The following is a 57671-nucleotide window of genomic DNA, read 5'->3' as shown; positions in this document are numbered from 1 at the left end:
TTGGCGCGCTCCAGACGAACAAGGTGAAGTACGTGGCGCGGGCGGCCGGGGCCTTCCACGCCCTGGACCGGCTGGAGGTCGCCCGCGAGCTGTCGAAGCGACGCGAAAACGCCCCGCCCCTGCCCGTCTACGTCGAGGTCAACGTGGGGAGCGAGGCCACCAAGAGCGGCCTGGCCCCCGACGCGCTCGGCGCCTTTCTGGAAGGGGTCCGCGCCCTGCCCGGCCTCCAGGCGGTGGGGCTGATGGCGCTGCCGCCCCCCACGGAGGACGAGGCCCGGGCCCGCGCGGACTTCCAGTCCCTGCGCGAGCTGGCCCGGGGCCACGGGCTGCCGGGCCTGTCCATGGGCACCACGCATGACTTCGAGTGGGCCATTGAAGAAGGGGCCACCGTCGTCCGCGTGGGCACCGCCATCTTCGGCGAGCGCGCGCTCAAATCTCCTTGAGCTTCACCCGCCCCTCCGAGTTCACGCTGACCTTGAACTCGGAGCCGCAGTAGTGGCAGCGCACCTCGTCCCCATGGGCGAGCGGCTCATCCACGGGGTTGTTGGCGTTGCACGAAGGACAGTCGAAGTCCTTGTGCGCCTTGCCACCTCCACGCGCGAACTCCTTCTCGTCATCGTCGAAGTCGAAAGAACCGCCACCACCAGACATGGGCCCCTCCTGCGGGATGGCGCCCGACACCGCGGGCTGCCCCGCGCGAAGGCTACCAGCGGTGTCGTGGCGTGGACACGCCGCTGCGCGGCACTCCCGCCTGCCGGGCGAACAGGCCCTGGCCGGGAAGAGGCGCGCGGGAGCATGACGTGGGAAAGTGTGCCTCCCCGTGCAGTGAGCGGCCCTCATTTGAATGGCGGGCCAACCACCGCGTCCGTGGAAATGGGCGGTGGCGGGAATGGTTCCAAGCCGGGTCTGGCGCGGTGCGGCCAGGCTACCTAACTTCCAAGCGAGGGAGCTCACCCGATGCAAACGCAGTCCAAGTGGGGGTTCGCGGCGGCGTTCGCGGGTCTGGTCTGGTCGGCGACGGCCATGGCCCAGGAGTCCGTGAACCCGGCGTTCGGCCCCGGGGAGCAGAGCTCTTACCGCGTCAGATACCTGGGAATCACCGCGGGCACCGCGCAGGTGACGGTGGGCGCCCACATGAAGCAGTGGGGCCAGGACGTGTGGCCCATCGTCGCGGTGGCACGCTCCAACGACATGCTGGGCGTGTGGCCCATCAAGGACAAGTTCGTGTCCTACTGGCAACCGGAGCGCCAGCGCGTGGTGGGCAGTGACTTGCACGCGGATGAGAACGGCTCACGCCGCCGGCAGCGCATCAAGATGGAGCCGGATGGCAAGACGGCCTTCGTGGTGAAGCAGAAGGAAGGCGAGTCCCCGTACGAGGCCACCCGCGAGGTGGCGGAGGGCACGCTGGATGTGACGGGCGCGACGTTCGCGTTGCGCAACCGGGAGCTGGCCGTGGGGCAGGAGTATGCCTATCCCGTCTTCACCGGCAGCAAGCAGTTCACCCTCCGCGCGAAGGTGGAAGGGCGTGAAGTCCTGGACACGGCGCTGGGCGACAAAGAGGTCTTCAAGCTCAGCGTGAAGACGGAGTTCGGCGGCAACCTCGCCTCGAAGCGGGACATGTTCGTCTACTTCACCACGGACCCCAGCCACGTGCCGGTGCGGGTGGAGGCGGAGTTCGCGCTGGGCACCATCGTCGCGGAGATAACCGACTACAAGCCGGGCCGGAGCATGGCGGTGGCCCGCGCCGAGAATGGCGGGTAGCACCCGCCGGAGAGTGAAGGGGGCGGATGGGCGCAGGATGGGCGTGGGCGGTGGTGGCGGCGGCGATGTCCGCCACGCAGGAGCCTCAGGTGGTGTCGCCCCTGGTCAAGGTCCGGCCGGGCGAAGCAGTGAAGGGACGCAAGGAGGCGCGCCTCAGCCTTGCGCGCGGTGAGTGCGAGGCCGTGCAGGTGGCGCTTCCCGGCCGGGTGGAGCGCCCCGCCGTGGAGAAGCTGACGCTGAAGGGGCCGGGCGCGGCGCTGAAGGCCAGCGTCTGGCGCGAGGCCTTCATCGACGTGAAGACGCCGTCCAACGGCCAGGGCCGCACGGGCCCGTGGCCGGACGCGCTGGTTCCGGTGGACGCGCCGGGACACGACTCGAAGCTGCCCACCGTCTTCTACGTGGAGGTGTGCGCCCCGGAGAAGCAGGAGCCGGGCACGTACCGGGGACAGCTGCTCGTGAAGGTGGGTGGCGCGAAGGTCCGGCAGGTGCCGTTCACCGCCGAGGTACAACCCTTCGCCCTGCCCGCCACGTCCTCGCTGCCCAACAGCTTCGGTGTGTCGCTGTACAGCATCGCCCGGGGCCACGGCGTGGCGCCGGAGTCGGAACAGGCGCGCAAGCTGCTGCGGGACTATGGACGCGCGCTCCTGGAGCACCGGGTGAGCGCCCACGGCATGAGCATGACGCCGCCCCCGGTGCGCTTCGAGAAGGGCCGCGCGGTGCTGGACTGGCGCGAGTACGACGCGGAGCTGGCGCCCTTCCTGGACGGCAGCCTGGTGCCCTCCGGCGCGCGCTTCACCAGCACCGACGTGCGGGACAGCAAACACGCGAAGACGGACGCGCAGAAGACGGCGTACTACCGCGCCTTCGCCGAGCACTTCCGCGAGAAGGGCTGGCCCGCGCAGCTCTTCTTCTACGCCAAGGACGAACCCAAGCCCGAAGACGTGCCGCTGGTGAAGGCCCAGTCCACGCGGGTGCGCGCGGCGGGCGCGATTCCCGTGCTCGTCACCAGCCCGTTGGATGACGCGCTGAACGGCTCGGCGGACATCCTCACGCCCACGCTCAACTGCTTCTATCCACGGCCCGGGCCGCAGACGTGCCGCAGCGTGGTGGAGGCGAGCGCGCTGCGCAAACGGCTGGCAGGTGACACCCGGGTGTGGTGGTACCAGAGCTGCAATTCACACGGCTGCAATGGCGGCCCCCCGGCGGACAAGGCGGTGGACAAGGCCTACAGCGGCTGGGCCTCGTACATGGTGGACCACCCCGCCCCGCTCAACCGGGCCATGGGCGTACTCGCCTTCTCCTCGGGCGTGGACGGCGAGCTCTATTTCGACACCGTCTTCGCCTACAACACGAAGAAGGACCCCTGGAAGGACGTCTTCGAGTTCGGCGGCAACGGCGACGGCACCCTCTTCTACCCGGGGACACCCGCCAGGGTGGGTCCTTCTGGCCACCAGCCCATCCTCACGCTGCGGCTGAAGCACATCCGGGACGGATTGGAGGACTATGAGTACCTCCGGCTGCTCGCCGAGCTGGGTGACGCCGCCTTCGCCCGGACGGCCGCGCGCAAGCTGGCGCGCACCGGTTGGGACATCAACGCGGATGCGGGAGAATGGGAGGCGGTCCGCGAGGACGTCACCGCCCGGCTCCGGAAGCGGTGGGCGGAATCGGAATATGCGAAGCGCCCGGACCGTCAGACGCCGCAGAGCACCCCGTAGTCCCTGGAAGGAAAAGGATGAGCCCCCTGCGCACCCTCTTCGCGGCCCTGTTGTCACTGTCCAGCGCAAGCGCCTGGGCCCAGCTGCCAGACGCGGAGACGGACGCGCCGGAGGCCGAAAGCGCCAAGGCCGAGGAGCCCACGGCGCCCCTCACCGTGGCGCCGTGCGACGCCGCGCTGCCGGCGCTGCGCACGCCCATGGCGTTCATGCCGGGTGAGGTGCTCGAGTTCGACCTCGACGCCATGGGCGCGCAGGCGGGCACCATGACGATGCGCGTCCACAAGCAGAAGGATGGGCACCTGCCCATCCAGGTGGAGGCGCAGACCAACACCTTCTTCTCCAAGGTGCGGCGCGTGCGCGGCAGCGCCACCGCGTACCTCCACCCTCGCACGCTGCGCCCCAAGCGCTACGTCGAGGACACCCTGGAGAACGAACAGCGCCGCAAGGTGGACGTCGCGTTCGGCCAGAAGGAGCGCACCGTCAAGGTGGACTACCAGTACGGCCAGCGCCCCAAGGGGCAGTTCAACTACACCTTCGACAAGGACGGCCTGGACGTGGCCGGGGCCATCTACCTGCTGCGCCAACTGCCCCTCAAGGACAACCTCCAGGTCTGCTTCGATGTCTACGGCGTGCGTCGCATGTGGCGCATGCAGGGCACGGTGGTGAAGCGCGAACAGGTGACGACGCCGCTGGGCCAGTTCAAGGCCTGGCACATGACGGGCACCGCCGTGCGCCTGGACAGGCCCAAGCAGAAGCGTGAAGTCCACGTCTGGATTTCAGACGACGCGCGCCGCCTGCCGCTGGCCGCCGTGGGCACCATCGACCTGGGCGCCGTGCGCGCCACCCTCACCTCCGTGTCGCGCCCCGGTGAGAAACCCCAAAAGAGTGAAGGTCAGGAAACGATGAAGTGGTGAGCGGCTGAGGCCCCACCTCGTCGCAACACCCAAGGCCCGTGGCCAGGTGCCACGGGCCTGCGCATGTGCCGGTGCGCCGGGCTTCGGGCCTGACTGGAAAATTGACGGAGTGCTACCTGCCTGTAGCGTCGAGGCCATGCCCCCTCCGGCCCTGACCCTCGTCGCCCCTCCGCCGTCGCGCCGTGCAGCAGACCCGGTCCGGGTGGCGGTGGAGCAGCTCGCCCGCTCACTGCCCGCGCGCACGGACGCGGCGGTGCTCGTGGACCTGCTGGAGGATGACCTCCGCGAGGGTCTGGACGCGCTTGGCGAGGTGGAAGCCCACTTCACGGACCTGCTTGACACGCTTCGCACGGAAGCGCTGACACCGGCCGCGCTGGTGGACTCGAGTGATGACCTGCGCGTCCTTCAGCAACTGGATTCACTCCACGACGCCGTCGTGCGGCTGCGCAAGCGCCTGTCCCAGGCCGCGGGAATGAGCCGGCTGGCACAGGCGCCGGTGGTGCGCAGCCGCTGACAGCCGCGTCGGTTCGGCGGTCCCAACCCCGCCGCGAACGCCTGTCCACTGCCGCAGGGTGCCCCCCAGCCAGCGCGTGGCCGCGCCAACATGATGGGCGAAGCCTTGGCGCTACGCCCATCCGCGCTCAAGGCCCAGGCGCGGCGGGCGCGGGAGCGGCGGGAGCACCGGTCGTCGCGGGAGCGGCGGGAGCACCGGTCGTCGTGGGCCCCGACACGGGAGAAGGCGTCGCCGGCAGCGGGAGCGCCGGCGCGGCGTTGAGCGGCGCGGGCGTCCCCAGCAACGGCGCCGGAGGCCCGGCATTCAGCGGCGCGGGCGTGGTCAGCAGCCCCGGCAGCGGCACGGCTGGATTCGAGTTGAGCGGCGGCTCGGTGGCGATGATTCCCGCGCTGGACTGCCCCGTCCCGACAAACGCATCGAACGAGCCCGGCGCCAGCGGCTGCACGGTGAATGAACCGAAGGTGGACGTGGGCGGCGTCGCGAACGCCCCTGTCGTCGTGCCACTCCCGGGCGCCCCCACCACCACGGTGGTCCCATCCAACGGCGTCACCGGGAGCTGCCCCGAGTATGTCGCGGGCGTGTTCGTCACCGTCGGCACGGGCAGCTCCCCACTGATGACCTCGGGCGTCACCGGCGCCCCTGGCACCGTCGGGGTCGGCACGGGCGTAGTCACCAGGCTTCCTGGAGCCGTCGCCGGCACCGTCACCCGCGTGACGGCCCCCGTCGTCGCCGCTCCGTCCAGCCCCGCCGTCCCGCTGCCTCCGGTGGCTCCGGTGGCCGACGGCGCGGGTGGAGGCGAAGCGGTGACGGGCGCCCCCACCGTGGCGGAGGGCGGTACCGGCGTCAGCGAACGCCAGCTCAGCGGCGGATTGCCCGTGTTCTCCACGAAGGGCCGCGAGCTCACCGCGATGCCGCCCACGTCGATGGCCACGTCCTCGAACACGAACTGGATGAAGCCACGCGGCTCGACCCGCGGCGGGAGGTTCCACACCAGCACCACGAGCTCCGTGTCGTCGTAGCGCGCCTGCCGCAGGAGCCGGTGGGTGTCGTCATCCGCGTACGCGCCAGCGGCCAGCGCCGCCGCGTGCACGAAGGCCGTGTCCGTCAGCAGCTGCCCGTTGCGCCAGACGCTGCCCACGCCCCACACCGCCACCGCGGCGTGGGTGCGCGTCATCGCCGTCCAGCCCAGGCCACTGTCGCCGTAGAGCGGGACGTCCAGCAGCACGCCGCCGCCAATGGCATGTTGAGGCGGGCGAGGAAGCGGACCCGCGCCCCCCTGCCCCTGCTCCGGCGGGAAGCCAGGCCGCGTCAGCTCCACCCGGTACTCCGTGGCCCCCAGCCGGAAGGACGCCTCCAGCGTCCCCTTGTCGCCATAGGTGGCGCCCGGAGGGGACACCCGGTCCTCCACCGTCAGCGACGCGCTCCCCGTGCCGCGCTCGGCGAGGTCCGTGAAGGGAAGTGAGCCTTGGATGAAGAAGCCGTCTGGCTGCTCGGTCCTCGCGCTGGCCTCGCGGCCCTCGAACGTGAACCCGCCTGGCGCCGCCGCCAGCAAGCCGGACAGAACGAACGTGGTGAAGGGTCCCGCCATCGACGCTGCCTCCTTGGTTTACAAGGTAGGCAGCGGAGCGGGGAACGGCATGCCCCACCCCTGCGAACTAGATGAGGCCGCGCGCCCTGCGGATCTGCTCGACCGTCTTGTTGTACTCGATGTCGAAGGCGCTGGTGCCCTCCTGCAGGTGCTTCAGGCGGGAGCGGGCTTCCTTGTCGATTTCGTCGTCCACGTCGAGGTGACGCTTCATGACGGCGAAGATCTTCTGACGCAGCCCGTTATCCGCCGAGTACACCTCTTCGACGTTCCGGCTGATGAGCAGGAACTCAATCATCTGGTTGATGACGTACTCGATGCCCTCGTCGCCCATCTTGAAGCCGCGGACGTCCGCCATCTCGCGCTTCACCTGGTTGAACTTGGAATAGTCGTAGCCGCGACGCTCCAGCGCTTCACGCGTCGCCTGGTTCACACGCTCCTCGTTCGCAAGGTACTCACGCATGATGGCTGACAGGTCCATCTCGGCGTCGGCCACGCGCATCGGCTCCACCTCGATGTCCCCGTCCTGCATGAGCTGCTGAATGGCCTCGCGCGAGATGATCGGGATCACCTTCGGATACAGCCTCATGTCGGTCCCTCGCCCTCTGTGAAACGTGCTCGGAATCGTCAACCGCTATAGTTCAGCGCCGAGCCCAGTCGCAATGAAAAACCCCAGGAACGTCGCGCTTCCAGCGCACTTCCCATCAGGTCTGCAGCGGAAATTAATCACGCTGCCCCGGGTGGCGACCCTCCCTGCGTTTTTTCGTCGACGGGTTCGTGCGCGTCGTCAAGGGAAGCCTCCCGTACGGGATCTTCCGCATCCTCTTCTGGATGCCCGTGGAGGCCCGCATGGACGCGTTCGGCCAGGGCCGGTCCGACGACCTCCGCGAGCTCTTCAATGGAGGCGTCCCCCACCCGCTTGAGCGAACCGAAGTGCCGCAGCAGCTGCTTGCGCCGCGTCTCCCCCACGCCCGGGATGTCCTCCAGCGCCGAACGAACCCGGCTCTTGCGCAGCACCTGCTTCTGGTAGGTGATGGCGAAGCGGTGGGCCTCGTCCCGCATCCGCGTGAGCATGAACAGCTCCGCCGAGTTCTGGGACAGGACGATGGGGTCCTTGCGCCCCACCACGAAGACGCGCTCGGGGCTCCGGGCGCTCTCCGCGTCGCGGTCGAACACCTCCAGGTCGCGGCTCTTGGCCAGACCCACCACGTCCACCGACTCCACGCCCACGTCCTTCATCGCCGCGTGCGCGCTGGCCAGTTGCCCCTTGCCACCGTCGATGACGAGCAGGTCCGGCAAGTCCTGCTCCTCCAGGCCCCGCTTCAGCCGGCGGGAGATGACCTCGTACATGCTGGCGAAGTCGTCCTGCTTCTCCAGCGTCTTGATTTTGTACTTCCGGTAGCGCGACTTGTCCGCGTCCCCGTCCGTCACCGCCACCTGCGACGCGACGATGGCCGACCCCTGGAAGTGCGAGATGTCGAAGCACTCCATGCGGCGCGGGAAGTTGCGCAGGCCCAGCCGCTGCTGGAGCCGGGACAGCACGGTGTCCGTCTCGTCCTTGGTGCGGCGGCGCTCCACGAAGGCCTGCTCGGCGTTCTTCGCCGCCATCTTCACCAGGTCCAGCTTCTCCCCGCGCTTGGGCACCAGGACGCGCACGCGCTCGCCCTTGCGCTCCGTGAGGAGCGCCTCCAGGCCCCCGGTGCCGTCCTCCAGCTCCAGCGGCAGCAGCACCTCCTCCGGCACGAAGCTGCCCTGGTCGTAGTAGAGGTTGACGAACGAGGCGATCAGCTCCTCGTCGGGGAACTCCTGGCTGCCGAAGGGGAAGGCCTGCCCGCCGTTGAGCCGGCCCTGCCGCACCCACAGGACGTAGAACAGGATGCGGTCCCCCTCCCGGTGGAAGGCGAAGACGTCCTGGTCCTTGAAGTCGGTGGTGGCGACCTTCTGGCGCTCCAGGCTCCGCTCGATGGCGCTGAGCTGGTCGCGAATCCGCGCGGCCTCCTCGAACTTCAGCTCCTGCGCGGCGCGCTTCATGCGCAGGCGCAGGCCCTCCACCAGCTCCCCCGCCTTGCCCTCCAGGAACATCACCACCTCGTCCACGCTGCGGTGGTAGTCCTCCTGGGGCACCGGGTACACGCACGGGGCGGGGCAACGGCCAATCTGGTGCAACAGGCAGGGCCGCTTGCGGTTGGCCAGCACGTGGTCGGTGCACGTGCGCAGGCGGAAGAAGCGGTTGACGACCCGCAGCGTCTCGCGAATGGCCCCCGCGCTGGAGTACGGCCCGAAGTAGCGCGCGCCGTCGCGCTCGTACTTGCGCACCACTTCCAGGCGCGGGTAGGTCTGGGTGCGGTCCAGGCGAAGCGAGATGAATTGCTTGTCGTCCTTGAGCAGGACGTTGAAGCGCGGCCGGTGCTTCTTGATGAGCTCGTTTTCGAGGAGCAGCGCCTCCTTCTCGTTGCTGACGAGAACCGTCTCCAGGTCACCCAGCAGCTGGTCCAACAAGGACACGAAGACGCGCGTGTCGCCGGTGCGGTTGAAGTACGAGCGCACCCGGCTGCGCAGGTTGATGGCCTTGCCCACGTAGATGACCTGGCCCCGGCGGTCCTTCATCAGGTACACGCCGGGCCCGGTGGGCAGTGCGTCCAGCTTCTCCAGGAGCTTCGCGTCCATGCCCGCCCCCGGCTACTTGCGGCTCCGGGCCCGCGTGGAGCGTCCTCCGCCCCCGCGCCCCCGGCCCTTCTTCGGGGCCTCCGCGTCCGCGGCCTTCGCCGGGGCCCGCAGCAGCGAGCGCGACGCCGGCTTCAGCCCCAGGTCCATGTCCTTCAGGAGCTGCACGCGGTCGCGGTACTCGGCCGCCTTCTCGAACTGCATCTCGTCCGCGGCGGCGAGCATCTCCTTGGTGAATTCCTCGATGAGCCGCTTGATTTCCTTCGGCTGGAGGACGTCGTCCTCGCCCTCGGCCGCCATCGGCAGGGCGCCCACGTCACCCGCCTCGTAGGCCGCGTGCTCGGACAAGTCGGTGATGTTGCTCTTCACCGAACGCGGGGTGATGCCGTGCGCCTGGTTGTGCGCGCGCTGGATGTCGCGGCGGCGCGTCGTCTCCTCCAGGGCCTTCTTCATGGAGTCGGTGACGTTGTCCGCGTACATGATGACGCGGCCATTCACGTTGCGGGCCGCGCGGCCAATCGTCTGGATGAGGGAGACGTGGCTGCGCAGGAAGCCTTCCTTGTCCGCGTCCAGGATGGCCACCAGGGACACCTCGGGGATGTCCAGGCCCTCGCGCAGCAGGTTGATGCCCACCAGGACGTCGAACTCGCCCTTGCGCAAGTCGCGAATGATGGCCATGCGCTCAATCGCGTCGATGTCCGAGTGCAGGTAGCGCACGCGCACGCCCACGTCGGAGAAGTACTCCGTGAGGTCCTCCGCCATGCGCTTGGTGAGCGTCGTCACCAGGACGCGCTCGCTGCGAGTCACCCGCTGACGCACCTCCTCCAGCAGGTCGTCCACCTGATTGCCCACGGGGCGAATCTCCACCTCCGGGTCCGTCAGGCCGGTGGGGCGGATGATCTGCTCCACCACCACGCCCTGCGACTTCTGCAGCTCGTACTCGGCCGGCGTCGCGGAGACGAAGATGGCCTGGGGCACCAGCTCCTCGAACTCACCGAACTTGAGCGGGCGGTTGTCCAGCGCGCTGGGCAGGCGGAAGCCGAAGCCCACCAGCGTCTCCTTGCGCGCCCGGTCGCCGCGGTACATGGCGCCAATCTGCGGCACCGTCTGGTGGCTCTCGTCGAGCATCACCAGCAGGTTGCGCGGGAAGTAGTCGATGAGGCACGGCGGCGGCTCTCCCGCCGCGCGGCCGGAGAAGTGCCGGGAGTAGTTCTCGATGCCGCTGCAGTAGCCGACCTGCTCAATCATCTCCAGGTCGAACATGGCGCGCTGCTCCAGCCGCTGCGCCTCCAGCAGCTTGCCCTCGCGCTTGAAGGTCTGCAGTTGTTCGGTCAGCTCGTCGCGGATGGTCTGGATGGCGCGCCGGCGCACGTCCTCCTCGGCCACGTAGTGGCTGGCGGGGAAGATGACGATTTTCTCCAGCGCGCCCAGCGTCACGCCGCGCAGCGGGTCGAACTCGGTGACGCGCTCCACCTCGTCGCCGAAGAAGCTGACGCGCACGGCCCGCTCCTCCTCGTAGGCGGGGAACACCTCGACGGTGTCGCCGCGCGCGCGGAAGGTGCCGCGGTGGAAGTCCAAATCGTTGCGCTTGTACTGGGCCTCCACCAGCTTGCGCATGAAGGTGTCGCGGCCCATCTCCTCGCCCACCGCCGCGCGCACCGCCAGGTCCACGTAGCTGCGGGCCGCGCCCAGGCCGTAGATGCAGGACACGCTGGCGACGATGATGACGTCGTCCCGCGTGCGCAGCGAATGGGTGGCCGAGTGGCGCATCCGTTCGATGTTGTCGTTGATGGACGAGTCCTTCTCGATGAAGGTGTCCGTCGACGGGACGTAGGCCTCGGGCTGGTAGTAGTCGTAGTACGAGACGAAGTACTCGACGGCGTTGTTCGGGAAGAGCGACTTGAACTCGCCGTAGAGCTGCGCGGCCAGCGTCTTGTTATGGGCCATCACCAGCGTGGGCCGCTGCACGTTGGCGATGATGTTCGCCATCGTGAACGTCTTGCCCGACCCGGTGACGCCCAGGAGGGTCTGGTAGCGGTCGCCCCGCAGGAGGCCCTGCGTGAGTTCGCCAATGGCCCTCGGCTGGTCGCCTTCGGGCTTGTGGTCGCTGACGAGCTGGAAGTCCGACATACCCGCGAGACTTAACACCGCGCGGGTGGGAAGGCCGGATGTTCGTGACCGCGCTACTTCGAAGTGTCCTGCCGCTTCAGCGCTTCCAGGGACTGTAGCCGGGCGGACTCGAACTCATCCCCCTTGTTCCAGCGCGGCAGCTCCGGTTTCCGGGCGACATGGGCCCCCAGCAGGAAGAACAGGCGGACGTCTTCCACCGCGCCGGAAAAGTCCCAGTCCGGGCGCAGCTCGTCCGACGGCTGGTGGTAGTGCTTCGACTCCCAGAGCTCCCGCTGCTGCTTGCCCCAGCCCTCCGGCTTGCCGATGAAGTCCATCCCACTGCCGAAGTACGCGGCGGGGATGCCGCGCTTGGCGAAGTTGAACTGGTCCGACCGGTAGAAGAAGCCCCGGTCCGACAGCTGGTCCGCCTTCACCACCCGGCCCTGCGTCTTCGCCAGGGCGACCAGCGTGGCGTCCAGGTTCGACTTGCCCAGGCCGATGACGGTGAGGTCGCGGGTGCGGCCATGGATGTTGGCGCCGTCGATGTTGATGTTGGCGGCGACCCGGCCGTGAGGCACGGGCGGGTGCTCGGCCAGGTACTGCGAGCCCAGCAGCCCCTGCTCCTCGGCGGCCACGGCGGCGAAGAGGATGGAGCGGCGCGGCGCCTTGGGCAGGGCCTTGAAGGCCTGGGCGATGTTGAGCATCGCCGACACACCGGACGCGTTGTCGAGCGCGCCGTTGTAGGTGGTGTCCTCGCCCGGCTTGCCGCCTTCCTTCTTGCCCAGGTGGTCATGGTGCGCGGTGTAGAGCACCACCTCCTGGGACAACTTCGGGTCGCTCCCGGGCAGCAGCGCCAGCACGTTGGCGGTGGGGCTGCGGCGCACCGTGTTGGTGAGGCGCGACGACACCGTCACCCCGAGCGGCACGGGCTGGAAGTCGCGCTGCTGCGCGGCGGCCCACAGCGCGCCCAGGTCCTTGCCCGCCAGTTGCAACACCCGGCGCGTGGCCTGCTCGGTCGTCCAGGCCTTCACCTGGAGGCGCGGCCCCTCCGCGGCGGGCAGCTCGAACTGCTCTCCCGTCCATGACGTCTGCACCACCTGCCACGGATAGCCCGCGCTCGGCGTGGTGTGGATGATGATGGCGCCCGCCGCGCCCAGCTTCGCGGCCTGCTCGTACTTGTAATCCCAGCGGCCGTACCAGAGCCGCGTCTTCCCGGCGAAGAGCCGCGGGTCATCCTCCGGGTCGCTGTTGAGGATGAGCAGCGTCTTGCCGCGCAGGTCCATCCCCTTGAAGTCGTCCCATTGGTACTCGGGCGCCTGGATGCCGTAGCCCACGAAGACGAGCTCGGACGCCTCCAGCTTCGATTCGGGGGCCTGCACGCCGGACACGGCGATGAAGTCCTCGTGGAACTTCAGGTGCACCGCGCCCTGGGGCGCATGGAACGACAACGCCTTGGGGCTGCTGGTGACGCCCATCAGGTCGAAGGGCTGCAGGTACGAGCCGTCCGTGCCCAGCGGCTTGAGCCCCAGCGCCTCGAACTGCGCGGCGATGTACGCCTGCGCGAGCGCGTCGCCCCGTGTGCCGGGACCGCGGCCCTCCAGCAGGTCATTGGCGAGGAAGCGCACGTGCGCGCGCAGCACCTCCGGAGCGATGACACCGGACGCGGACTTCTCCGCGGGCGTCGTCAACTGCACGCGCTGCGCGAGCGCGGGAGCGGAGCAGAGGGCGAAGAGCAGGGGCAGCGAGCGCATCATGGTGTCCCGAGCCCTAACACGAAGCCCGGGACACCCGAAGCACCGCATCAGCCCTGGAGCGGCGCCACCTTCCACGTCGTGCCAGCAGGCGTGTCCATGATTTCCACGCCCTTCTGCTTCAGCTCGCTCCGCACCCGGTCCGCGGCGGCGAAGTCCTTCGCCGCGCGGGCGGCGGTGCGCTCGCCCAGCAGGCGCTCCACCTCCGCCACGTCGATGCCGCGCTCGCGCACGGCGCGCTCCCGGCGGCGCAGCAGCCACGCCTCGGGCGCGTCCTCGAAGAGGCCCAGGACGCCGGACACCCTGCGCACGTCCTCACGCAGCGACTGCAGGGTGCGGCCCACCAGGGCCTTGTCCTTCACGGGCGGCTTGTCGGTCAGCTCGTTCATCATCCCGAAGAGGCCCGACAGCGCGCCCAGGCCGCCCGCGGTGTTGAAGTCGTCGTCCATGGCGGACTCGAACTCGGTGAAGAAGCGCCGCGGGGCGCCGTGCAGGGGCCCCTTGCCGAAGTCCTTCCCTGAGAGTCGCTCGTCCACCTTGCGGAGCGTCTCGTAGAAGTACTCCATGCGCGTCTCCGCATCCGCCAGCGCCTTGTCGGAGAACGACAGCGGGTGGCGGTAGTGCGTGGCGAGGAAGAAGAAGCGCAGCGCCTCCGGGTCCACCTTGGTCAGCGCGTCGCGCAGGCGCACCACGTTGCCCAGCGACTTGGACATCTTCGCGCCTTCCAGGTCCAGGAAGCCGCAGTGCATCCAATACCGGGCGAACGTCACGCCGTTGGCGGACTCGCTCTGGGCGATTTCGTTCTCGTGGTGGGGGAAGATGAGGTCCAGCGCGCCGCCGTGGATGTCGAACGTCTCTCCCAGGTACTTCGCGCTCATGGCGGAGCACTCGATGTGCCAGCCCGGACGGCCGGGGCCCCAGGGGCTCTCCCACGCGGGCTCTCCCGGCTTGGCCGCCTTCCACAGGGCGAAGTCGAGCGGCTCGCGCTTCAGCTCACCCGGCTGCACGCGGTCGCCCACGCACAGCTCGTCCAGGTTGCGCTTGGACAGCTTCGCGTAGTCCGCGTCGCTGCTCACGGAGAAGTACACGTCGCCCTGGGAGGCGTACGCGTGGCCCTTGTCCACGAGCTTCTGGATGATGGCGATGATTTCAGGGAGGTGGTCGCTCACCCGCGGCGAGAAGTCCGGCTCCAGCAGGTGGAGCGCCCGGGTGTCCTCCCGGAAGATCTCCACGTAGCGCGCCGCCAGCGCCACCGGGGCCTCCCCCGTCTCCGCGGCCGCCTTGATGATTTTGTCGTCCACGTCCGTGAAGTTGCGGACGTACCGGACCTTCAGGCCCCGGTGACGGAGGTAGCGGACCACCACGTCGAACGAGGTGAAGGTGCGAGCATTCCCGATATGAATGTAGCTGTAGACGGTAGGACCACAGACGTAGACCCCCACCTCGCCAGGAATGGCGGGCTGCAGCAGCTCCTTCTGCATGGTCATCGTGTTGAAGAGCCGAATAGCGGGCGGGGTCACGTGCGGCAATCCTCTCGGGTCCATAGGCGTGGGTGTGTCCCTCACTCTAGAGTCTCGGGTCGCGGACAGGCCAGTATTCGCAAGGGGTTCGTCGCCGCCCCCAATCTGGGAGAATGGGCACCATGGCTCCACCGAACCCCAAGCGGCCTCCTCGACCGCCCCGCCCGCCCGGTACGCAGGCGTCCCAGGATTCAGACGTGGAGCTGCCCTTCGACGACGACGAAGTGGACCCGCTCCAGGCGGACGACCCGCGCCCCCAGCGGGTTCCCCAGTTTCCCGCCGGCTCCCGCCGCAGCCGGCGCCAGGGCCCGGGAGAGCGCGCCAACAGCGACCGCGAGCTCGCCTCCCGCTTCGACACCTCGAATGAGTACTCGGACCCTGGGTACGCGCCTGCCTTCCTGTACGTCGAGCGAGGCCCCGGCGCCGGGCAACTGGTGCCCATCAAACAGGGGGCGCTGGTCATCGGGCGGTCCTCCTCGTCCGACCTCCGCCTGCAGCACCCGTCCATCAGCCGCCGGCATGCGCACCTGACCCGCCGCGGCGACCGCTTCTTCCTGAAGGACCTCAGCAGCCAGAACGGCACCTTCCTCAACCGCCATCGCCTCGCCTCGGAGGTCGAGCTGATGCCGGGGGACGAGGTTTCCCTCGGAAATGCCCTGCTGCGCCTGCGCGGCCCCGGTGGAACACCCGCCCACGGCGTGCCCGCCGTCTCCCACGACGACAAGCCGTCCTCGCGCAGGGCCTTGAGCACGGTGGGGGTGGCCCTGGGCGCCGCGGCGCTGGGCTCAGGGGTGGCCGCGCTCATCGCGCTGCTTTCCATGGGGATGGCCGACGGAACGGAGCACACCTCCCCCGCTCCGCCACCGGCGGCCCTCGCTTCGCCGACGGTGGTCGTGTCCGGTGCGCCCCCGCGGGCCGCCGCGGAAGCGCCCGCCGAGAACACGGGCGACACGGCAGTTGGAGCCGTGTCGGCCACGTCGGGAACTCCGCCTCCCGAAGAGGAGAACGCGCCCCTGACGCCCAAGGCCACGGGCATCAGCGCCCTGAATGTGGCGCGGGGCACCACGAAGCAGGTGCGCCCCGTGGCCGTGGCCCCCTCGTACGAGCGCGCGACGGGGAGCAGTGCTTCGGCGGCGAACGCCCAGCGGCGGACGCAAGAGGCTGACGCGGCTTCCGCCAGCGCGCTCGCGATGGGGGGCGCGGACTCCGCGGCGAACGCCCAGCGCCGGGCGCGCGGCGTGGAGCCAGCACCCTCGAACAAGCGCACGGCCGGGGCGCTCGATTCGGCGGCGGCGCCATCCGACGCCAGGTCCTCGAAGGAGATCGAGGTCCTGCGCCGCTACGAAGCGGGGGACGTGGCGGCGGCCCGGGACCTGGCCCAGGCGGAGAAGCTCACCGCGCTGCACGGACAGCTCCTCCGCTTCGAGACAGCCGAGTCGCAGGCGAAGAAGGCCCTGGCGAAGCGGGACTTTCCGGAGGCCATCGCGCAGCTGACGGTTGCCCTCTCCGTGGACGATGCCCTGGCACACGGCTGGAGCAAACACGGCCCGCCCCTGCGCAAGCAGGTGTCGCGGCTCCATGTCCAGGTCGGCGCGGAGCATGCCGCCGCGGGCCGGGTGAACGAGGCGCGCGCCGCCTTCGAGCAGGCCCTGAAGTACGACACCGGCAACCGCGAGGCCCGCGAGCAGCTCGGCCGGCTCACCGGCGCTTCAGCCCCTTGACCAACAGCATCGCGTTGAGCACCACGAAGGTGACCAGCGCTAGGCATACGAGCAGCAATCCCCTGTCCGCGCCGGGACGCTCACCTTCGATGAGCAGCCACAACCGGCCGTCCCGTGGTTGGAGTTCGCCCATGCGCTCCATCAGAGCCAGGGCCTCGCGGTAGCGAGAGGCATCCTCTTGCGCCAGCAGCCGCCCTCGCACCGCGAAGGGGCGCTGGTCGGGCTGCGGTGGGGGACGGCCTTCCGTCCACTGCTCCCCCGGGAGCGCCGGCCGGCGCACGACGAAGGGCGAGTCGCGCAGCCCCACCAGGACATACAGCGCTCCATCCGCGCGCTCATAGGCGCCCCGGACCGTGGGCACCCCGTGCACCTGGGCATAACGGTTGGAGGCGAGCGCCTCGAAGCGGTAGGCCCCTTCCGCGCCCAACGTCAGCGGCACGCTCGGGGACAGGAAATACGACAGGTCCTTCCACTGCATGCCGAGCAGCGCCAGGCCCACGGAGATGGCCATGACCGCGGCCACGGGACGCACGCCCACGCGGCGGCGTGACAACCGGGCCTCGAGCTCCGCGATGCGGCGCGCTCGCGCCTCTTCCATGGGGGACCCCGGCAGCGGCTCACTCATGGGCGGACATCATGTGGCATGAAAGACGAAGCCCCGAGCTCCCTGATGGGGAACCCGGGGCGACGAGTCTTGGACGGCAGTCCCGCGGCTCAGGCCAGATTGAAGATCTTCTTCAGGTCCGACTCGATTTCATCCTCGGTGCAGTCCTTGGCCAGCGACAGCTCCTTGATGAGCAGGGAGCGCGCCGTATCCAGCATCTTGCGCTCGCCGAAGGAGAGGTCCTTGTCGCCCTTCAGGAGGTAGAGGTCGCGGAGCACTTCGGCGATTTCGAACACCGAGCCCGTCTTGATCTTCTCCATGTACTCCCGGTAACGACGGTTCCACGTCGTGGAGTCAACGGAGATGTCCTTCTCCCTGAGGATGGAGTAGACCTGCTTGACGTCCTCCTCGCTGATGATCTCCCGGAGGCCGACCGACCCGACCTTGTTGATCGGAATCATGATCCGCATTCCGTTCTCCAGGATGCGCAGCACGTAGAAGGACTGGCGCTGCCCGGCCACCTCGGTGTGTTCGATACCCATCACTTCACCGACGCCCTGGCCCGGGTAGACCGCCTTGTCACCAGTCTTGAAGCTGGTCTGCACTCACTGCCTCCTTGAAAGACTCGTTCCCGGCCTTTCAGCCGGGCACTACTACCACAAACCACATCCACGGGCAACGATAACGCCTTGACCACCCAGGACGCGCCCGACTACGTTGTCGGTTTCCACACGCGGTGTCGGCAGATGTGTGCACCAGTGTGACGGGCGGCGGGTGGGGGTTGGAAGGTGGAACGTCATGCTTGGCGCGACCTGGGCGCGCGTCCTCTCTTCTTTCCCGCCCTGAGCCTGTCACTCGGAGCCCTCTGCGCCCCGGTAACAAGCACGGCCGCGGAACCATTTCTCGTTTGCGGGCTTTTACTGGGAGCACTCGGGCTGGCGCTTGCCAGGCTGCCTGGTGCGCATCTCGCCGTGTTGGCGTCGCTCTGGGCGGCGGGCGTGGGGCTGGCGCGCTGGGAGTCCCAGGTGGAGGTGCCGGCGGAGCTGACCCAAGGCAACGCCGTCGTCCTCGAGGGAGAAGCGGAGCGGGTGGACCGCTTCGACGGGACGACGCGTGTCCGATTGGCCGTCGCGCGGGCTGGCGTCGCTCCTGGACCGTTGGTGCCCGTCCGGTTCCGGATGAACCTGTCCCTGCGCGGCGAGCCACCGCCGCTGCTGCCCGGTCAACGTGTCCGGGCGGAGACGAAGCTGCTGCCCGACGCGCCGCCCTCCAACCCGGGCGAGAAGGACTTTGGAGCAGCGCGACGGCGACAGGGCGTGGCCTTCACCGGCGGCATGGACGCGCGGCGCCTGGTGGTGCTCTCCCCTGCCCCGGCGTGGCGGGTGTCCTTGGAGGACACGCGCACGCGGCTGGCGACGGCGGTCCATGCCGTGGCGCCGTCAACGGACGCGGCGGCGCTCTTCCTCACCCTGGCGGCGGGACAACGCGCGGCGCTGGATGATTCGTGGGAGGAGGCCTTCTCCCGCGCCGGACTGGCTCACGTGTTGAGCGTCAGCGGGCTGCACGTGGCGGCGCTGGCGCTGATGACGCTCGCGGTGCTGCGGCGGCTGGTGGTGCGCACCGGGGAGCGGTGGCGCATGCTGGATGCGCGGCAGGTGGCGGCCCCCGCGGCGGTGCCCTTCGTCTGGGCCTATGTCGTGTTCACCGACAACCAGCCTCCCGCGGTGCGCTCCGCGGTGATGGCCACGGTGGTGCTGCTGGGACTGGCGCTGTGGCGGCGCGCGGACGGACTCAACGGCCTGGCCGCGGCGGCGGTGGTGCTGGTGGCCTGGGCGCCCTCCAGCGTGGCGGACCTGTCGCTGCGCCTGTCGTTCCTCGCCGTGCTGGGACTGGTGCTGCTGTCCCCGCCGCTGCGGCAGGCGCTGCCCCTGGCCGAGCCCGACCCGTCCGAGCCCCACCGCGTCCGGCGCTGGTGGGGGCAAGCCCAGGAGACGGTGGCGCAGACGCTGTGCGCGAGCGCCGCCGCGACGCTGTCGGGACTCCCCATTGTCGCGGCGACGTTCGGACGGGTGAGCCTCGCGGGGCTCATTTCGAACGTGGTCGCCCTGCCCTTGTGCGGGCTGCTCACGGGCCTGGCCGCGGGGGGCGCCGCGCTCTTCGTCGTGGCCCCCGTGCTGGCCACACCGGTGCTGTGGGCCGGCGCCTGGGCCTCAGAGCTGCTGCTGGTCATCACCCGGCTCTTCGCGGCGGCGCCGTTGGCCTCGGTCGAGGTGCCGTCACTGGGCGTCCTGTCGGCGCTCTACGCGGCGGGGCTGCTGACGTGGGCGCTCGGCACGGGGCGCTGGCGGCTGGGAGGCCTGTTGGCTCCCGCGGCCGTCGTCGCCGCCATCCTGGCACCGGCGCTCACGCCGCAGCCTGGGCTGCGCGTCACCTTTCTCTACGTGGGACAGGGCGACGCCGTGGTCGTCAGCTCCGGAGGTGAGCACATGCTCGTGGACGGCGGCGGCGTTCCAGGCGGCATGGACACCGCGGAGCGCTTCATCCTCCCGTACCTGAAGCAGGCGGGCATCTCCCGGCTGAACCTCGCCGTGCTGTCGCATCCGCATCCGGACCATGCGCTCGGGCTGGCATCCGCGCTGAAGCAGCTTCCCACCCAGCGGCTGTGGATGCCCGCGGGCGATGGAGACGGCCCCCTTTCACGGCAGGTGGTGGCCGCGGCGGGGCCGGCGCTCGTGGAGGAGGTCGAGGTGGGCCACCCTCCCCTGCGCCTGGGCGAGGCAACCATCGAAGTGCTCGGGCCACCGGAGCTGGACGCACGCGAGTTGCTGGAAGGCGCGAATGACCGAAGCGTGGTGTTGCTGGTGCGCCACGGCGACGTCACCGTGCTCCTCACGGGCGACGTGGAGGCGGATGGAGAGGAGGCCCTGGCGGAGCGGCTGGGCCCGGTGACGGTGATGAAGGCCCCTCACCACGGCTCGCGGACCTCGTCCACGCAGGCCCTGCTGGCACGCACACGCCCACGGCACGTCGTCTTCTGCGTGGGCCGGCGCAACCGGTACGGCTTTCCCCACGAAGACGTGGAGGCGAGATACCGGGCGCAGGGCAGCGAGTGCTGGCGAACCGACCACCATGGCGCCATCACCGTGGAGAGCGACGGCCAGGACGTCCGCCTGCTCACCTTCCTGTCCCACGAGCCCTCCCCCCAGGTCATGCCGGTTGCGCAGGCACAGGGCTCGTCACCAGATTGGGGACGATGATTCCAGAGGATATCGACCTCCAGCAGCTCACCGCCGACCTGAAGAACGCGCTCGGCCCGGGAGAACCCATCGGGTACCTCCGCGGCAAATCGGTGATGCGCGACCTGCTCGTGGACATGCGGGGCATCTCGGAGCTGGAGGCGGAGGAGCTCATCGACACGATGGAGCTTCGCGGCTTCCTCCGCTTCCTGGGGGACCCCACCGAGCGCTCCGTCGCGGACGCGCACTGGGACATCAGCCCCCACCCGTGAGCGCGGGCGCCCCTATTCGAACACGAGCCAACCGAAGCGCGGCAGCGCATGGAAGTCGCCGACGAAGAGGGGCGAGAAGGACTGCCCCTCCACCGTGCGGCGGTCATGGTGCTCCAGCCGGTAGAGGTTGAAGCGCCAGCGGTCACCCGGCCGGGGCGGGAGGTGCGGGACCTTGGCCAGCCGGTCAAAGGGAATCTTCATCTCCACCGACCAGCCCTCGTCGCGGTCCGAGGCCTCATCCAACGTGCCCCGCACCTTCACGGCGGACGTCATCCCTGAATCCCAGGAGCGGTCCATGCCCTGCCGGCGGGCGGGAAAGTACGCGTCGAAGATGACGTTGTGCGGGGACACCTGGAGCTCGTTGTACGTGCGTCCGTCCGCGTTGGCGTCGAGGAAGATCTCCACCACCTCCTCCTCGTAGATGGGGTCATCGCGCTTACGCAGCGTGCCCCACACGTCCGGGTCATCCAGGTCGAAGGCCACGTAGAGGAACGTGCCGTCATGGACGAGCCGCGCCTCGGTGCGCAGGCGCGCGGCGCTCCCGTCGAAGCTCCGGCGCAGCACCACCGGCCTGGCCTGCTGCCACGCCGCGTCGTCGAGCACACCGTCGAGGGTGGGCGGCTGGCTCACGCGCGGAACGGAATATTCGGGCAGTTCCTGCGCGGCCCCTCCCAGCTGCGGCCCCAGCATGCGCTGCGAGCCATCATGCGCCTTGGTGTCATCCACGGGCAGCCGGGAGTCTCCCCGCCAGAAGCCGAGCATCACGCGCGCGGGCGTGCCCGGCATGGGCACCGAGTGGACATCCTCGATGACCTTGCCCACCGGCCATGACGCCAGCGGCGCGGCGCCACCCTGCACCTCGTGGTCCGCGTTCGTGAGCATGCCGCCGCTGGCCGGGTCCACGACATGGACGAAGAAGGCGAAGCCCTGCGGCGGCGTGCGGACCGCCTGGAAGTAATGGGCCAACCTCACCTGCGTGCCGGGCGCGGCCTTCTCCGGTGACACCTTGGAGCCCAGGTACACCACCGCCCCACCGGCGAACGTCGCGCCGCTGCGGAACGTGAGGTCCGCGGGCGCCGCGTCCAGGGCGCGCAGCTGCGTGGGCGCGGGAAGGCGGGGTGTCTGCTGACGCGGTCCGGCCTGCTCATCACGACAGGCGACGGTGGCAAGACAGGTGACAGCCAGCAGCGGAGCGAGGGCGGAGGACGGGAGACGCATCGGGGCCGCGCATCCTAGCGGGCTTCGCGTCCAATGGGTTCACCCCGAGGTGAGCGAGCAGGCAACCCTCGTGACGCTCTCGCCTTGGAGTCCCGGCAATTGTCATGCCGGGGGGTGGCTCCCATCTTCTCGCCTCAACCGGTGGTTCACGCCCAAGGGAGGCGCGAATGAAGACTCTACTCAAGGTGGGTGCGGTGGTGGGTGTGCTGGGAGCAGGGAGCGCCATGGCACAGGAGCGGCTGGAGTCCACCGCGGACATGCGCGGACTGACGTTCCTCGTGGGCGGCGGCGTGGAGGGCTACACGAACGCGCTGGGGTCCGACATCAACCCCGGCCTGGGCTACGGCGTGACGGTGGCCATCAAGCCCACGAAGGTGCTGGGCCTCGAGCTGGGCTACTCGGGCGCCCTCAACGAGTTCGACCAGCGCGTGGTGACGGGCGCCCGGGGCGGCCCGGACCTGGTGCGAAACGGCGCGCACGTGGTGGCCACGCTGGGCCTGGGTGCCGCGCCCGTGCAGCCCTACGTGTTGGGCGGCGTGGGCCTCAGCCGGTACAACGTGCGGGCGCCCACGCTCGCCTTCGCGGATGACACGGTGGGCAACATCCCCGTGGGCGGCGGCCTGCGCATCCACAGGGGCAACTTCACCGCCGATGCCCGGCTCCAGTACAGCTTCCTCCTGGACCAGCAGTTCGCGGCGAACGTCCCGCCCGGCGACGTCACGATTGGCGACCGGAACTTCAGCAGCGGCGGCAGCTACGCGGGCACCGTGAACATCGGCGCGACCTGGTAGTGACGCGGCCGCCGGTGCCTGGGCGTGGCGCGCGCCCCCGTCGCAGAATGCCGGCTTCTGCGAGGGGTGAGCGCGAGGCACGCCCGCCCTCCCAGGCTGAGTGGCGTTGGGAGAAGGCCCCGCATTAGGACGGAGGCATGCGCCCTTTCCTCACGGCGGAGTGGCGGTATCTCGTCATGCTCAACTACGAGGTGGACCCGGAGGTGCTCCGGCCCCTCGTCCCCCGCGACACGGAGCTGGACACCTGGCAGGGGCGGACGTTCGCCAGCATGGTGGGCTTCCGGTTCCTGGACACGCGCGTGCGGGGCCTGCCCGTGCCGTTCCACCGGAACTTCGACGAGGTGAACCTGCGCTTCTACGTGCGCCGCCTCGGCCCCGAGGGCTGGCGACGAGGTGTGGTGTTCGTGAAGGAAATCGTCCCGCGACAGGCCATCGCCACCGTGGCGCGAGTGCTCTACAACGAGCCGTATGTCGCGCTGCCCATGCGCCACGTCGTGGAGATGGAAGGCGCGCACACCGGCGCCCCCGGCCGCGCCGAATATGCGTGGAAGGCGGGGGGACGGTGGCAGCACCTGGCGGCGACGACGCGCGGGCCGCCGCGGGCCAGCGAACCGGACTCCGAGGCGGAGTTCATCACCGAGCACTACTGGGGCTACACCGCGCAACGGGACGGCGGCTGCGCCGAGTACCGCGTGGAGCATCCCCGCTGGTCCGTGTGGCAGGTGGCCACCTCCGCGCTCGATATCGACGTGGCAGGCCTGTACGGCGCGAGGTTCGTCCCCTTCCTGCGCGGCGAGCCCAGCTCCGCCTTCGTCGCGGACGGCTCGGCCGTGGCCGTGTATCCCGGCACGCGAACGGGCTCCCACGCCGGCCAGTCGTCACCCCCCGAGACGCCCCGCGCCGCCTGAGCAGGCGCCGCGGCGCCTCCCGCGGGTGTCTCGCGCTTCGGACGGCCCCCATCGCCACCGGGACGCACGCGGACGGCAAGTCCGCGGAACCCTGGCGTCCTGAGACGGCCGGCCCGTTGCTCCGGGGCTGTCTCATGCGCTTCGAATTCGAACACCTGGGCTCCACCACCCCCTTCGAGCTCTCCGATGGCATCCACCTCCTGGGCGGCGGCCCGGATGACCACATCCGACTGGAGGGGCTGCCCCCTGGCCTTCTCAGCCTGCGCATCGAGGCGCAGCGGCTCATGGTGGAGGCCGCGCGCACCTTCTCCGTCAATGGCGTGCTCGTCCCTCCGGGTGTCCCGAGGCTGGTGATTCCCGGAGAGGCGCTGGGCCTGCCCGACGACATGGGCCTGCGCGTGCTTCAAGAGGCCGTCAGTGAGCGTGGGCTGGGCACCGTGGCGCTCCTCAAGGGACTGCTGACAGGAACGGACGAACCGGCCCCGTCGCGCGCGGCCACCCTCACCTGCCTCACGGGTCTGGATGTCGGGCGCGTCCATGCGCTCGCGGAGCCCCAGACGGACATTGGCCGGGGCAGCGACGTGGCGATGCGGCTGAGAGACCGGGCCGTGTCCAGGGCACATGCGCGCGTCGTCCATGAGGCGGGAGGATTCTCCCTGGAGGACCTGGGCAGCCCCAACGGCGTCTTCCTCAACGGCCAGCGCATCGAAGCCCGGGTTCCGCTGGCGGATGGTGACGTCATCGAGATGGGCCGCTCACTGCTCCGCTTCCAGGGCGCCGTGGAAGAGCCCCCGCCCCCCGCCCCCCCTGCTGGCGAGCAGGAGACACCCGCCGACGCGGTCAGCCCTGCGTCCGCCGAAGCCACGGCGGAACCCACGCCAGAGGCGCCTCCCCACGTGCCCAGGCCTCGCGGCGAATGGTGGCTGATTGGCCTGGGCGCGATGGCTGCCTGCGCGGGCGTGGCCGTCACGTACCTGCTCGCGACGGGGAGCTGACGGGAGGCTCAGCCCGGAACGGGCCCCAGCCCCGCGCGTTCCACCAGGAGCCGGGCGAGCTGCTGATGGTGCCGGAAGAAGCTGGTGAAGTGGACGAGCCCCGCCTTGCCCCGGATGGCGTAGACCGTCACGGGCCCCGGCAGGACATCGAGCTTGCGGATGTCCGCGAAGGTGAAGCGCCGCGTCCGCACCATGCCCTGGTACGTCAGGCCCCGGGCGTCCACGACGATGTGCGTGCGCCCGTAGTACATGAGCGACACGGCGAAGAAGAGGACGAAAAAGCCCGCTGAGAGGAAGGTCTTGAGCGGGACCTCATCGAAGAATCGGAGGAGGTACACCAGTACGGCGACCCAGAGGAGACCCGCGGCGGCCATGGCCGCTGCGAGGACCCGTCGGGGTCTGAAGACCTGCCGTCCGTTCGGTTCCGCGTCGCGCCCGCTCATTCATGGAAGCTAATGCTTGGGGCTGACACGGTCCACCTCCCCTCGGGCGTCCTGCCTGCCGGTCAACGCAGGCGCGCCGCCTTCTGTCGGGATTCCTCCTGGAGCTGGGGGCGGATGTCCGCGGCGGAGGAGGCGGCATAGCGCTCGTAGAGGTCGCGTGCCTCCAGCGTGCGTCCCATGGCACGGAAAGATTCGGCCAGTCCGTAAAGCGGTGACGCCGAGCCGGGCTCCAGCTCCAAGGCGTACTGATAGTCCGCCGCGGCTTCCGCGTAGCGGCGCAGGCCGATGTTGGCGCTGCCTCGCGCGACGAAGGCCACGGCCAGCATGGGCTCATGTTGGATGGCCTGGGTGAGGCTGGTCAGCGCGCCACTGAAGTCCTTGGCTCCGATGCGCTGCACGCCCTGCTCATACGCCCGGCGCGCCAGCGCGCGCGTCGTGTCGGCCACGGGGCCGGAGCCCGGCGCCTGTCCCGCGGCCTGGGGAGAAGCGCCCGCCTGCGCCAGCTTCGCCCGCGCGCGGTCGATGTTCTCCTTCGCGCTCTGCTGGATGGCCGCGTCCTTCGTGAGCGCGGTGGCACGCTCCCACTGCGCGACCGCCTGTCCGTAGTAGCCCAGCACCGCCAGCGCGTTGCCCAGCTTGAACAGGGCCTCCACGTGGCTCGCATCCGCGTGGGACGCATCCAGGAAGGCGAAGGCCGCCTCGCGGTAGCGGCGCTCCTTCATCAAGGCGTCGCCGTCGCGGATGCGCGACGCCGCCAGCGCCGGGTTGGACGTCGCGGCCTCCGCGGCAGGCGCCACCGAGGGCGGCGCGGTGGCCACCGGGAGCGGCTCGGCGCCCATGGCCTTCAGGTGCTCGGTCGCCTTGCGGACCCAGACCTGCTCCCCCTTGCGCTGCTCACGGGCGATGTACGCCTGGTACGCGGGAATCGCCTTGTCCTTCTGGCCGAGCTGCCGGTAGCTCTCCCCCAGCCCATAGAAGCCGTCCGCGTCGCCGGGCTCGAGCTCGGTGTAGCGCTCGTAGGCCCGCGCCGCGGTGGCCGCGTCACCCGTCTTGCGCGCGGCATAGCCCAGGTTGAACCAGGCCATCTTGAAGCCGGGGTCCGCCTGCGTGGCGTCACGAAAGTGCGTGAGCGCCTCCCGCACCTGCCCCTTGCGGAAGAGCACGCTGCCCAGGCCATTGAGGGCGGAGGGATAGCCGGGCGTGTCGGCCAGGGCCTCGCGGTAGGCGGCGGCCGCGTCATCCCAGCGGCCACGCGCCAGCGCCGACTCCCCGCGCAGGAAGGCGTCCCGGGCCGCGGCGGAGGGCTCCGCGGCTCCCAGCAGCATTGCCGCGGACAGCGCGATGACGAACCTGCGCAAGACGACCATGACGGCTCCCGGGGTGTCGACCCGGAAGCCGTAGCAGAAAAACCAGGGCCGCGTCAGCACGCCCGCGAGCGACGCCAGCCCTTCGCCTCCGCTCAGCTCCGGAACGGGTTCTGGAGCAGCACCGTCTCACCGCGGTCGGCGCCCACGGAGACGCACACCACGGGGACGCCGCTGACCTCTTCCACCCGGCGCACGTAGCGCTTGGCGTTCTCCGGCAGCTCGTCGAAGGTCCGCACACCGGCGATCTGCTCGTCCCAGCCTTGGAGCGTCTCGTAGATGGGCTTGACGCGCTCCAGGTCCTCGTAGTCCCCGGGCAGCTCCGTCACCTTCTGGCCGTCCAGCTCGTACGCGGTGCAGATCTGCAGCGTCTTGAGGCCGCTGAGCACGTCCAGCTTGGTGAGGGCCATGCCCCACAGGCCGTTGACGCGCGAGGCGTAGCGCAGCACCACGCCATCCAGCCAGCCGCAGCGACGGGGCCGGCCGGTGGTGGCGCCGAACTCGTCGCCCACCTTGCGCAGCTGGTCACCGGTGGCGTCGCTCAGCTCCGTGGGGAACGGACCGCCGCCCACGCGCGTGGTGTATGCCTTGCTGATGCCCATCACCTTGTCGATGGCCGTGGGGCCCAGGCCCGAGCCCACCGCCGCGTTGCCGGCCACGCAGTTGGAGGACGTCACGAAGGGATAGGTGCCGTGGTCCACGTCCAGCAGCGTGCCCTGCGCGCCCTCGAAGAGGATGCGGGCGCCGCGGCGCACCTGACCGGACAGGTAGAGCGAGGCGTCGTGGACGAAGGGCTTGAGCCGCTCACCCAGGGCGGTGAACTCCGCCAGCACCTGCGGCACCTCGAGCTGCGGCACCGGGTCGCCCGCCCGCGCGCACAGGTCCTTCAGTTCGTCCAGCGCCGCCGGCAGCCGGGCCTCGATGCGCGTGCGCAGCCGGTCCGCGTTGAGCAGGTCCCGCATGCGGATGCCGCGACGGGCCACCTTGTCCTCGTACGCGGGGCCAATGCCCCGGCCCGTGGTGCCAATGGCGCTACCGCCGCGCGCCTTCTCGCGGAAGCTGTCCAGCAGCTTGTGCCACGGGAAGATGACGTGGGCATTGTCGGAGATGAGGAGCTGCGCGTCGTCCTTGAGGAAGCCGCGCACCTTCAGCGCGTCAATCTCCCCGACGAGGACGGCAGGGTCCACCACCACTCCGTTGCCAATCACACACGTCTTACCAGGGTGGAGGATGCCCGAGGGAATCAGGTGGAGAACGGTCTTCTGTCCGCCCACCACCAGCGTGTGGCCCGCGTTGTTGCCGCCCTGGAAACGGACGACGACCTGGGCGTGCTCGGTGAGCAGGTCAACGACCTTGCCCTTCCCCTCATCTCCCCACTGCGCTCCGATGACGACGACGTTCGGCATGGTGCTCGCCGCTTAGCACGCGGGGGGGGCCGGGTGACAGTGTTCCGCGAAGCCACAATGCAGGGCCTGGCAGGCTGCCTTCTCCCTCCCATCCCATTCACCCCTGGCCTCACCGCGTGCCACTGCCCGTGCTGCCCCCGCGAGCCGCCCGGCGGCCTCCTCCAGGCCCCGCGTCCCGGACAACCACTCGGGCTCCGGCTGGGGCTCGCGCAGGAAGACGACTCCCACCCGCACCGGCACCCCTTCTCGCACCATCCGCCGGGCCACCAGCCCCAGGGCCGCCAGCTCGTAGGTGTACGCGGCCGCTCCCAGCGGATGACGCCCACCGTGTTTGAAGGCCACCACCACGGCCTCCCCTGGGGGTGATTCCCACAGCAGGTCCACCGCGCCCTCGACACCCACCTCACCCTCCAGGGCAAGCATGAAGGGCAAGCCCCGGTGAATTGTCTGTGACGGCGCCCGCGCCAGTTCACGTGCGAACGCCGACGTCAGGAAGCGCTCCACGGTGTCCAGCACCGCGTCCATGCCCTCTTCGTCCGGCAGCGCGCCCGCGTCACGCAGCACCGTCTCCAGGTGGGCCCGCCGCTCCGAAGCGTCCACCTCCGGCGCCGCCAGTCGGAGGTCGACGGCGCGGAGCAGCCGCTGCATCAGGTCCTCGGGCCGCTCGGCGGGAAGCCAACCGTCGGGCTCCACCAGCGGCGGCGCGCCACGGGGCAGCACCTCCCAGGGCCACGGCGCACCACGGAGCCCCAGCCGGTGCACGTAGTGGAAGCGGCGCGGACAGGCGATGAAGTCCTGCAGCGCCTCCGCGGAGGCCACCGCGGCGCCCAGGGACTCGGCTTGCGCGACACGCTGCCCCCGCACCCGCAGCAGCGCGGCTTCGACGCGCGCCTCGGCGAGCAACAGGGCCTCTGGGCCGGGCGGCTCCGGGTCCGCGGGCGGAGGGAGCGTGTCGACGTCCAGCTCATCGACCAGGCCCCGCAGCTCCGCGTCCACTTCCAGGCGCCCGTCGATGAGGTGCCACCAGGAGTCCTTGCCACCGCGCGGCTCCGAGCCGCCCGCCAGCACCAACCTGTCCTTGGCCCGCGTGAGCGCAACATAGAGCAGGCGGCGGTACTCGGCGTCCTCGCGCGCCTTCAGCTCCGCGCGCACCGCGTCGAAGCGGCTGGAGGTGTAGTCATCATCCAGCGAATCCGGCACCCACGGCCGCAGGGAGATGCCATGCGTGCGCTCGAAGTGGGCGCGGCCCGAGGTGCTGCGCCTCCGGCCGCCCATCGAAGGCACCACCACCACCGGCCACTCCAGTCCCTTGGCGCTGTGGATGGTGAGGAGCTGCACCGCGCGCGGGTCGCTCGCGTCCAGCAGGTCCGCCTGGGCCTCCGTCGGGTTGTTCTCCGCCAGCATCCGCAGCTCGCGCGCGAAGGCCACGCAGCCGCCCGTGCCGCGCTCGTCCCGCCGCGACGCCAGCGCCAGCAGCTTCTCCACGTTGGCGCTGGCCTGCTCCGCGTAGGGCGAGCCCGCCAGCGTCTCGCGGTAGCCCGTCACGTCCAGCGCGGACACCAGCAGCTCCCGCACGCCCATCCGGTCGCGCTCCCGCCGCAGGCCTGGGAGCGCGGTGAGGAAACGCTCCAGGCGCTGCCGCTCACGCTCGGACAACGATGCCAACACCTCCGGGTCCGTCAGCCGGGGCGACGCCAAGGACAGGGGCGCGTCTCCCGCCAGGCGGAACAGTGACGCGTCCTTCAACCCCACCAGGGGAGAGCGCAGCACCGCGGCGAAGGCCAGCGCATCCTCGGCGTCCGCCAGCAGCGCGAGCAGCGAGGCCAGGTCCAGCACCTCCTGCGCGCCGTAGAAGCCGCGGCCGCGCAGCACGCGGTGCGGGACACCGTGGCGGATGAGCGCCTGCCGGTACACCTCCAGGTGCGTGAAGGTCCGGAAGAGCATGGCCACGTCACCGCCCCGCGCGTGACGCAGCCCTTCGCCATCCTCGCGCGCCACGGAGGCAGGTGCCCCCGGCGCCAGCAGGCACCGGAGCCTGCGGGCAATCGCATCCGCGTCCAGCCATCGCAGGTCCGCCGCCGTGTCCGCTTCCTCCAATTGCAGCCGCTCCACCACGGGCGCGTCCGTCAGCGACGGCCTCACCGCGGCGAGGTCGTCCTGCTCCGGTACATAGATGACCTCGAAGGGCCGAGGCGCCTGGGAATCAGCGGCGACGAGCACCCCCGCGAAGGTGCGGTTGAAGAACGACAGCAGCCCTGGCACGGAGCGGCGGTTGTGCTGGAGGAAGCCGCGCGTGCCGCCCTCGTCCACCAGCTTCTTCGCCAGCACGGAGAAGACGGACACGTCCGCGCCGCGGAACTCGTAGATGGACTGCTTGCGGTCACCCACCGCGCAGAGGAAGGCGGGCTCCAGCGGCAGCGCCGTCACCAGGTCCACGTCCGGCGCCAGCTCGCGCGGCCCGTCCTCGCGCTTCTCCGCCAGCAGCAGCACCAGCTCCAACTGGAGGCGGTTGGTGTCCTGGAACTCGTCCACCAGCAGCGCGCCGATGCGCTCCTGCACCTGGCGGCGGAACTCGGGATGCGCGCGGAGCAGGTCGCGCGACTTCACCAGCAGGGACGTGAAGTCCAACACGTTGCGGCGGGACAGCTCCGTGTCGTGCCGCGTCTCCACCCGCGTCAGCAGCTCGCGGAATGTCACCTCGAAGGGCGCGGTGCGCCATGCGGCCCAGGCATCATCCAACCGGGGCACGGAGCCATCGCTCTTGCCGAAGACGCGCCAGTAGAGCGCTCGCACGGGCCCCGCGGCGCCCTTGCTGAGCCGCGCGAAGTTGCGACCGTCCGCCTTGAAGCACGCGCGCAACCACGGGAAACGCTCGCCCTGCCCGAAGTTCTCGGGCGTCATGCCGTTGAGCGCGCGCTCCAGGCCACCCAGCAGCCGGCTCCACTCGCCCTTCGCGTCCAGGCCCCGCGCCTCGGCGCACAGCTCCAGGCACCGGGTGACCGACGACTCCAGCTCCGCGCGCGCTTCGGCGGCGTCACTCACGGCGGCCTGCTCCGCGCGCAACCCCTCTTCGCGCAGCTTGCCGTAGACGGCCATCAACGCGGCCACCAGCCCGTCGGAGAAGCCCGAGCCGGAGAAGCCCAGCTCCTGGCACAGCTCCCGGACCTGCGCGTCACCGGCCTCCAGCGCGTCCAGCACCACACGCTCGCAGACGTCCTGCACCAGCCCCGTCGCCTCGAGCGAGTCCAGCACCTCGAAGTTCGGGTCGATTCCCACCGCGGGCGGCGCGCGGCGCAGCAACTGGCCGCACAGCGAGTGGAAGGTGCCCACCGTGGCCGCGCCCAGCTCCTCGCGCAGCTGCCGCCAGGCATCCGGCAGCGGGAACGGCTTGTCCAGCCGCGCCAGCGACGCCCGCAACTCCACTTCCTGGTCCAGGCGCGTGTCGCCCTGCGCCAGCCCGTCCAGACGCTGGCGGACGCGCGAGCGCATCTCCGCGGCGGCCTTGTCCGTGAACGTGAGCATGCACAGCCGCGACGGACGCACCGCACCGCCGGCTTCGCGCGCGCCGGCCAGCAGGTGCAACGTCATGGTGACCAGGCTGTACGTCTTGCCCGCGCCAGCGCCCGCCATCAGGGCGAGGTTGCGCTCCAGCGCGAAGAGGGACGGCTCGGCGCTCATCCCCCATCCTCCGTCACGCGCCGGTCCGTAATCCGGCACACCGCGCGATAGCCACACGCCCCGCAGTCCTGGGGCCGCGCGGCGAACTGGCCTTGCCGCAGCGTGCCTACCAGCGCCTCCACCGCGTTGGGCAGGTTGAGGCCTGCCTTCTCCGCCACCTTCGCGCGGACCTCGGGGTCCTTCGACAGCAGTTCGTCCAGCTCCGCGTCGGAGATGACCTCGGACAGGCGGATGGCCATGCCCGTGCGCAGGGAGAACCACGCGGCCTGCCGCGCGTCCGCGTGGCCGCTCTCCCGCGCCGCGTAGAGGTACAGCGGGAGCTGGAAGTCCGACGTCAGCAGCCGCTCCTTCAACGAGCGCTTCTCCAGCTTGCCCGACTTGTAGTCGATGACGCCCACCTCGCCGCCCGACGTGTCGAGCCGGTCGATGGTGCCCTCGAAGTACACGGGCTCCTCGCCCGCGTGCAGCACGACGTTGCTCCACTTGTCGTCACGGGCGGCGGGGCCGAAGCGGAACTCGAAGTTCTCCGGCGTCATCGCGTCGAAGGGCAGGCCGCGCCGCTCATCCACGAGGATGCGGCGGGCCATCGCCCGGGCCCGCTCGTGCGCCAGCTTCCACAGCTCCGGATGCCCCACGTGGTGCATGCGCTCGAAGTCCTTGATGGCGGCCTTGAGCGCGGCGTCCAGCACCTCGTCTGGAACCTCCTCCGGCGCCTTGCCCAACAACCCCTTCTCCTTCAGCGCCGCGAAGACCTCCTCCACCACCTTGTGCCAGAAAGTGCCGCGGCCCCGGGCGTCGAACTCCTCGCCCGGCACATCCGGCTCGGCCACCTTCAGGCCGTACGAGAGGAAGCCCTGGAAGCCGCAGTTGCCGAAGCGCGCCAGCGCCGACGCGGAGAGCGGCCGGGTGATGTCGAACCGGAACGTCTCGCGCAGGGACTCGCGCTGCGTGTCGACGTCCACCGAGCCGGAGTACGGGCCGGGCTGCACCTTCGGATCGCCGAAGAAGAACAGGCGCTCCAGCTCCACCTCCGACAGCTCGCGCGCGCCCGCGTACCAGGCTTCGGGCGCGAAGCGACGCCGGAGCACCGAGGCCGCCGCGTCGGGTTCGGTGACGCGCAGCTTCGGCTGGGACAGGGCTTCCAGCGCCACGCAGCGGCGCAACTCGGACTCGGTGAGCACTTCGTCCAGCGGCGGAATGGGCGACAACGAGCGCGGCGCCCACTTCAGGGCCGTGAGCCGGCGCACCTCTTCCAGGAACGCCGACGGCACCTGCTCCTGCCCCCCCGAGGACTCCACCGCGAAGGACAGGCTGACGGTCGCCTCGGAGGCCGCCAGGGCGCTGGCGAACAGTAGGCGGTCCTCGGTGAGGCGCCACGCCGCACGGTCGTCGAATTCGCCGCCCGTGAGCCGGAAGACATCGCGGCCCAGGTGCTTGTTGAGCGCGGCGCGCTCCGCGTCCGCCAGCAACGGTGACGGTGCGTCACGCCCGGGGAAGCGGCCTTCCGTCAGCCCCGCGAGAAAGAGGTGCTGGAAGGAGCGGCCCGGCAGCTCGGCCACGTCGAGCACCTCGACGGCGGCGCCACGAGGCCCGCGCGGAGGAAGGTGCGCATCCGCCATCGCGTCACGCAGCCAACGGCCAAAGGTCCGGCGGCGCATCTTCGGTCCTCCGCCCACCGCCTTCATCATCCGCGTCAGGCCCTGCACCCGCAGGCGGAGCGCTTCGCGCGCGGCGTCGTCCCGGGCCCGAGCATCCGCCGCGCGCGCGCCCAGCCCGCCCTCCTCGCGTGGCGCCAACGCACCCTCCGAAGCCACGAGGCCCAGCCGCTCCACCACCTGCCACCACGCCGCGAGCAGCTCCACGGCGGTGCCTTCTTCGGGGATGCGGCGACAGGCCTCCACCAACATCAGACAGCGCTCACGCAGCAGCTTCACGGCGTCGGCGCGGCGGCTGTCCTGCGCCTTGCGCGTCCCGCTGAGCGCGAGCAGCCTCCGGGCCAACCCATCCAGCCGCACGTCGTAGGCGCCCCGGCCTCGCACCGCGCCCAGCCGGTCATCACGCACGGCGGCCTGGGCGAAGAGCGTCGCGGGCGCGTCCGGCCCACCGCGCGACAGCTTGGGCGCGTAGCGGCTGCTCATCAGGTCCGCCATGCGCTCGACTGGGAAGCCATCCTCCACCAACAGCGGCAGGTCCAGCGCCAGCCGCACGGGCCCGGCGAGTCCCAGCGGCTCGCCCCAGGGGAGACGCACCGGCACGCCCAGCTCCCCCAGCGACTCCGCGAGCCACCCGGCCTCGGGCCCCAGCTCGCGATACGCCACCGCGATGTCGCCGGGCGCCACGCCTTCGGCCAGCAGGCGCCGCACGTCCCGCGCCAACAGCCGCGCCTCGTCACGGGCCGTGGCCGCGTTCCACACGCGCAGGGCCGGCACCGCGTCCTTCAACACGTCGCGCGGCGCCGCGGGCGAGAAGAGGTGGCGTCCCAGGTCGATGAAAGGCCGGCCTTCAAACGTCACGTCCGCCTTGAAGAGGTCCACGTGCGTCATGGAGTCGCCGCGGTTCTCGAAGGCGCGGAACAGCGCCGTCAGCGCCGCGTCCGCCGCGGGCGAGCCACCCACCGGCGTCTCCACGCGCAACGTCACCCTGCGGGACTCGCACGCCGCCGCCAACGCCAGGAGCAGCTCCAGCCCCGAGGGCCGCACGTCGTACACCCCGTGCAGCACGAGCGTGCGCAGCCCCTCCCACCCCACGGGCCACGCGCCTCGGCCCAGCGCCTCGCGCGCACCGCGCAGCACGTCCTCGCGGTCGGCGAGGCAGAGCTCCGCCATCCGCTGTTCGTACAGGTGATACAGGCGCGCAATCACGCGGACCCGGGTCCTGCGCTCCTGCGGCAGGACTTCCACCGCGTCCTGAAGCTCCCGAGCGGACAGGCGCCCGGCCTTCAGGTCCAGCACCACGTCCAACGCGGCGCGCGCGAAGGCGGGCTCTCGCACATAGTCGCCGAAGGGCGTGGGCCCCAGCTCCAACCCCAGGGAGGCCACCACCGCTCGCGCCGCCACCGCCGGGCACGGACGCCGGTTGAGCTCGCGCGCGCCGCCCATCGCCTGCAGCAGTTCCTCCCAGGTCAGCAGGTGCGCGCCCACGCTCAGCCCACTGGCGTCGCCCATGGCCCGCAACGCGGCCTGCCGCCGGCCGGCGTCGGGGAACACGTGGAGGGTGCGGCCAGAGCGGAAGGACATGCGGGGTGGATTCTAGAACGACCGGGCGGGTGACTTTCATGCTCCATTCATGGCCCGCCGCACAGGTCATTTCCGTGCCTGCCCGGCCGCTGTCCAGGTATTCCCGGTCCATCCATCGATATCCGCGCCGGGCCACCCGGCCTTACAGCGAGCCTCGGGGTCTCATGAACGCGCCTCCAGTGGCAGCTCCAGCTCGAGCTGTGTGAGCGAAGTCGCCCCCATCCCCGCGCCCAGGAAGAAGCGCGCCAGGGGGCCCTCCGGAACGACGACGCTCACGACCAGCGCCTTCCCGGGCCACCGCGCGGCCAGTGCGCCCAGGAGCCTGCGGCCAGCGCCCTGCCCCCGGGCCGAGGGCTCCACGCCCACGGACCGCACCCCCAGCGTGGGCGCCGACACGTCCGCCACCACCGCCACCGCGGCGCCCAGCCGGAACGCACGCGCGGGTAGCGCCAGCCCCAGGACAGTCGCGGGGGCCAGTTGCCAGGGCAACCCCTGGGGCAGCAGCCGCGCGCACTCCCACGGGTCCACTTCCTCCAGCGTGGTGACACTTGCCAAGGGCTCGGGCGTTCCCATGAAGCCCACCAGCCGGCGCACGCGCTGGAAGCCCAGCCGCTCGTAGAGCCTCACCGCGGGCGCGTTCTGTTCGATGACCTCCAGCAGCAGCCGGGTGTCGCCCCGCGCTCGCGCGTCCTCCAGCAAGGGACGCAGCATGGCGCCGCCCAGCTTGCGATTCCGCCAGGCGGGCACCACGCCCATCCCCGCCACGCGGCTCTCCCGGCCCCGGCGGGCCATCAACACGAGCCCCACGGGCTCCCCGTCCACGCGCGCGACGCGGCTCTCCTCCAGCGAGATGTGCTCACTGCGCACGCGCGCGTCGAACAGGCCGGGGGTGTCCGGCACGGTGACGAAATAGCCCTCGAAGGCGCGGGCGAACAGCGTGGAGAGGGCGCGCAGCGGCAGTTCCGACGCGGGGGTCAATTGCATGAGGGGGGGCACGCCTCCAAAGACATGCGCGGCCAGTCTACGCATGAAGTCATGGAACAGCGCTGGAACCCGACGGGATTGCGCCCGTATGCTGCCCCCGTGCGCCTCCCTTATCGAGCGTTTGCCATTGCCGTCCTGCTGGCCGTCGTCCCCTGCTTCCCCGCCGCCGCGCAAGACGGCTCGGACGAGCCGCGGCTCCATGAACTCCGCTTCGACTGGACCCGGGATGGCGTCATCACCGGCGCGGCCGGCGTGTTGTGGATTTCCAGTGAGGCGTTCTTCAAGGACGACCTGGCCCCGGCGCAGTGTCGCTGGTGCGACCGCGCGCCAGATGGGACGGACCGCCTCAACCGGCTGGACCGCTGGGGACGGGGCCTCGCCGGGTCGACGCCGTCCGCACGCAAACGGGCCCACGACTGGAGCAACATCATCGGCTTCGGCGCGCTGCCCGCGGGAGTGCTCGGCATCCAGTACGCCGTGGGCCAGGGCTCGGGCGCGCCGACGCGCTACTTCGCCCAGGACGCCACCATCATCGTCCAGAGCGCGGTGCTCGCCTCCCTGGCGAACCAGACGGTGAAGTTCATCGCCGGCCGTGAGCGCCCCTTCGTCCATGTGCTGCCCGAGGACCAGAAGGGCCTCACCGACCACCCCAGCGACAACAACCTGTCCTTCTACAGCGGCCACACCAACCTCGCCTTCTCACTGGTGGTGTCGGCGGGCACCGTCGCCGCGCTGCGCGGCTACAAGCACCAGGCGTGGATCTGGGCGGTGGGCGTGCCCGTGGCCACCTCCGTGGGCCTGCTGCGCATGGGCGCCGACAAGCACTACCTCACGGACGTGGCCACCGGCGCATTGCTCGGCTCGGCGGTCGGCCTCGCCGTGCCCCTGCTACTCCATGGCCGGAAGGGCGAGGCCACGCCGAGCGTCCAGTCAGGGCAGGTCCAGATGACGCCCGTGGCCAGCGCGCGGATGATGGGCATCTCCGGCACCTTCTAGCGCCGCGCCAGCACCGCTCAGAGGCCGAACTCCGCGGGGGCGCCCTCTCCCTCCGCGGCCAGCGGTGGCAGCGAGTTCATGTCCCAGCGCTGGCCCGCGGTCCATGACACCGCGCCCGACAGGCCCCAGCCCGCGCGCAGGGCCTGACGCTCCTCGTACTCCAACCAGAAGATGGACTCCTGGGATTTGGCCGCCTGGTCCAGGCAGGCGATGCGGGTGGCCGGACGTCCCGGGCCCTCCAGCGTCACCGCGAAGCCCTTGTGTGAATGGCCGCACAGCATCCACTTCGGCAACACCGTGTCCACGAGCCTCCGCGTCACGGGATTGCCAATCCAATAGGAGGGCAGCGGCCTCGGCGGTGACGGGTTCTCCTCCCGCGCGCGCTGGACGATGCCTCGCGGCCACTCGTGGACCAGCATCAGGTCCACGTCGCATAAGGCCGCCACCTGCTCGACCTCCGGCGTGCGGAAGTAGCCGGCCTGCTTCACCATGTCCGGCGTGGAGGGGGGCTTCAGCGGCTGGTCGATGAACCGCGGCGCGTGGATGCCCGACAGGTACGCCACCCGCAGTCCGCTCAGCTCGCGAACGCCCGCGCGGCCCAGGTACGTCACGTTCGGCGCCAGCGTGCCGCCCTGCGGGAGGTCATGCAGCGCCTCGAAGTCCTCGTTGTTGCCGCCGATGAAGTACAGGGGCCGCTTCACCTTCCGGAGCCCATCCGCGTATTCCGCGAACTCGGCGGGCATGGCTCGCTTGGCGGCCTTGCGCCGGTGGTCATCCGCGCGGCGGAAGGCCTCCACGTCGCCTACCGCCAACACCAGGCCCACCCGGCGGCCTCGTGCCTGCTCCAGCGCGTCCAGCCACGTCTCCACACGGTGGAAGCGGCCATGAATGTCGCCCACGGCCGCGACAAGTAGAGGTTCCGGCATCTTGCTTGAAAGGCTGCACGCGCCCTACCGCCCTGTCGAGTCGAGTTCATCCCATGTCGCCAATGGCTGACAGAACGCAACCTCTCCTGGCGGCCAATCCCCGTCTCGCGATGGATGACGCACCCCGACCAACCCGTGCCATTGAGGTCCGAAAGCGGCCAGACAGCGGCCACCGGGTATGGGAGTTTGCCCCCCATGAACGGCCTGGACGCCAGCGCGTGCTACCGCGCGATGCAGACCCGAGATGCCCGCTTCGACGGGCGGTTCTTCACCGCCGTCCGGACGACGCACATCTATTGCCGGCCCATCTGCCCGGCCCGGACGCCCCGGTTCGAGAACTGCACTTTCTATCCGAGCGCCGCCGGGGCGCAGGAGGCGGGCTACCGGCCCTGCCTGCGCTGCCGCCCGGAGACGTCACCGGACCTCGCCTTCTGGCGAGGCACCTCCAACACCGTCGCCCGGGCCCTGGCGCTCATCGCCGAGGGCGGCCTGGATGACGACGGCGCCGGGGTGGAGGCGCTCGCGGACCGGCTGGGCGTGGGGGACCGGCAGCTGCGGCGGTTGTTCCAGCAGCACCTGGGGGCCTCGCCCGTGGCTGTCGCCCAGACGCGGCGCGTGCTGTTCGCACGGCAGCTCCTGCACGAGACGACCCTGCCCATGGCCGAGGTGGCACTGGCGTCGGGGTTCCGCAGCGTCCGCCGCTTCAACGACGTGTTCCGCGCGCTGTATGGACGGCCTCCCAGCGCGCTCCGCCGGAGCCGGGCCCCGGTGGGCGATGCCGCCGCGGGTGTCACGCTCTTCATCCCCTACCAGCCCCCCTATGACTGGGAGGCGATGCTGGCGCACCTGGAGGCACGGGCCCTGCCGGGCCTGGAGCACCTCGAGGCCGGGCGCTACCGGCGGACCGTGGCGACCGCGGGCGGTCAGGGCACCGTCGAGGTCTTCCGAGCCCCTGGACGCGATGGGTTGCTCGCGACGCTCCGCCTCCTCCAGGTTCAGGCCCTGCCCACGGTGGTGGCGCAGGTCCGGCGCGTCTTCGACGTGGGCGCGGACATGGACGTCATCCGGGAACACCTGTCCCGGGACGCGCGGCTCGCTCCGCTGGTGGCCCTGAGGCCGGGACTGCGAGCACCGGGAGGTTGGGACGGCTTCGAGCTCGCGATCCGGGCCGTGCTGGGCCAGCAAGTCACCGTCGCCGCGGCGCGAGGACTCGGGGCGCGGCTGGTCGCGGCGTATGGCGAGCCCATGGGCGTCGAATCAACGGGAGACGCCAGGCTGACGCACACCTTTCCCCGGCCGGAGAGGCTTGCGCAGGCGGACTTGAGCGCGCTCGGGATGCCCGCCGCCAGGGCCCGGACCTTGTCGAGCCTGGCCGCCGCGGCCGTCGCGGACCCGAGGCTGTTCCAGCCGCGCGCCACGCTGGAAGAGACGGTCGAACACTTCAAGCGCATCCCCGGCATCGGAGATTGGACGGCGCAGTACATCGCGCTGCGCGCCGTGCGCGAAACGGATGCCTTCCCTTCGGCGGACGTCGCGTTGCTGCGCGCACTCACGGGCGAGGATGGCGTGCGGCCTGCCCCGGATGAAGCGCTCCGCCGCTCCGAGGCCTGGAGCCCCTGGCGCGCCTATGCCGCGCAGCACCTCTGGGCCGCGGATGCCGCCCGGCCCGGGCCCACACCCCACCTTCCCCGTTCTCCTTCGCGACAGAGAGATGACCATGCCCCCGCCGCTGCGTTTGCTCATGGACCGCGCCCCCACGCCCATCGGCTTGATGCTGGTCGTCTGTGACGAAGCGGGCTGCCTGCGCGCGGTCGACTGGGAGGAGTACGAACCCCGGATGCTCCGGTTGCTGCGGCTCCACTACGGCGCAAGCGGCTATGTGCTCGAGCCCGCGAGCGACCCGTCTGGCAGGACGACCGCGATGCAGGCCTATCTGCGCGGAGACGTCAGCGTCATCGACGCGTTGCCCGTGGCCACCGCGGGCACGCCCTTCCAACGAGAGGTCTGGCGCGCACTGCGCGACATCCCCGCGGGCGCCACCACGAGCTACGGCCAACTGGCCCAGCGAATCGGCCGCCCCAAGGCCGTGCGCGCCGTGGGCATGGCCAACGGCGCAAACCCCATTGGCGTGGTGGTCCCCTGCCACCGGGTGGTCGGGGCCAACGCGTCACTGACGGGCTACGGCGGTGGACTGGAGCGCAAGCAGTGGCTGCTCGACCACGAGCGCCGCCATGCATCGCGCTCCGTGGCCTGAGGCTCGGCCCGACGGACGCGCCGGACCGCTGTGCCAGGGCCGGATGGACGATGCGATCCTCAACGCGCTGATGCCACCGGACGCCTCGTCCTGAAGACAGGACGCCCGGCGGCACCCCTCGCTCCGCACGCCGGTTCAGCCGCAGCCCAGCGGGTAGGTCACCTCCACCAGTGAGCCCGCCTCGGGGGCCGCGGAGCGGTCGAAGAGGATGGCATTCTCGCGGGCGTCGTACTCCCAGCCGGACGTCACGCGGACGCCGTCCACGTCGACGACGATGCTGCCCGGGTCCTCCGGCGTCTCGGACAACGGGAACTTGCGGTTGGCGCCGAAGGTGCTGTCGGAGAGCTTCTCCAGCGAGCTGGCCCAGTTCGGCGTGCAGATGCTGTCCACCACGCCGCCCGTGGCCTCCGCCAGTTGGATGTAGCGGCTGCCCGAGCTGCTGGACGTGGGGCACCTGGCCAGGTCCGACGGCCCGACGATGGCATTGACGCTCAGCTTTGAACGGTCATTGCCCTTCAACGCCAGCAGGTACGTCTCGTAGAAGGACACCGGCTGCGCGCTGAAGTCCTCCTCGTCCGACACGAAGATGATGGCCAGGCGGGCGTCCTCGCGCAGGAAGCCGCCGTTGCCGTCGTTGGGCTGCGCGGTGCGCGGGTCATCCTCGTTGTAGAGCAGCGGGTCCGCCAGCGCGCGGTAGGCGGACTCCAGCCCCTGCTCGTTCCAATGGCAGACACCCACGCGGGTGTTGCTGGCGAAGACGCCCGCGGCATCCGGCGTCGCCGGGGTGATGATGCGCGGCCGTGAGCCATCCACGGGGAACAGCCGGCCATTCTCCCCCCCCTGCGCGCCGCCCGGGCACTCGGACCAGCCGCCCGGAGACGGGTCTAGACCCGTGGTGGTGACACCGATGCGGTAGTCCACCGCGGCGCCGTCCGCCGCGCTCAAGAAGGCCGCGAAGTTCTGCCCCAGGCCCTGCTGCTCCTCCATCATCGACCCCGAGTTGTCGACCACGAAGAGCACGTCCACCTTCGCCTGTGACTCCTGGAAGAAGCGGTCCGTCTGCTCCGCCTTCGTCACGCCCTGCCCCACCATGCCCACGGTGTAGACGGAGCCATCCTCCAGGGTGAAGCGCAGCGCCGCGGCGTCGTTACCCTCATCCACCGGCGCATACGTCGCCGTCAGCGTGCGCGTGCCCTGGCCCGTCAGCGTCCAAGGCGCATTGCCGCTAGCATCCAGAGAGAACTCGCCCGCGTCCGCGTCGAACGCGACCTGGCTCACCTGGATGGGCCCGACGCACGAGTTCACGGCCACCAGCTCCCGCGTGCGCGGGCCGCACGTCAGCTTGGTGACGCCGAAGTCCACGGTGGTGGGCTGCACCGCGAAGCACCCCACCACGCCCTCGCCCCGCAGCTCCACCAGCGGGTGTCCCTGCGTGGGGCTGTTCACCCAGGCCTCGGCCAGCCCCGCGAAGCCACCCTCCTCGGACGGCTTGAAGCGGACCACCAGCGTCGCCTTCGCGCCCGGCTCCAGTACGCCGTTGCGCACGGGAGACGCGGAGAAGACCCCGTCAGAACCCTGGGCGAGCTGCATCGACGCCAGGTAGCACGCCTCCGCGCCCGTGTTCCGCAGCGTCACCCCCAGCGCCACCTCCGCGCCCACCGGCACCTTGCCGAAGTCCAGTTGCTGGGGCAGCGCGTACTGGCACGGCGCGAACGCCTGGCCCCGGCCCTCCAGCGCCACCGCCTCCGTGGCCGCGGAGCCGCTGTCACGCACCGTGACGGAGAGCTGCCCCTGGCTGGCGTCCGGGTTCCCTGCCTTGGGCCGGAAGGTGACGCTAACCTGGGCATTCTGCCCCGCGGGCACCCTCACGCTGGCGGGCGCCTGGGCCAGGGTGAAGTAGCCGCCCTGCTGCGTGTCGAGCTGGAGGTCGGTGACACTCACGTCCTCGCGGCAGCGGTTGTAGACGGTGACAGCCCGCGTCGCCGTCATGCCCTCCGCCACCGTGCCGAAAGCCAGCCGCCGGGGCAGCACCGTCACGCACGAGCCGCCGCCCTCGCCCGCAAGCGACACCTTGGGGCCCGGGGCGCTGGAGCCCTGCTCGCGCACGCCAATCTCCACCCGCCCGTCACGCACCTTGCCCACCGCCGCGGGCGTGAAGGCCACGCGCAGCTCCACCGCCGCGCCCGGTGCCAACTGCCCGTTGGCCACCACCGGCTCATTGGCGATGTGGAAGACACCCTCCGAGCTGTCCACGAGCTGCGAGCCCGAGAAGCTCAACGGCTGCGTGCCCTGATTGCGCACGGTGATGACCTGCTCCGCCGTGGCCCCCAGCGCCACGCGCCCGAAGTCCACGCGCAGCGGCGTCACCTCCAGCTTGGACGCCACGCCGGTGCCTGTCAGCGGCACCACCGCCGGCTCACACCCGTCGCACACCACCACGTGCAGCGCCGCCTCGGCCGCGCCCAGCCGGCGCGGGGCGTAGGCCACCGGCACCACCCGCTGCTCGCCCGGCGCCAGCGAGGAGGGCAGGCCCTGCCCGGCGGTGAACTGGTCGGCGTCCGCGCCCTGCACCGACAGCGTCAGCGGACTGTCCACGTCCGATGGGTTGCGCACCGTCACCTCGCGCATCTCCACCAGGCCCATGGCCACGTTGCCGAAGTCGAGCGCCTCCAAGGGCACCTCGAGGAAGGCCTTCACGCCGCGGCCGGACACCGGCACGCGCCCGCCGACCTCCGCGTCGGTGAGGATCTCCACCACGCCCTGAACCTCGCCCTCCACCCGCGGCAGGAAGTGGATTTCGATGTCCTGTTCACCACCCGCCGACAGGATGAAGGGCTCGAAGGGGGGAATGTCGACGTTGGGCACGCTGGAGACAGCGCCTTCCACGCGATAGGACGCCCGGCCCGCGTTGGCGATTCGCAGCTTGAACGTCTTGGTATGCCCCAGCGCCGCGGGACCGAAGTCCACGGTCTCCGGCCGGACAACGAAGGCGCTCTTCGCCTTTTGAGAGGCGGGCCGCTCACACGCCACCCCCGTCACCATCGCCACCACCAACGCCACCAGCCCAAACGCCCTGCGCATAACGTCCTCCCCGCCCCACCGGGAGACGCCAGGAACACACCCTGGTCACCTCACGGCTCAGCGGGGGGCCCTTTGCAACCCCGGTGCCCGGTCCGCCCACAGAGTGGTGAGGGGCGCTCCCACGCGGCAACCCACTGGCCTCGCAGGGAAACGCCAGCGCCCACCCGGGAAATGCGGGTGTCCTTTCGCAGGACACTCCTGAAATTCCTTCAGGAACTCCAGGTCCCACACAGACGAATCCTCCGTCCGGGTGGGGCAGGCAGCCAGGCCTCCCCGCCTTAGGGGTCGCCAGATGTGGGATGCGGCGCGCAACCCAGGACGTTTCCCTGCATTCAGACGGGTTCCGACGTGTTTCCCCCTACCGGAACGCATATTCAGTGGTAGATCGCCCGCCCATGTCCGAGCCCGACGTCATTTCCCTCAGAGGCGCCAAGGAGCACAACCTCAAGAACGTCTCCTTGGACATTCCCAAGAAGAAGCTCGTCGTCTTCACCGGCGTGTCCGGTTCGGGCAAGAGCTCGCTCGCCTTCGACACCCTCTACGCGGAAGGCCAGCGCCGCTACGTGGAGAGCCTCTCTGCCTATGCCCGGCAGTTCCTGGGACAGATGGAGAAGCCGAAGTACGACACCATCCGCGGCCTGTCGCCCACCATCTCCATCGAGCAGAAGGCGGCCAGCAACAACCCCCGCTCCACGGTGGGCACCGTCACGGAAGTGCACGACTACCTGCGCGTGCTCTATGCCTCCATCGGGGTGCAGCACTGCCCCAACTGTGGCGTGAAGGTGGGCAAGCAGAGCGCCCAGCAGATTGTCGACGAAATCCTCAAGGCCCCCGCGGGCACCAAGCTCCAGGTGCTGGCGCCGCTGGTGACGAACCGCAAGGGCGAGCACAAGGACCTGCTCGCCGAGGCCCAGAAGCGAGGCTTCTCCCGCGCCCGCATCGACGGCGCGCTCAAGAGCCTGGAGGAGCGCATCGAGCTGGACAAGAAGTCCAAGCACGACATCGCGCTCGTCATCGACCGCGTGGTGCTCAAGCCAGACGTGAAGACGCGCCTCACCGACTCCGTGGAGACGGCGCTGCGCGAGGGCAAGGGCACGATCATCATCACCGACGAGAAGGGCACGCTCGCCGCCGACCGGGTGATGAGCGAGCTCAACGCCTGCTCCAAGTGTGGCCTGTCCTTCGGTGATTTGACGCCCGCGTCCTTCTCCTTCAACAACCCCCTGGGCATGTGCACGGACTGCAACGGCCTGGGCACCAAGCCGGAGATGGACCCGGACCTCATCGTCCCGGACACGTCACGCAGCGTCCGCGACGGCGCCATCGAACCGTGGGCCGGCAGCATGAACCGCGGCGAGGGCTGGACGGCCGACTTCGTGGAGAGCCTGGCCAAGGCCTTCAAGATTGACCTGGACGTGCCCTACGCGAAGCTGACCAAGCGAGAGAAGGACACGCTGATGTACGGCGCGGGCGGCAAGTCCTTCACCGTCGCGTGGGGCGAAGGCGGCAAGTACAAGATGGAGTGGGAGGGCCTGGTCGAGCGCATGATGCGCAACTTCAAGACGACCACCTCCGAGGCGCGCCGCACCGAGCTCCAGAAGTACTTCAGCGACAAGCCCTGCCCGTCCTGCAAGAGCGAGCGCCTGAAGCCGGAGAGCCGCGCGGTGAAGGTGCACGGGCGCAGCATCGTCGAGCTGAGCCGGCTGACCATCTCCGACTCGCTGGGCTTCCTGGGCGACCTGGCCCTGTCCGCGCACGAGCGGAAGATCGCCACCGAGCTCTTGAAGGAGATTCGCAGCCGCCTGTCCTTCCTGGTGGACGTGGGCCTGGGCTACCTGATGCTGGACCGCACCGCGTCCACGCTGTCGGGCGGTGAGAGCCAGCGCATCCGGCTGGCGTCGCAGATGGGCAGCGAGCTGACGGGCGTCATCTACATCCTGGATGAGCCCTCCATCGGCCTGCACCAGCGCGACAACGGCAAGCTGCTGCTGACGCTCAAGCGCCTGAGGGATTTGGGCAACTCCGTCATCGTCGTGGAGCACGACGAGGAGACGATGGAGGAGGCGGACTGGCTGGTGGACTTCGGGCCGGGCGCGGGCGAGCTGGGCGGCCAGGTGGTGGCCCAGGGCACGCCCGCGGAGGTCATGGCGAACGAGGCCAGCTCCACCGGCGCGTACCTCTCCGGGCGGCAGGAAATCGAGGTTCCCCAGGAGCGCCGCAGGCCGGACCCGAAGCGCAAGCTGGTCATCCAGGGGGCGAAGGAGAACAACCTGAAGAACGTGGACGCGGAGATTCCGCTGGGCGTCTTCAGCGCCATCACCGGGGTGTCCGGCGCGGGCAAGTCCACGCTCATCAACGAGATTCTCTTCCCGGCGCTGGCGCGGCACCTCTATGAGAGCCGTGAGTCTCCCGGCAAGCACAAGGCCGTGCTGGGCATGGAGCACCTGGACAAGGTCATCGACATCGACCAGCGCCCCATTGGCCGCACCCCGCGCAGCAACCCGGCCACGTACACCAAGCTCTTCGACAACATCCGCGACGTGTTCGCGATGACGCCCGAGGCGCGCGCGTTCGGCTACGGGCCGGGCCGCTTCAGCTTCAACATCAAGGGCGGCCGCTGCGAGGCGTGCGAGGGCGACGGCGTGAAGCTGGTGGAGATGCACTTCCTGGCGGATGTCTACGTGCCCTGCGAGGTGTGCGCCGGCAAGCGCTTCAACGAGGCCACCCTGCGCGTGCGCTACAAGGGGAAGAACGTCGCCGAGGTGCTCGACATGAGCGTGCGCGAGGCGATGGAGCACTTCGGCGCGCACCGCGACATCATGCGCGTGCTGCAGACGCTCCATGACGTCGGCCTGGGCTACATCCGCCTGGGCCAGCCCTCCCCCACCCTGTCCGGCGGCGAGGCCCAGCGCATCAAGCTGGCCCGCGAGCTGGCGCGCGTGGCCACCGGCCGCACCCTCTACATCCTCGACGAGCCCACCACCGGCCTGCACTTCGAGGACATCCGCAAGCTGCTGGCCGTGCTCAACCGGCTGGTGGAGGCGGGCAACAGCGTGCTCGTCATCGAGCACAACCTGGACGTCATCAAGAGCGCGGATTGGATCATCGACCTGGGCCCCGAGGGCGGCGCGGGCGGTGGCCTGATTCTGGCCGCCGGCACGCCCGAACAGGTCGCCGAGGTCGAAGGCAGCCACACCGGCCGCTACCTGGGCCACGTACTCACCAAGGCCCGCAGGGCCCGCGTGGGCGTGCGCGTGGACGACCCGGCGCCCGCGCCCGTGAAGAAGGGCGCGCGGGGCTGACGACGCACCGCGCAATGCCTCCTGGGAAAATGGAGCGGGGGGGCGGGGGTGCCTTCATTCACCCCCATCCCCCCGCACCACCTTGGAGGAAAGGCATCATGTGAAATGATAGGGGTATTCCAATTCCTGTCAAACCCAGCCAGGCAACTTGAGTTGTATCAATAAACACACACGCTCACCGGAATGACGCAGGCAGTCGGGCGGGAGATTTCCGGCGTGGGTGCGGCCAGGGAAGCGCCGGGTGGCGCGGCGGGGCCCATCCGTTCGGTGGAGTCCCGGCGGCGCGTTGGGTAGGGTGCGGCTTCCCGGAATCTAGGAGCCCCCACCTTTCATCACCAGGGAGCACCCCGTCGTATGGCCCAGGCAACCGCCGCGCAGCGCAGCAAGTTCCCGCCGCAAATCCCCTTCATCATCGGCAACGAGGCGTGTGAGCGCTTCAGCTTCTACGGGATGCGGAACATCCTCACGGTGTTCCTCATCGACTACCTGCTGCGCACGCAGATACCGGACAACGCGCTGCGCGAGGCCGAAGCCAAGAGCCTGATGCACACGTTCATGGCGGGCGTGTACTTCTTCCCGCTCATCGGCGGCTACCTGGCGGACCGCTTCTTCGGGAAGTACCGCATCATCCTGGGGCTGAGCCTGGTGTACTGCGTGGGCCACGCGTGCCTGGCCGTCTTCGAGGACAGCGTCACGGGGTTCTTCACGGGCCTGGCGCTCATCGCCATTGGCAGCGGCGGAATCAAACCCTGCGTGGCGGCCATGGTGGGGGACCAGTTCAACGAGTCCAACAGCCACCTGGTGAAGAAGGTCTTCGCCATCTTCTATTGGACCATCAACTTCGGCTCGTTCTTCGCGTCGCTGTTCATCCCCCTGCTGCTCAAGCACTTCGGGCCGTCGGTGGCCTTTGGCATCCCCGGCGTGCTGATGTTCATCGCGACGTTCATCTTCTGGCTGGGCCGTCACAAGTACGTCCGGGTGCCGGCCACGGGCGCCAACCCGCACAGCTTCACCAAGGTGGTGTTCAGCGCGCTGCGCAACCGGGGCCAGGGCGGCGGCTGGCTGGACGGCGCGAGGAAGGAGCACCCCGAGGAGGCCGTGGACGGCGTGAAGGCGGTGTTCAAGGTGAGCGCGCTGCTGCTCCCCTTCGTGCCCTTCTTCTGGATGCTCTTCGACCAGAAGGCTTCGACGTGGGTGGTGCAGGCCCGGGCCATGGACCCGCAGGTGGGGCCGTTCACCTTCCAGGCCAGCCAGATGCAGTTCGTCAACCCGCTGCTGGTGATGTTGCTCATCCCCTTCCTGACGGCCGTCGTCTACCCGGCCTTCCAGCGCTTCGGCTGGGAGCTGACGCCGCTGCGGCGCATGCCCCTGGGGCTGGTGGTGGGCGCGCTGTCGTTCATCATCGCCGGCGTCTTCCAGGTGACGATGGAGGGCGGCACGACGCTGAACATCGCGTGGCAGATTCTCCCGTACATCGTGCTGACGCTGGGCGAAATCCTGATGTCCACCACGGGCCTGGAGTTCGCGTACACGCAGGCCCCGCGGGAGATGAAGGGCACCATCCAGAGCGTGTGGCTGGTGACGAACACGCTGGCCAACGTGGCGGTGGCCATCAGCTCCAAGCTGAACGTCTTCACCGGCTCCGGGCAGTTCTTCTTCTATGCCGGCTTCGCGCTGCTGGCCGCCGTGGGCATGGCCCTGGTGGCCCGCCGCTACGTGGTCCGCGACTACTACCAGACGTCCGCGCCCATCCCCACCGAGGAGCGCACCGCCGCTGGCGTGACGCCCGGCTCGGCGAAGTCCGCGTAGGGCGCCGAGGCACCGCGCCAGGCGGCATGCAACGCCGGTGCGCCCGAAGCTGGGCGCGCTGGCGTTCACGTCTTCCAGGGCACCCAAGGCACCGCGCCGCGGCGGCAGCTGCGCGTGCCGCCCATGCGCGCAGCGCTCGCGCCTGGCCGCCACGCAGGCTCCCTGGTGCAACGCGAAGGGCTGTGCCCGGGCCCCTGCCCCGTGGCCGTTGTCACGAACAGCGCCGCCGCACGGACGACGGCGGCATGCGGGACCGGCCGACTAGGCTGAGAGGACCGCGCGCCCGCGCGCCGCCAGCCGGTACACACCACCATCTCGCGTCATGTATCCGGCCATGACCCACTCGCGACGCACGCTGCAGAAGTCATCGAACATCGCGCCAATCATCTGATTGAGCGCTGCTTCCCGGTACTCCTCTTGCGCCGGGATGCGGCGGAGGAGCTCCTCGAGCACCAGCTCCCTCTTGCGCCGCTGCACCGGCAGCGCGTTCAGCCGAGGGCCATCGAAGAACGCGCTCAACACGCCGCGGGTCTCGCTGTCGACCTCGGCGGCCGTCGCGGCGCCACGCACCCGCTTCGGTGGTGAGAGCTGTATCGCCACGCGTTGCAGCCGGCCGAGATCCGCGAGGAAGCGGACCTTCGAATCGGTGGTCGCGACGAGCAGACCCGCGCTCTCGAGCTTCCGGAGCTGATGGGCCGCGCTCTCGATATCAATCGAGAGCAGCGACGTCAGCTCCGAGAGCGTCCGCGGCGCTTCGATGAGCGCGGCAATCATGCGGAGCCGCGTCGCGTCGGCAAGGCTCCGCAGTAGAACACTCACTTCTTCGAGATCCACGTCCCCCGCCATTCACTACGGGTACCATCGCGCCCGAAAGCCGTCAATCAAGTCTCAACGGACAAGCACGTCAAGCCTGCAAGACATGCGTTGCAACAGCAGGCCGCGTGACGCGGTCAGAAAGAAGTGTCCATCCGGCAACAGCTCCACGTCGAACGCTCCCGTCGTCTCGGCGCGCCACGCAGAGAGCACGTCCAGCAGTGGAATCGTCGGAGCACCCGCTCGCGAGTCGTGCGAAACGCCGGCTCGGAGAATCGCTCTTCGCGGCCTGGCAACTGGACGGGGCACACCTCGACACCGGGAGGCGCTTCCGCCAGCGAACGGGAATCAGAACAGCCACAGCCACGCGGACGAACGCACCTCGTACGCGCCGATCCAAGGGTTCGCCGTCATCGCCCGTCCGCTCGACGCCCCGTGAGAATCCGGTAGTCGATCCGCCGAGCCCCGCGGTCCACAGGAACGATCCACTGGCGCACGCCTTCAAAGCACGTCTTCAGACGGTCCAGGCATCGAGGGGCTGGCTCCGAGGACCAGATGGCCAGCACGCCGCCGGGCCGGAGAGCGTCCCAACATTGGCGGAGACCGGCCTCCGAGTAGAGGTCGTGGTTCCCGACCGCCGAGAGCGACTCTGGACCGTTGTCCACGTCGAGGAGCATCAGGTCGTACTCGCCGTTCGCCGCGACAATCGAATCCCGAACGTTTCCCTCGCGCACGAGCACCCGCGGATTCGAGAGATCGGGAACCGGCAGCTCGGCGCGGACGTCGGGGCGCTCGAGGAACGACACCAGCATGGGCTCCAGTTCGACCACGACGGCCCGAGCCACCCGTGAATCGCGCAGCAGTGCTTGCAGCGTGAAGCCGAAGCCGAGCCCGCCGACCAGCACGTGGAGCTCGCCACCTTCGCGGCATTCACGCAAACCAATCTCCGCGAGCGCCTCCTCACTCCGGTGCTCCGCCGAATCCATCAAGAGCTTGCCATTGAGGATCAGCTCGTAGACAGCGCCGCCGTCAGCCTCCTCTCGCCTCTGGAGAACGTACTCGCCTGTCGCCCGGTCCACGCGGACAAGCACGGTTGGCAGCGAATGCTCGAAGGAGAATCTCATTCATGCGTCTCCATGACCCCGCGACTTCGCGCTGAATCCTTATCATCCCGTCCGCTGAAGGCCGCAGGATAGTGCTCTACATAGAACCGGGACGTCACGGCCGCGTCGGCGTCTAAGAAGACCCGGTGTTGAGGATTAGGAAGACGGCGAACGACAGCGCCACCGGAAATAACGAGCGTCATCCCCAGACCGAAGGTCGCGATGAGCCAGCCAGTCACGGCAATCCCCGCCGGCACCGCGGTCGCACCAATAAAGATGCGCACGGAGACCGCGCGAGATCGGAACTCGTCAGGCATCGCGAGCGTCGTCTGCGACTTCAAGGGGATGTTCGCCACGATGACCGACGTCCCGAACACGAGGAGCATCATCAATGGGAGCACGGCGCCGCTCCGGGCGTCGCCGAGCAGGGCGACCCCCTTGCGGCTGAATCTGTCGCCGTTCGGACGGCCTGATGCGTTCTCACGCGCGAGGACTTGAAGAAGGTCCGTGAGGGCGCGGACGGCGTGGTAGGCGTCGTGCACGACACAGCGCCCCAGCCGAACGGCAAAGCGCTGCCGCACCGCGACTCACGCTCACGAGCCTCCCTCACGGAGTCGCGCGGTGGCCGGCGCCCCAGGGGGCTTTGGCCACCCGCTCACGCCCGCGTTGGGCGCGAATACACGAACGCCAGCGCACCCTGAGGTACGCTGGCGTGTCGACGTCAGTCACTGATGCTGAGGCAGGGGCTCAGGCCGCGGCCACCGAGCTGCCCCGCTGCTCGGACGGGGGCGCGGAGGGCTTCACCTCGTCCGTGCCATGCATCATCCGCTTGAGGATGGGCGACACGATGAGCAGCAGCATGCCGGCGATGCCCGTTCCGATGGTGATGTAGAGGAACACGCCGAACTCGCCCAGCTTCTCCGAGTAGCCGCCGAAGACGCCGGCCAGCTTGTTGGCGGCGGCGTTCGCGAGGAACCACACGCCCATCATTGCGGAGACGATGCGCGCTGGCGCCACCTTGGTCACCATGGACAGCCCCACGGGGGACAGGCACAGCTCCCCCATGGTGTGGAACAGGTAGGCCATCACCACCCACCACGCCGCCGCCTTGCCCACCGAGGCGCTCTCACTGGAAGCGCCCAGCATGAAGAGGAAGCCAGTGGAGAGGAACAACAGGCCCAGGCCCATCTTCACGGGGATGCTCGGGTCCTTGCCCCGCGCGGCCAGCCAGCTCCACAGGCCGGCGAACACCGGCGCCAGCGCGACGATGAAGATGGAGTTGAAGTTCTGGAACCAGGTGGTGGGCACCTCCCAGCCCAGCACGCCGCGGTCCACCTTCGCGTCCGTGTAGAGGTTCATCAGTCCACCGGCCTGCTCGAAGCCCGTCCAGAAGGCGACGACGAAGAGCGCGATGATGAAGATGACGACGATGCGGTCGACTTCGTCGCGGCTGAAGCCCGACGACTTCTTCGGGGTGCCCGGCTTCGACTCGGCGTCGGTGACCATCTTCACCGGGACCAGGCCCACCTGCCCCAGCAGCTTGCTCTGCAGCGACAGGAAGGCAATCAGCCCCAGGAGCATGCCCACGCCGGCGGCGCCGAAGCCCCAGTGCCAGCCCACGCGCTCACCCAGCGTGCCGCAGATGAAGTTGCCGAGCACCGCGCCCAGGTTGATGCCCATGTAGAAGATGGTGAAGGCGCTGTCGCGGCGGCCGTCACCGGGCGCATACAGCCCGCCCACCATGGTGGAGATGTTCGGCTTGAAGAAGCCGTTGCCGATGATGAGGAAGCCCAGGCCCGCGTAGAACATCGTCACGCTGGGCAGGGCCAGGACGAGGTGGCCTATCATCATCAACACGCCACCGAGCACCACCGCCCGGCGCTGTCCCATGAAGCGGTCCGCGATGAAGCCGCCTGCGATGGGCGTCAGGTACACCAGGCCCGTATAGGTGCCGTAGAGACTGAGTGCGTCCGCGGTGGACCAGCCAAAGCCTCCGTTGACCTTGCTCGTGAGGAAGAGCACGAGCAGGCCCCGCATGCCGTAATACGACATGCGTTCCCACATCTCAGTGAAGAACAGGAGGTAGAGCCCTCGCGGGTGCCCCTTGCGGGCATCGCCCGCGGCTACGGTGCCTTGCATGCCGTGGTTTCCTTGAAAGGAGAGGTGCGACGAAAAAGTGGCGTGACTGTAGCAGACACGCGGGCCGTGCCCAGGAGGACACCTGAGCGGATGGGGAATTCCCCTTCTCCGCCGCCCGGACGCCGTGGGCACAGGGCGGGGCCTTTGCGTCCCGCGTCAGCCCAGGCGACCGACGCGCGGCTCGGACGCGAGGTCAGGCATGCCCCCCGTGACACGGGGCGCCACGGGGCGCAGCGGCAGGCGGACCTCCACCTGCGTGCCCTCCCCTGGAGCACTGCTCAGGGCGATGTTCCCGCCGTGCTGGATGATGATGCGGCGGCTGAGCGCCAACCCCAACCCTGTCCCCTCGCCCGCCGCGCGGGTGGAGAAGAAGGGCTGGAAGAGCCGCTCCATGTCCTCCGGGCGGATGCCCACCCCGTCATCACCAATGGTGACGATGGCCTCGTCGGCCGTGTTGGCCGTGGAGATGCGCACGCGGCCCTTGTCCCCCACCGCTCGCAAGGCGTTGTCCAGGAGGTTGAGCCAGACCTGGTTCAGGGCGCCCGGATTGCCTCGCACCGGTTCCCCACAGTGGTACGCGCGCTCCACATTGACGCCCGGCGGCACCTTCCACGCCAGCACGCTCAGCGTGGAGTCCAGCGACGAATCCAGGGACAGCACCACCGGCGTCTCACTGGTCCGCGTGAAGGAGAGCAGGGATTCGGCCAGGTGGCGGATGCGCTGGCCGCACTCCTCCACGACCTCCAGCATGGCCTTGCTCAGCTCCACGTCGGAGCCTCCGGCCGTCAGCATGTCCTTGAGCGGCAGCAGGGCGTTCATCAGCCCGTTGAGCGGGTTGCGCACCTCGTGCGCGAAGCCGGACGTGAGCAGACCGATGGCCGCCAGCCGCTCGTTCTCCGCGGCGCGCACCGCCGCCTCGCGCAGGCGCAGCTGGGTTTCGATGCGCGCCAGCAGCTCGTTCGGGCTGAAGGGCTTGCCCAGGTAGTCATTCGCCCCGGTGCCCAGGCCCTCCACCTTGGCCGACACCTCCTGACGCGCCGTGAGGAGGATGACGGGGATGTCCACCGTCTGCGGATCATTGCGCAGGGCGACCAGCATCTGCAGGCCGGACATGACAGGCATCATCACGTCCGACACGATGAGGTCCGGCCGCTCGCGCAGCGCGCGCTGCCGCCCGTCATCGCCGTTGATGGCCTCCAGCACCCGGTAGTGCTGGGCCAGCATCCTGGCGAGGAAGCTCCGAATCTCCGGGTCGTCCTCCACCACCATGATGCGCGCCGCTTCGGGCCCCGGCCCGGCATGGTCCCTGGCCGGCGGAGGCGCGGCGCCCAGGACGTCCTGGCCCGTCGGCTCCAGCGAGGGGAAGGCCCCAGAGATGCGGCGCTCCCGGCGCACGGGCATGACGGCCTGGCGTCGCTCGCGCAGGTCCTCGCGGATGTGGGCCGTGCCCTTGGGCAGCCGCACACGGAAGGTGGAGCCCTGGCCCAGCTCGCTCGTCACGGAGATGCCGCCCGCGTGCAGCTCCAGCGTCTCCTTCACCAGCGCCAGGCCAATGCCCGAGCCACCAAAGCGCCGGGTGCCGCTGTTGTCCGCCTGGGAGAAGCGGTCGAAGATGACGGGGATGTCCTGCGGGGCAATGCCCTGGCCGGAGTCCTCCACCTCGACGTGCACGTCCGAGTCGTCCTCGCGCACGCGCACCGTCACCCCACCCTTCTGGGTGAACTTCAGCGCGTTGCCCAGCAGGTTCTGGAAGACGATGTCCATGCGCTCGTGGTCCACATGGATGGGCGTCACCGAGGCGCCCTCCAGCCGAAGCGTCACGCCCTGCCGGTCCGCCATGGTGTGGAAGGGCGGCACCACGGTGCTGAGGAAGCCGAACAGCTCCAGCGGCTGGTAGCGCAGCCGCGCCTTGCCCGACTCCAGCTGCGCCAGGTCCAGCAGGTTGTTGATGAGCCGCAGCAGGCGCTGCGCGCTGCGCTCCATGTTCGTCACCAGCGGAGGAACCTCTGACGGCAGCGACTCCGCCTGCTTCGCCAGCGCCTCCAGCGTCAGCAGGATGAGCGTGAGCGGCGTGCGCAGCTCGTGGCTCACGTTGTCGAAGAACTCGCTCTTGAGCCGGTCCAGCTCCTGCTGCCGCGTGAGCGACGCCTCCAACTTCGCATTGGCCTCGGACAGCTCCTGCGTCCGCTCGGCCACGCGGTCCTCAAGCGCCTTGTTGGCGGCGAAGATCTCCTCGTTGCGCAGCTGCAGGTCCTCCAGGGACGTCTGCAGTCCCTGGTGCTGCTCCGACAGCTTTTCGTCCTTGCGCAGCAGGGCCGCGCGCGTGTCCAGCCACGCCCCCGCCGCCACACCCACCATGCCCAGGGAGCTGACCGCGAAGATGGGCGGCGCCAGGTTCAACGTGCCCGACAGCAGGCCGGCCACCATGCCCGCCATGCCACCCACGATGTAGCGCCACGCCAGGGGCGGCAGGCTCTGCCAGCGGATGTCGTACTCGCAGCAGTCCGCCCCATCCACCTGGCAGCGCAGCTCCTTCACCTCCGCCAGGGGCAGGTTCCAGATGGCGGGGAACGCGGACAGGTTGCCCTGGCGCGCGCGGCAGAAGTTGCGATCTCTTTCGCGGATGCGGCTGACGTAGCGCACCTGCACCCGCGAGTCGGTGAGCGTGTCGATGTGGAAGCCGCCCACGCGGTTGTACGTGTGGTCCAGCTCCAGCGCGCGCTCGTAGACGCTGCGCGGCGTGGCCAGCGCCTTCATCATGTAATAGAGGAAGCCCACCGCCTCCGGACTGGCGATGCTGCGCCCCGCCTTCGTCATGAAGTCCGGATCGCCGGAGTCCTTGTCGAGCACGTCGAAGAGCCGCTCGGTGAACCCCACGGAGACGAAGTTGGTGAGCGTCTCCACGTACGCCAACGTCAGCGGCAGCTCCTCGCGCTGCCACACCCGCACCAGCCGGTCCCGGCCGTAGGTCCGCTCGTAGTACAGCATCACGCTGCGCAGCATCCGGACACTCAGCTCGGGGGTGTCGGGTGCTGACGGTGCGGAGGCCAGTTCCGCGGGGACGGTCAACGCTTCACTCCTTCGGTCGTCAACACCATCGCATATTTGAGGGTGTCAGCGTCGTCCAGGAGCGCGAGGAAGCGTTCACAGAATGCGTCATAGGGGCCGGCGCCCCCGAAAAAGGGCTCAGCGAGCGGGCGCAGCGTCCGGAAGCGGATGACCCAGTCCTCGTGGAGCCGCGCGTCCACCGCGCCCGCCGCCACGTAGAACGGGGAGATGTGCACCCGCACGTCCGCGAGCCCGGCCTTGCGGAAGAGGTGGAACAGCTTGCGGCCCGCGTGCAGGTCGAAGCGCGCCGCGCGCAGGGCGGCCAGCAGCTTCTGGCTCTCCGCCTGGAGGTCCTCCGGAAACGGCCAGTTCCACAACCCCACCCCGTCGATGTCCGCCACCACCACGCGCCCACCCGGCCGGACGACCCGCACCAGCTCCGCCAGCGCGGGGCCCGGCTCTCCCAGGTACTCGAAGACGTACTGGCACCAGACGTAGTCGAAGTGGTCTGCGGGCAGGCGTGTGTCCGGCAGCGCGCCCTGACACAGCTCCACATTGGGCCTGCCCGCCAGCAGCCCCCGGGCCGCCGCCAGGTGTTCGGCCTGGGGCTCGATGCCCACCACGCGGCCTTGCGGCCCCACCACGTCCAGCATCTCCGAGGTGATGACGCCGGGACCACAGCCCACATCCAGTGCGGCGTCCCCGGGCCTCAGTCCGGTGAGCCTCAGCCGGTCCGCATAGGACGCCGCGCTCGCCTGCGCTTGCAGGCGGTGCACCTCCTGGGCCGACTCCATCAGGTAGGTCATGCCGCGATGTCCTTGTCATCCACCCGGCTACCACCCCGGCCATGGGCCGCCAGCCGCTCGAAGACGGCGAGCAGGTAGGCGTTCCAATCACGCACGAGCCGGCGGTGGGCCGTGAACTCCATCACCTTGCCCAGGTTGTGGAAACCCAGGGTCTCCAGGGCGGGCAGGTCCGCGTCCGAAGCCAGGCACTCCGCGGTGGAGCGACCCCGCCGGGCCGAGTCCGCCACCGCGTGCGTCACCAGCGCCTGGCGCACGGCATCCGCTTCCCGCGCATCCGGCTCCACCATGACGAGCGAGAAGGCGTTGTACCACTCCGCCCAGAAGAGACCAGGCGACGAGTCCTCCATGAGGACGAAGCCCTGGGGCCCGTCCTTGCCCTCCACCAGGGCGATGCCGCGCGAGCGCCGCAGCCTCGCGTCCGAGTAGCGCCCGCCCAGCGTCCCCATGGTCATCTCGCCCTCCACCAGGTCCGAGCTGCGCAGGCGCACCACGTCCTGCGTCTCCCGCAGGTGCTGCTCCAGCCAGCGCAAATCGGACGTCTCCGCGGGGCGCACGCGCAAATCGCCCCGAGGCGGCGGCAACGCGGCGTCCACGGGGAGCCGGCACGGCGTGAAGGCATGCAGGCAGCTCAAGCCCGGGCGCTCCAACCGGCTGGCGATGGCGCCGTAGATTCGCGACGTCCACCGGTTGCGGCAGCGCCACAGCGCGCGCAGGTACTCCACGTCGTCCAGGCTCTCCGCGTAGTCGGCCGCGAGCGCCACCAGCTCCTGGGAGATGGATTCGTGCCGGTGGTAGCCCGGCCGAACCACCAGGTGCTGCGACAGCCAGGTGCGCGAGTAGATGCGCAGCCCGGAGATGTGGCCGTAGAGCCGGCCCTCGCGCTGATAGACGATGGCCTTGGACAGGCCGTGGATGCCGTTGCCCAGCCGCTGGTGCGCGTCCACCAGCGGCTCGGGCGTCGCCGTCTCGTGGAAGGGGTAGTCGGGAAATCGGACGTCCGCGGAGCGGAACAAGTCCCACACGTCGGAGAAGGGCAGCTCGGAGGCATCGCGCGCATCGGGACACCGCGCCTTGACGAAGGCGTCCAGGATGGCCGCGCGGGCCTCCGGCGCCAGCTCCAGGATGCGCAGGCCGCAGCGGCGCGGGCGGCTCATGCTGGCGCCCTCCTCCGTCACCGTGAGCTGCCCGGTGTCCTGCACCTGCGCGCGGCAGCGCGAGCGCGTGCCGTCCGGCAGCTGCAGCATCACGTCGTCCAGCACCAGCCCCGGCGGGAAGGCCTCCCGGCCCGCGTCGAAGGGAAAGGCGAAGCCGCCGGTGTGCAGGTCCAGCAGCGGGCGGACGATGGCCTCCCCCGTCAGCGGCGAATGGAAGGACACCGCGAAGGGCCGCTCCGCGGAGGAGCGGAAGCGCAGGCTGTTGCGGCGGTGGTGCAGGCTCAGCGTACGCGGCAGGGCCACCTCCACCTGGTTCGGCTCCGAGGCCAGCACCGCCGTGGTGCCCACGTGGCACACGCCGCCGAAGTCCAGGCACAGCCGCACCACGTCGCCCGGATGGAAGAGCATGCCCGGCTGCGACTGGTCGCTCAGCACCAGGCGGGACTCCTCCGGCAGCACCTCCGCTCGGGAGAAGTCCACCAACCGGTTGCCTTCGTGCGTGCGCAGCCCGAAGCCCACCCCCGCGCGCACGGCGCGGCGCAGCAGGCCGCGGATGCGCACCGAGTCGTTGAGCAGCGGCGCGGCAGAAGAGCGCGCGTGCTCCATGGGGCGCTCCAGCGACACGCCCAGGTGGAAGCCCTGGCCTTCGTGCGCGCGCAGCGGACGCACCATGCGCACCGTGGCGTGGCCGGCGCGCAGCACCAGCGTGTCGCCGCGCAGCACCTGGAGCCCTTCCAGCTCCGTGCCCGGCGTGAGCCGCTCGATGCGCACGCTGGACTCCAGGCGCAGGCCCAGCCCCCCCGTGGCCACGTCAAGCAGCCACGCGCGGAACGTCGTGCCATCCGCCGTGA

Annotated in this window: 41 protein-coding genes (2 of these 41 running past the window's edge); 16 read left to right on the top strand and 25 right to left on the bottom strand. The window is 70.0% G+C overall.

Going from position 1 to position 57671, the window contains the following annotated elements; all coding sequences use genetic code 11:
- Nucleotides 1-443 carry the 3' portion of a YggS family pyridoxal phosphate-dependent enzyme gene (locus KGD87_RS02325; protein ID WP_284665939.1) on the top strand. 241 nt of this gene lie to the left of the window's left edge, so only the last 443 of its 684 coding nucleotides appear in the window; the start codon falls outside the window, past its left edge; its stop codon occupies nucleotides 441-443.
- Here KGD87_RS02325 and KGD87_RS02320 read toward each other — a convergent pair.
- Nucleotides 430-651: a hypothetical protein gene (locus KGD87_RS02320; protein ID WP_163780073.1), complete on the bottom strand. Its 222-nt coding sequence runs from the start codon at nucleotides 649-651 to the stop codon at nucleotides 430-432. The genes KGD87_RS02325 and KGD87_RS02320 overlap by 14 nt on opposite strands.
- 306 nt (nucleotides 652-957) lie before the next feature.
- On the opposite strand from KGD87_RS02320, the gene KGD87_RS02315 reads away from it, so the two are divergent.
- From KGD87_RS02315 to KGD87_RS02300, 4 genes are all read left to right on the top strand, one after another.
- Nucleotides 958-1761 (top strand): DUF3108 domain-containing protein, encoded by an 804-nt coding sequence (locus KGD87_RS02315; protein ID WP_284665938.1) that lies wholly within the window; start codon nucleotides 958-960, stop codon nucleotides 1759-1761.
- Nucleotides 1762-1787: 26 nt separating this feature from the next.
- Nucleotides 1788-3476, top strand: a complete 1689-nt coding sequence (locus KGD87_RS02310; RefSeq protein ID WP_284665937.1) for a DUF4091 domain-containing protein — start codon at nucleotides 1788-1790, stop codon at nucleotides 3474-3476.
- Nucleotides 3477-3493: 17 nt separating this feature from the next.
- Complete coding sequence (locus tag KGD87_RS02305) at nucleotides 3494-4390, top strand: DUF3108 domain-containing protein (RefSeq protein ID WP_284665936.1); 897 nt, start codon at nucleotides 3494-3496, stop codon at nucleotides 4388-4390.
- 136 nt (nucleotides 4391-4526) lie between these two features.
- Nucleotides 4527-4904 (top strand): hypothetical protein, encoded by a 378-nt coding sequence (locus KGD87_RS02300; RefSeq protein ID WP_284665935.1) that lies wholly within the window; start codon nucleotides 4527-4529, stop codon nucleotides 4902-4904.
- A 127-nt stretch (nucleotides 4905-5031) separates the two neighbouring features.
- Here the strand turns inward: KGD87_RS02300 and KGD87_RS02295 are convergent, their stop codons facing one another.
- From KGD87_RS02295 to cysS, 6 genes are all read right to left on the bottom strand, one after another.
- Nucleotides 5032-6492, bottom strand: coding sequence for a hypothetical protein (locus tag KGD87_RS02295; RefSeq protein ID WP_284665934.1), 1461 nt, complete (start codon nucleotides 6490-6492; stop codon nucleotides 5032-5034).
- Between the two features lie 67 nt (nucleotides 6493-6559).
- A complete protein-coding gene (locus tag KGD87_RS02290) occupies nucleotides 6560-7078 on the bottom strand; it encodes a DUF507 family protein (RefSeq protein WP_013939209.1) in 519 nt (172 codons plus the stop codon).
- Between the two features lie 137 nt (nucleotides 7079-7215).
- Nucleotides 7216-9156, bottom strand: coding sequence for an excinuclease ABC subunit UvrC (uvrC, locus tag KGD87_RS02285; protein ID WP_284665933.1), 1941 nt, complete (start codon nucleotides 9154-9156; stop codon nucleotides 7216-7218).
- A 12-nt stretch (nucleotides 9157-9168) separates the two neighbouring features.
- Nucleotides 9169-11283: an excinuclease ABC subunit UvrB gene (gene uvrB / locus KGD87_RS02280; protein ID WP_284665932.1), complete on the bottom strand. Its 2115-nt coding sequence runs from the start codon at nucleotides 11281-11283 to the stop codon at nucleotides 9169-9171.
- A 53-nt stretch (nucleotides 11284-11336) separates the two neighbouring features.
- The gene (locus KGD87_RS02275) at nucleotides 11337-13016 is read right to left on the bottom strand and encodes a M28 family metallopeptidase (RefSeq protein WP_502887995.1); all 1680 of its coding nucleotides are present in this window, start codon (nucleotides 13014-13016) and stop codon (nucleotides 11337-11339) included.
- A gap of 47 nt (nucleotides 13017-13063) precedes the next feature.
- Nucleotides 13064-14557, bottom strand: coding sequence for a cysteine--tRNA ligase (gene cysS / locus KGD87_RS02270; RefSeq protein ID WP_284665931.1), 1494 nt, complete (start codon nucleotides 14555-14557; stop codon nucleotides 13064-13066).
- Nucleotides 14558-14655: 98 nt separating this feature from the next.
- Here cysS and KGD87_RS02265 point away from each other — a divergent pair, with 98 nt between their 5' ends.
- A complete protein-coding gene (locus KGD87_RS02265) occupies nucleotides 14656-16254 on the top strand; it encodes an FHA domain-containing protein (protein WP_284665930.1) in 1599 nt (532 codons plus the stop codon).
- Here KGD87_RS02265 and KGD87_RS02260 read toward each other — a convergent pair.
- Both KGD87_RS02260 and KGD87_RS02255 read right to left on the bottom strand, forming a co-directional pair.
- Entirely contained in the window at nucleotides 16232-16879 is a 648-nt protein-coding gene (locus tag KGD87_RS02260) for a hypothetical protein (protein ID WP_284665929.1), read from the bottom strand. The genes KGD87_RS02265 and KGD87_RS02260 overlap by 23 nt on opposite strands.
- 89 nt (nucleotides 16880-16968) lie before the next feature.
- Nucleotides 16969-17463 (bottom strand): CarD family transcriptional regulator, encoded by a 495-nt coding sequence (locus KGD87_RS02255; protein WP_163787447.1) that lies wholly within the window; start codon nucleotides 17461-17463, stop codon nucleotides 16969-16971.
- 183 nt (nucleotides 17464-17646) lie between these two features.
- Between KGD87_RS02255 and KGD87_RS02250 the strand changes: the two genes are divergently transcribed.
- Together KGD87_RS02250 and KGD87_RS02245 are read left to right on the top strand one after the other, a co-directional pair.
- Nucleotides 17647-20115 carry a DNA internalization-related competence protein ComEC/Rec2 gene (locus KGD87_RS02250; protein WP_284665928.1) on the top strand — a complete coding sequence of 823 codons (2469 nt, stop codon included), beginning with the start codon at nucleotides 17647-17649 and terminating at the stop codon, nucleotides 20113-20115.
- Nucleotides 20112-20366: a hypothetical protein gene (locus KGD87_RS02245; protein WP_284665927.1), complete on the top strand. Its 255-nt coding sequence runs from the start codon at nucleotides 20112-20114 to the stop codon at nucleotides 20364-20366. The genes KGD87_RS02250 and KGD87_RS02245 overlap by 4 nt, the downstream gene beginning before the upstream one ends.
- A gap of 12 nt (nucleotides 20367-20378) precedes the next feature.
- On the opposite strand, the gene KGD87_RS02240 is transcribed toward KGD87_RS02245, so the two are convergent.
- On the bottom strand, nucleotides 20379-21584 hold the full coding sequence (locus KGD87_RS02240; protein ID WP_284665926.1) for a carbohydrate-binding family 9-like protein: 1206 nt from the start codon (nucleotides 21582-21584) through the stop codon (nucleotides 20379-20381).
- A 167-nt stretch (nucleotides 21585-21751) separates the two neighbouring features.
- Here KGD87_RS02240 and KGD87_RS02235 point away from each other — a divergent pair, with 167 nt between their 5' ends.
- The 3 genes from KGD87_RS02235 (at nucleotide 21752) to KGD87_RS02225 (ending at nucleotide 24278) form a co-directional block, all read left to right on the top strand.
- A complete protein-coding gene (locus tag KGD87_RS02235; RefSeq protein ID WP_284665925.1) occupies nucleotides 21752-22375 on the top strand; it encodes a hypothetical protein in 624 nt (207 codons plus the stop codon).
- A gap of 137 nt (nucleotides 22376-22512) precedes the next feature.
- The gene (locus tag KGD87_RS02230; RefSeq protein WP_284665924.1) at nucleotides 22513-23283 is read left to right on the top strand and encodes a YqjF family protein; all 771 of its coding nucleotides are present in this window, start codon (nucleotides 22513-22515) and stop codon (nucleotides 23281-23283) included.
- Nucleotides 23284-23417: 134 nt separating this feature from the next.
- Complete coding sequence (locus KGD87_RS02225; RefSeq protein ID WP_284665923.1) at nucleotides 23418-24278, top strand: FHA domain-containing protein; 861 nt, start codon at nucleotides 23418-23420, stop codon at nucleotides 24276-24278.
- Nucleotides 24279-24286: 8 nt separating this feature from the next.
- Here KGD87_RS02225 and KGD87_RS02220 read toward each other — a convergent pair whose 3' ends face one another.
- From KGD87_RS02220 to KGD87_RS02195, 6 genes are all read right to left on the bottom strand, one after another.
- Nucleotides 24287-24721, bottom strand: a complete 435-nt coding sequence (locus KGD87_RS02220; protein WP_163787153.1) for a PH domain-containing protein — start codon at nucleotides 24719-24721, stop codon at nucleotides 24287-24289.
- A 62-nt stretch (nucleotides 24722-24783) separates the two neighbouring features.
- Entirely contained in the window at nucleotides 24784-26088 is a 1305-nt protein-coding gene (locus KGD87_RS02215; RefSeq protein WP_284665922.1) for a tetratricopeptide repeat protein, read from the bottom strand.
- Between the two features lie 92 nt (nucleotides 26089-26180).
- Nucleotides 26181-27491 (bottom strand): adenylosuccinate synthase, encoded by a 1311-nt coding sequence (locus tag KGD87_RS02210; protein WP_163787149.1) that lies wholly within the window; start codon nucleotides 27489-27491, stop codon nucleotides 26181-26183.
- A 12-nt stretch (nucleotides 27492-27503) separates the two neighbouring features.
- Nucleotides 27504-31169 (bottom strand): UvrD-helicase domain-containing protein, encoded by a 3666-nt coding sequence (locus tag KGD87_RS02205; RefSeq protein WP_284665921.1) that lies wholly within the window; start codon nucleotides 31167-31169, stop codon nucleotides 27504-27506.
- Nucleotides 31166-34405 (bottom strand): PD-(D/E)XK nuclease family protein, encoded by a 3240-nt coding sequence (locus KGD87_RS02200; RefSeq protein ID WP_284665920.1) that lies wholly within the window; start codon nucleotides 34403-34405, stop codon nucleotides 31166-31168. The genes KGD87_RS02205 and KGD87_RS02200 overlap by 4 nt, the downstream gene beginning before the upstream one ends.
- A gap of 162 nt (nucleotides 34406-34567) precedes the next feature.
- A complete protein-coding gene (locus KGD87_RS02195; protein WP_284665919.1) occupies nucleotides 34568-35389 on the bottom strand; it encodes a GNAT family N-acetyltransferase in 822 nt (273 codons plus the stop codon).
- A 51-nt stretch (nucleotides 35390-35440) separates the two neighbouring features.
- Between KGD87_RS02195 and KGD87_RS02190 the strand changes: the two genes are divergently transcribed.
- The gene (locus KGD87_RS02190; RefSeq protein ID WP_284665918.1) at nucleotides 35441-36385 is read left to right on the top strand and encodes a phosphatase PAP2 family protein; all 945 of its coding nucleotides are present in this window, start codon (nucleotides 35441-35443) and stop codon (nucleotides 36383-36385) included.
- A gap of 17 nt (nucleotides 36386-36402) precedes the next feature.
- On the opposite strand, the gene KGD87_RS02185 is transcribed toward KGD87_RS02190, so the two are convergent.
- Nucleotides 36403-37311 (bottom strand): metallophosphoesterase, encoded by a 909-nt coding sequence (locus tag KGD87_RS02185; RefSeq protein ID WP_284665917.1) that lies wholly within the window; start codon nucleotides 37309-37311, stop codon nucleotides 36403-36405.
- A 195-nt stretch (nucleotides 37312-37506) separates the two neighbouring features.
- On the opposite strand from KGD87_RS02185, the gene KGD87_RS02180 reads away from it, so the two are divergent.
- Nucleotides 37507-39099, top strand: coding sequence for an AlkA N-terminal domain-containing protein (locus tag KGD87_RS02180; RefSeq protein WP_284665916.1), 1593 nt, complete (start codon nucleotides 37507-37509; stop codon nucleotides 39097-39099).
- A complete protein-coding gene (ogt, locus tag KGD87_RS02175; RefSeq protein WP_163787041.1) occupies nucleotides 39053-39565 on the top strand; it encodes a methylated-DNA--[protein]-cysteine S-methyltransferase in 513 nt (170 codons plus the stop codon). Before KGD87_RS02180 ends, ogt begins: the two co-directional genes overlap by 47 nt.
- 135 nt (nucleotides 39566-39700) lie before the next feature.
- Here the strand turns inward: ogt and KGD87_RS02170 are convergent, their stop codons facing one another.
- Complete coding sequence (locus KGD87_RS02170) at nucleotides 39701-42646, bottom strand: choice-of-anchor D domain-containing protein (protein ID WP_284665915.1); 2946 nt, start codon at nucleotides 42644-42646, stop codon at nucleotides 39701-39703.
- 395 nt (nucleotides 42647-43041) lie between these two features.
- On the opposite strand from KGD87_RS02170, the gene uvrA reads away from it, so the two are divergent.
- Together uvrA and KGD87_RS02160 are read left to right on the top strand one after the other, a co-directional pair.
- Nucleotides 43042-45948 (top strand): excinuclease ABC subunit UvrA, encoded by a 2907-nt coding sequence (gene uvrA / locus KGD87_RS02165; RefSeq protein ID WP_284665914.1) that lies wholly within the window; start codon nucleotides 43042-43044, stop codon nucleotides 45946-45948.
- 354 nt (nucleotides 45949-46302) lie between these two features.
- Nucleotides 46303-47757, top strand: a complete 1455-nt coding sequence (locus tag KGD87_RS02160) for a POT family MFS transporter (protein ID WP_284665913.1) — start codon at nucleotides 46303-46305, stop codon at nucleotides 47755-47757.
- Between the two features lie 261 nt (nucleotides 47758-48018).
- On the opposite strand, the gene KGD87_RS02155 is transcribed toward KGD87_RS02160, so the two are convergent.
- The 7 genes from KGD87_RS02155 to KGD87_RS02125 all read right to left on the bottom strand — a co-directional run.
- Nucleotides 48019-48576: a DUF2087 domain-containing protein gene (locus KGD87_RS02155; protein ID WP_284665912.1), complete on the bottom strand. Its 558-nt coding sequence runs from the start codon at nucleotides 48574-48576 to the stop codon at nucleotides 48019-48021.
- 404 nt (nucleotides 48577-48980) lie between these two features.
- Nucleotides 48981-49694 (bottom strand): spermidine synthase, encoded by a 714-nt coding sequence (locus tag KGD87_RS02150; protein WP_284665911.1) that lies wholly within the window; start codon nucleotides 49692-49694, stop codon nucleotides 48981-48983.
- On the bottom strand, nucleotides 49691-50215 hold the full coding sequence (locus KGD87_RS02145) for an MFS transporter (protein ID WP_284665910.1): 525 nt from the start codon (nucleotides 50213-50215) through the stop codon (nucleotides 49691-49693). The genes KGD87_RS02150 and KGD87_RS02145 overlap by 4 nt, the downstream gene beginning before the upstream one ends.
- A 205-nt stretch (nucleotides 50216-50420) precedes the next feature.
- Nucleotides 50421-51812 carry a peptide MFS transporter gene (locus tag KGD87_RS02140; RefSeq protein WP_284665909.1) on the bottom strand — a complete coding sequence of 464 codons (1392 nt, stop codon included), beginning with the start codon at nucleotides 51810-51812 and terminating at the stop codon, nucleotides 50421-50423.
- Nucleotides 51813-51968: 156 nt separating this feature from the next.
- Nucleotides 51969-54881 carry an ATP-binding protein gene (locus KGD87_RS02135; protein WP_284665908.1) on the bottom strand — a complete coding sequence of 971 codons (2913 nt, stop codon included), beginning with the start codon at nucleotides 54879-54881 and terminating at the stop codon, nucleotides 51969-51971.
- Nucleotides 54878-55666 carry a methyltransferase domain-containing protein gene (locus tag KGD87_RS02130; RefSeq protein ID WP_284665907.1) on the bottom strand — a complete coding sequence of 263 codons (789 nt, stop codon included), beginning with the start codon at nucleotides 55664-55666 and terminating at the stop codon, nucleotides 54878-54880. Before KGD87_RS02130 ends, KGD87_RS02135 begins: the two co-directional genes overlap by 4 nt.
- Nucleotides 55663-57671, bottom strand: the 3' portion of a protein-coding gene (locus KGD87_RS02125; protein WP_284665906.1) for a response regulator. It continues 406 nt past the right edge of the window; 2009 of the gene's 2415 nt are visible here — the last part of the coding sequence; its start codon lies beyond the right edge, outside the window — the gene reads right to left on this strand; the stop codon is at nucleotides 55663-55665. Before KGD87_RS02125 ends, KGD87_RS02130 begins: the two co-directional genes overlap by 4 nt.

Source organism: Myxococcus sp. SDU36 (assembly GCF_030168875.1).
GTDB lineage: Bacteria > Myxococcota > Myxococcia > Myxococcales > Myxococcaceae > Myxococcus > Myxococcus vastator.
Note: the sequence above shows the minus strand (reverse complement) of the source record. Positions and strands in the feature narration are given on the sequence as shown.

Bases quoted from the DNA above. Each gene is read 5' to 3' on its own strand.
- KGD87_RS02195 (WP_284665919.1), bottom strand. From the start codon at position 35,389: ATGCAATTGACCCCCGCGTCGGAACTGCCGCTGCGCGCCCTCTCCACG.
- uvrC (WP_284665933.1), bottom strand. From the start codon at position 9,156: ATGGACGCGAAGCTCCTGGAGAAGCTGGACGCACTGCCCACCGGGCCC.
- KGD87_RS02220 (WP_163787153.1), bottom strand. From the start codon at position 24,721: ATGAGCGGGCGCGACGCGGAACCGAACGGACGGCAGGTCTTCAGACCC.
- KGD87_RS02180 (WP_284665916.1), top strand. From the start codon at position 37,507: ATGAACGGCCTGGACGCCAGCGCGTGCTACCGCGCGATGCAGACCCGA.
- ogt (WP_163787041.1), top strand. From the start codon at position 39,053: ATGGACCGCGCCCCCACGCCCATCGGCTTGATGCTGGTCGTCTGTGAC.
- KGD87_RS02315 (WP_284665938.1), top strand. From the start codon at position 958: ATGCAAACGCAGTCCAAGTGGGGGTTCGCGGCGGCGTTCGCGGGTCTG.
- KGD87_RS02225 (WP_284665923.1), top strand. From the start codon at position 23,418: ATGCGCTTCGAATTCGAACACCTGGGCTCCACCACCCCCTTCGAGCTC.
- KGD87_RS02260 (WP_284665929.1), bottom strand. From the start codon at position 16,879: ATGAGTGAGCCGCTGCCGGGGTCCCCCATGGAAGAGGCGCGAGCGCGC.
- KGD87_RS02200 (WP_284665920.1), bottom strand. From the start codon at position 34,405: ATGTCCTTCCGCTCTGGCCGCACCCTCCACGTGTTCCCCGACGCCGGC.
- uvrB (WP_284665932.1), bottom strand. From the start codon at position 11,283: ATGTCGGACTTCCAGCTCGTCAGCGACCACAAGCCCGAAGGCGACCAG.
- KGD87_RS02240 (WP_284665926.1), bottom strand. From the start codon at position 21,584: ATGCGTCTCCCGTCCTCCGCCCTCGCTCCGCTGCTGGCTGTCACCTGT.
- KGD87_RS02140 (WP_284665909.1), bottom strand. From the start codon at position 51,812: ATGCAAGGCACCGTAGCCGCGGGCGATGCCCGCAAGGGGCACCCGCGA.
- cysS (WP_284665931.1), bottom strand. From the start codon at position 14,557: ATGGACCCGAGAGGATTGCCGCACGTGACCCCGCCCGCTATTCGGCTC.
- KGD87_RS02305 (WP_284665936.1), top strand. From the start codon at position 3,494: ATGAGCCCCCTGCGCACCCTCTTCGCGGCCCTGTTGTCACTGTCCAGC.
- KGD87_RS02275 (WP_502887995.1), bottom strand. From the start codon at position 13,016: ATGATGCGCTCGCTGCCCCTGCTCTTCGCCCTCTGCTCCGCTCCCGCG.
- KGD87_RS02300 (WP_284665935.1), top strand. From the start codon at position 4,527: ATGCCCCCTCCGGCCCTGACCCTCGTCGCCCCTCCGCCGTCGCGCCGT.
- KGD87_RS02235 (WP_284665925.1), top strand. From the start codon at position 21,752: ATGAAGACTCTACTCAAGGTGGGTGCGGTGGTGGGTGTGCTGGGAGCA.
- KGD87_RS02130 (WP_284665907.1), bottom strand. From the start codon at position 55,666: ATGACCTACCTGATGGAGTCGGCCCAGGAGGTGCACCGCCTGCAAGCG.
- KGD87_RS02190 (WP_284665918.1), top strand. From the start codon at position 35,441: ATGGAACAGCGCTGGAACCCGACGGGATTGCGCCCGTATGCTGCCCCC.
- uvrA (WP_284665914.1), top strand. From the start codon at position 43,042: ATGTCCGAGCCCGACGTCATTTCCCTCAGAGGCGCCAAGGAGCACAAC.
- KGD87_RS02170 (WP_284665915.1), bottom strand. From the start codon at position 42,646: ATGCGCAGGGCGTTTGGGCTGGTGGCGTTGGTGGTGGCGATGGTGACG.
- KGD87_RS02265 (WP_284665930.1), top strand. From the start codon at position 14,656: ATGGCTCCACCGAACCCCAAGCGGCCTCCTCGACCGCCCCGCCCGCCC.
- KGD87_RS02310 (WP_284665937.1), top strand. From the start codon at position 1,788: ATGGGCGCAGGATGGGCGTGGGCGGTGGTGGCGGCGGCGATGTCCGCC.
- KGD87_RS02320 (WP_163780073.1), bottom strand. From the start codon at position 651: ATGTCTGGTGGTGGCGGTTCTTTCGACTTCGACGATGACGAGAAGGAG.
- KGD87_RS02230 (WP_284665924.1), top strand. From the start codon at position 22,513: ATGCGCCCTTTCCTCACGGCGGAGTGGCGGTATCTCGTCATGCTCAAC.
- KGD87_RS02160 (WP_284665913.1), top strand. From the start codon at position 46,303: ATGGCCCAGGCAACCGCCGCGCAGCGCAGCAAGTTCCCGCCGCAAATC.
- KGD87_RS02185 (WP_284665917.1), bottom strand. From the start codon at position 37,311: ATGCCGGAACCTCTACTTGTCGCGGCCGTGGGCGACATTCATGGCCGC.
- KGD87_RS02290 (WP_013939209.1), bottom strand. From the start codon at position 7,078: ATGAGGCTGTATCCGAAGGTGATCCCGATCATCTCGCGCGAGGCCATT.
- KGD87_RS02295 (WP_284665934.1), bottom strand. From the start codon at position 6,492: ATGGCGGGACCCTTCACCACGTTCGTTCTGTCCGGCTTGCTGGCGGCG.
- KGD87_RS02215 (WP_284665922.1), bottom strand. From the start codon at position 26,088: ATGGTCGTCTTGCGCAGGTTCGTCATCGCGCTGTCCGCGGCAATGCTG.
- KGD87_RS02245 (WP_284665927.1), top strand. From the start codon at position 20,112: ATGATTCCAGAGGATATCGACCTCCAGCAGCTCACCGCCGACCTGAAG.
- KGD87_RS02150 (WP_284665911.1), bottom strand. From the start codon at position 49,694: ATGAGATTCTCCTTCGAGCATTCGCTGCCAACCGTGCTTGTCCGCGTG.
- KGD87_RS02205 (WP_284665921.1), bottom strand. From the start codon at position 31,169: ATGAGCGCCGAGCCGTCCCTCTTCGCGCTGGAGCGCAACCTCGCCCTG.
- KGD87_RS02210 (WP_163787149.1), bottom strand. From the start codon at position 27,491: ATGCCGAACGTCGTCGTCATCGGAGCGCAGTGGGGAGATGAGGGGAAG.